The 56,491-nt window shown below is 61.3% G+C and carries 53 protein-coding genes and 2 pseudogenes (1 of these 55 cut by a window edge); 25 read left to right on the top strand and 30 right to left on the bottom strand.

The window, feature by feature from the left end:
- Positions 1–267, bottom strand: the 5' portion of a protein-coding gene (locus tag AC1RU4_RS09525; protein ID WP_492890833.1) for a hypothetical protein. The gene continues 105 nt to the left of window position 1, outside the view; 267 of the gene's 372 nt are visible here — the first part of the coding sequence; its start codon is at positions 265–267; its stop codon lies beyond the left edge, outside the window.
- 426 nt (positions 268–693) lie between these two features.
- Here AC1RU4_RS09525 and AC1RU4_RS09520 point away from each other — a divergent pair, with 426 nt between their 5' ends.
- Genes AC1RU4_RS09520 through AC1RU4_RS09505 form a run of 4 tightly spaced genes read left to right on the top strand, consistent with a single transcriptional unit; the run spans position 694 to position 4,009 of the window.
- Complete coding sequence (locus AC1RU4_RS09520) at positions 694–1,830, top strand: thiolase C-terminal domain-containing protein (RefSeq protein WP_492890832.1); 1,137 nt, start codon at positions 694–696, stop codon at positions 1,828–1,830.
- A gap of 27 nt (positions 1,831–1,857) precedes the next feature.
- Positions 1,858–2,322, top strand: a complete 465-nt coding sequence (locus tag AC1RU4_RS09515; RefSeq protein ID WP_492890831.1) for a MaoC/PaaZ C-terminal domain-containing protein — start codon at positions 1,858–1,860, stop codon at positions 2,320–2,322.
- Positions 2,319–3,080: an electron transfer flavoprotein subunit beta/FixA family protein gene (locus AC1RU4_RS09510; RefSeq protein ID WP_492890830.1), complete on the top strand. Its 762-nt coding sequence runs from the start codon at positions 2,319–2,321 to the stop codon at positions 3,078–3,080. Before AC1RU4_RS09515 ends, AC1RU4_RS09510 begins: the two co-directional genes overlap by 4 nt.
- Complete coding sequence (locus AC1RU4_RS09505; RefSeq protein ID WP_492890829.1) at positions 3,080–4,009, top strand: electron transfer flavoprotein subunit alpha/FixB family protein; 930 nt, start codon at positions 3,080–3,082, stop codon at positions 4,007–4,009. The genes AC1RU4_RS09510 and AC1RU4_RS09505 overlap by 1 nt, the downstream gene beginning before the upstream one ends.
- A 370-nt stretch (positions 4,010–4,379) precedes the next feature.
- Here the strand turns inward: AC1RU4_RS09505 and AC1RU4_RS09500 are convergent, their stop codons facing one another.
- The 4 genes from AC1RU4_RS09500 to AC1RU4_RS09485 are packed head-to-tail and all read right to left on the bottom strand — an operon-like array spanning position 4,380 to position 9,145.
- The gene (locus AC1RU4_RS09500; protein ID WP_492890828.1) at positions 4,380–5,819 is read right to left on the bottom strand and encodes an MmgE/PrpD family protein; all 1,440 of its coding nucleotides are present in this window, start codon (positions 5,817–5,819) and stop codon (positions 4,380–4,382) included.
- Between the two features lie 33 nt (positions 5,820–5,852).
- The gene (locus tag AC1RU4_RS09495; protein WP_492890827.1) at positions 5,853–6,641 is read right to left on the bottom strand and encodes an SDR family NAD(P)-dependent oxidoreductase; all 789 of its coding nucleotides are present in this window, start codon (positions 6,639–6,641) and stop codon (positions 5,853–5,855) included.
- Between the two features lie 41 nt (positions 6,642–6,682).
- The gene (locus AC1RU4_RS09490; RefSeq protein WP_492890826.1) at positions 6,683–8,152 is read right to left on the bottom strand and encodes an MmgE/PrpD family protein; all 1,470 of its coding nucleotides are present in this window, start codon (positions 8,150–8,152) and stop codon (positions 6,683–6,685) included.
- Positions 8,153–8,188: 36 nt separating this feature from the next.
- Positions 8,189–9,145, bottom strand: a complete 957-nt coding sequence (locus AC1RU4_RS09485; RefSeq protein WP_492890825.1) for a Bug family tripartite tricarboxylate transporter substrate binding protein — start codon at positions 9,143–9,145, stop codon at positions 8,189–8,191.
- 395 nt (positions 9,146–9,540) lie between these two features.
- Between AC1RU4_RS09485 and AC1RU4_RS09480 the strand changes: the two genes are divergently transcribed.
- The 5 genes and pseudogenes from AC1RU4_RS09480 to AC1RU4_RS09460 all read left to right on the top strand — a co-directional run bounded on the left by AC1RU4_RS09480 (position 9,541) and on the right by AC1RU4_RS09460 (position 15,033).
- Positions 9,541–10,020: a tripartite tricarboxylate transporter TctB family protein gene (locus tag AC1RU4_RS09480; RefSeq protein ID WP_492890824.1), complete on the top strand. Its 480-nt coding sequence runs from the start codon at positions 9,541–9,543 to the stop codon at positions 10,018–10,020.
- Positions 10,021–10,023: 3 nt separating this feature from the next.
- On the top strand, positions 10,024–11,526 hold the full coding sequence (locus AC1RU4_RS09475) for a tripartite tricarboxylate transporter permease (protein ID WP_492890823.1): 1,503 nt from the start codon (positions 10,024–10,026) through the stop codon (positions 11,524–11,526).
- Between the two features lie 66 nt (positions 11,527–11,592).
- Positions 11,593–12,558: a Bug family tripartite tricarboxylate transporter substrate binding protein gene (locus AC1RU4_RS09470; RefSeq protein WP_492890822.1), complete on the top strand. Its 966-nt coding sequence runs from the start codon at positions 11,593–11,595 to the stop codon at positions 12,556–12,558.
- A gap of 149 nt (positions 12,559–12,707) precedes the next feature.
- Entirely contained in the window at positions 12,708–13,691 is a 984-nt protein-coding gene (locus AC1RU4_RS09465; protein WP_492890821.1) for an aldo/keto reductase, read from the top strand.
- A gap of 85 nt (positions 13,692–13,776) precedes the next feature.
- Positions 13,777–15,033 (top strand): annotated as a pseudogene (locus AC1RU4_RS09460) (IS701 family transposase).
- A gap of 106 nt (positions 15,034–15,139) precedes the next feature.
- Here the strand turns inward: AC1RU4_RS09460 and AC1RU4_RS09455 are convergent.
- From AC1RU4_RS09455 to AC1RU4_RS09440, 4 genes and pseudogenes are all read right to left on the bottom strand, one after another.
- Positions 15,140–15,241 (bottom strand): annotated as a pseudogene (locus tag AC1RU4_RS09455) (IS5/IS1182 family transposase); the annotation flags it as partial.
- A 33-nt stretch (positions 15,242–15,274) separates the two neighbouring features.
- Positions 15,275–15,829 carry a transposase gene (locus tag AC1RU4_RS09450; RefSeq protein ID WP_492890820.1) on the bottom strand — a complete coding sequence of 185 codons (555 nt, stop codon included), beginning with the start codon at positions 15,827–15,829 and terminating at the stop codon, positions 15,275–15,277.
- Entirely contained in the window at positions 15,792–16,070 is a 279-nt protein-coding gene (locus AC1RU4_RS09445; RefSeq protein WP_492890819.1) for an IS3 family transposase, read from the bottom strand. The genes AC1RU4_RS09450 and AC1RU4_RS09445 overlap by 38 nt, the downstream gene beginning before the upstream one ends.
- Positions 16,070–16,300: a hypothetical protein gene (locus AC1RU4_RS09440; RefSeq protein ID WP_492890818.1), complete on the bottom strand. Its 231-nt coding sequence runs from the start codon at positions 16,298–16,300 to the stop codon at positions 16,070–16,072. The genes AC1RU4_RS09445 and AC1RU4_RS09440 overlap by 1 nt, the downstream gene beginning before the upstream one ends.
- Before the next feature lie 535 nt (positions 16,301–16,835).
- Between AC1RU4_RS09440 and AC1RU4_RS09435 the strand changes: the two genes are divergently transcribed.
- Together AC1RU4_RS09435 and AC1RU4_RS09430 are read left to right on the top strand one after the other, a co-directional pair.
- Complete coding sequence (locus AC1RU4_RS09435; protein WP_492890817.1) at positions 16,836–18,137, top strand: tyrosine-type recombinase/integrase; 1,302 nt, start codon at positions 16,836–16,838, stop codon at positions 18,135–18,137.
- A 220-nt stretch (positions 18,138–18,357) separates the two neighbouring features.
- Positions 18,358–19,137 (top strand): GntR family transcriptional regulator, encoded by a 780-nt coding sequence (locus AC1RU4_RS09430; protein WP_492890816.1) that lies wholly within the window; start codon positions 18,358–18,360, stop codon positions 19,135–19,137.
- Between the two features lie 98 nt (positions 19,138–19,235).
- Here the strand turns inward: AC1RU4_RS09430 and AC1RU4_RS09425 are convergent, their stop codons facing one another.
- From AC1RU4_RS09425 to AC1RU4_RS09410, 4 genes are all read right to left on the bottom strand, one after another.
- Entirely contained in the window at positions 19,236–20,582 is a 1,347-nt protein-coding gene (locus tag AC1RU4_RS09425) for an amidohydrolase family protein (protein ID WP_492890815.1), read from the bottom strand.
- 99 nt (positions 20,583–20,681) lie between these two features.
- On the bottom strand, positions 20,682–21,638 hold the full coding sequence (locus AC1RU4_RS09420; protein ID WP_492890814.1) for a CobW family GTP-binding protein: 957 nt from the start codon (positions 21,636–21,638) through the stop codon (positions 20,682–20,684).
- Between the two features lie 406 nt (positions 21,639–22,044).
- Positions 22,045–23,706: an amino acid ABC transporter permease/ATP-binding protein gene (locus AC1RU4_RS09415; RefSeq protein WP_492890813.1), complete on the bottom strand. Its 1,662-nt coding sequence runs from the start codon at positions 23,704–23,706 to the stop codon at positions 22,045–22,047.
- A gap of 38 nt (positions 23,707–23,744) precedes the next feature.
- On the bottom strand, positions 23,745–24,584 hold the full coding sequence (locus AC1RU4_RS09410; protein ID WP_492890812.1) for an ABC transporter substrate-binding protein: 840 nt from the start codon (positions 24,582–24,584) through the stop codon (positions 23,745–23,747).
- 287 nt (positions 24,585–24,871) lie between these two features.
- On the opposite strand from AC1RU4_RS09410, the gene AC1RU4_RS09405 reads away from it, so the two are divergent.
- The 8 genes from AC1RU4_RS09405 to AC1RU4_RS09370 all read left to right on the top strand — a co-directional run bounded on the left by AC1RU4_RS09405 (position 24,872) and on the right by AC1RU4_RS09370 (position 32,910).
- Complete coding sequence (locus AC1RU4_RS09405) at positions 24,872–25,798, top strand: branched-chain amino acid ABC transporter permease (RefSeq protein WP_492890811.1); 927 nt, start codon at positions 24,872–24,874, stop codon at positions 25,796–25,798.
- The gene (locus tag AC1RU4_RS09400) at positions 25,795–26,763 is read left to right on the top strand and encodes a branched-chain amino acid ABC transporter permease (protein ID WP_492890810.1); all 969 of its coding nucleotides are present in this window, start codon (positions 25,795–25,797) and stop codon (positions 26,761–26,763) included. Before AC1RU4_RS09405 ends, AC1RU4_RS09400 begins: the two co-directional genes overlap by 4 nt.
- Complete coding sequence (locus AC1RU4_RS09395) at positions 26,750–27,532, top strand: ABC transporter ATP-binding protein (protein WP_492890809.1); 783 nt, start codon at positions 26,750–26,752, stop codon at positions 27,530–27,532. The genes AC1RU4_RS09400 and AC1RU4_RS09395 overlap by 14 nt, the downstream gene beginning before the upstream one ends.
- Complete coding sequence (locus tag AC1RU4_RS09390) at positions 27,529–28,245, top strand: ABC transporter ATP-binding protein (protein ID WP_492890808.1); 717 nt, start codon at positions 27,529–27,531, stop codon at positions 28,243–28,245. The genes AC1RU4_RS09395 and AC1RU4_RS09390 overlap by 4 nt, the downstream gene beginning before the upstream one ends.
- A 19-nt stretch (positions 28,246–28,264) precedes the next feature.
- Complete coding sequence (locus AC1RU4_RS09385) at positions 28,265–29,653, top strand: dihydroorotase (protein WP_492890807.1); 1,389 nt, start codon at positions 28,265–28,267, stop codon at positions 29,651–29,653.
- Between the two features lie 46 nt (positions 29,654–29,699).
- Positions 29,700–30,914, top strand: a complete 1,215-nt coding sequence (locus AC1RU4_RS09380) for an amino acid ABC transporter substrate-binding protein (protein WP_492890806.1) — start codon at positions 29,700–29,702, stop codon at positions 30,912–30,914.
- A 63-nt stretch (positions 30,915–30,977) separates the two neighbouring features.
- Entirely contained in the window at positions 30,978–31,745 is a 768-nt protein-coding gene (locus AC1RU4_RS09375; RefSeq protein ID WP_492890805.1) for a maleate cis-trans isomerase family protein, read from the top strand.
- Positions 31,746–32,028: 283 nt separating this feature from the next.
- Complete coding sequence (locus AC1RU4_RS09370) at positions 32,029–32,910, top strand: LysR family transcriptional regulator (RefSeq protein WP_492890804.1); 882 nt, start codon at positions 32,029–32,031, stop codon at positions 32,908–32,910.
- On the opposite strand, the gene AC1RU4_RS09365 is transcribed toward AC1RU4_RS09370, so the two are convergent.
- The 13 genes from AC1RU4_RS09365 to AC1RU4_RS09305 all read right to left on the bottom strand — a co-directional run bounded on the left by AC1RU4_RS09365 (position 32,872) and on the right by AC1RU4_RS09305 (position 45,157).
- Positions 32,872–33,135: a DUF2274 domain-containing protein gene (locus AC1RU4_RS09365; RefSeq protein ID WP_492890803.1), complete on the bottom strand. Its 264-nt coding sequence runs from the start codon at positions 33,133–33,135 to the stop codon at positions 32,872–32,874. The two genes, AC1RU4_RS09370 and AC1RU4_RS09365, sit on opposite strands and share 39 nt — an antisense overlap.
- Complete coding sequence (locus tag AC1RU4_RS09360; RefSeq protein ID WP_492890802.1) at positions 33,132–34,403, bottom strand: TraB/TrbI/VirB10 family type IV secretion system protein; 1,272 nt, start codon at positions 34,401–34,403, stop codon at positions 33,132–33,134. Before AC1RU4_RS09360 ends, AC1RU4_RS09365 begins: the two co-directional genes overlap by 4 nt.
- Positions 34,400–35,392, bottom strand: coding sequence for a P-type conjugative transfer protein TrbG (trbG, locus tag AC1RU4_RS09355; protein WP_492890801.1), 993 nt, complete (start codon positions 35,390–35,392; stop codon positions 34,400–34,402). The genes AC1RU4_RS09360 and trbG overlap by 4 nt, the downstream gene beginning before the upstream one ends.
- A gap of 14 nt (positions 35,393–35,406) precedes the next feature.
- Positions 35,407–36,102: a conjugal transfer protein TrbF gene (trbF, locus tag AC1RU4_RS09350; RefSeq protein ID WP_492890800.1), complete on the bottom strand. Its 696-nt coding sequence runs from the start codon at positions 36,100–36,102 to the stop codon at positions 35,407–35,409.
- 3 nt (positions 36,103–36,105) lie between these two features.
- Complete coding sequence (gene trbL, locus AC1RU4_RS09345; protein WP_492890799.1) at positions 36,106–37,455, bottom strand: P-type conjugative transfer protein TrbL; 1,350 nt, start codon at positions 37,453–37,455, stop codon at positions 36,106–36,108.
- Between the two features lie 6 nt (positions 37,456–37,461).
- Positions 37,462–37,818, bottom strand: coding sequence for an EexN family lipoprotein (locus tag AC1RU4_RS09340; RefSeq protein ID WP_492890798.1), 357 nt, complete (start codon positions 37,816–37,818; stop codon positions 37,462–37,464).
- 11 nt (positions 37,819–37,829) lie between these two features.
- Complete coding sequence (gene trbJ / locus AC1RU4_RS09335) at positions 37,830–38,558, bottom strand: P-type conjugative transfer protein TrbJ (RefSeq protein ID WP_492890797.1); 729 nt, start codon at positions 38,556–38,558, stop codon at positions 37,830–37,832.
- Positions 38,555–40,987, bottom strand: a complete 2,433-nt coding sequence (gene trbE / locus AC1RU4_RS09330; protein ID WP_492890796.1) for a conjugal transfer protein TrbE — start codon at positions 40,985–40,987, stop codon at positions 38,555–38,557. Before trbE ends, trbJ begins: the two co-directional genes overlap by 4 nt.
- A gap of 4 nt (positions 40,988–40,991) precedes the next feature.
- Positions 40,992–41,255, bottom strand: coding sequence for a VirB3 family type IV secretion system protein (locus AC1RU4_RS09325; RefSeq protein ID WP_492890795.1), 264 nt, complete (start codon positions 41,253–41,255; stop codon positions 40,992–40,994).
- The gene (locus tag AC1RU4_RS09320; protein ID WP_492891048.1) at positions 41,255–41,551 is read right to left on the bottom strand and encodes a TrbC/VirB2 family type IV secretion system protein; all 297 of its coding nucleotides are present in this window, start codon (positions 41,549–41,551) and stop codon (positions 41,255–41,257) included. The genes AC1RU4_RS09325 and AC1RU4_RS09320 overlap by 1 nt, the downstream gene beginning before the upstream one ends.
- A gap of 158 nt (positions 41,552–41,709) precedes the next feature.
- The gene (gene trbB, locus AC1RU4_RS09315; RefSeq protein ID WP_492890794.1) at positions 41,710–42,681 is read right to left on the bottom strand and encodes a P-type conjugative transfer ATPase TrbB; all 972 of its coding nucleotides are present in this window, start codon (positions 42,679–42,681) and stop codon (positions 41,710–41,712) included.
- Entirely contained in the window at positions 42,678–43,154 is a 477-nt protein-coding gene (locus AC1RU4_RS09310; RefSeq protein ID WP_492890792.1) for a CopG family transcriptional regulator, read from the bottom strand. The genes trbB and AC1RU4_RS09310 overlap by 4 nt, the downstream gene beginning before the upstream one ends.
- Positions 43,151–45,157: a conjugal transfer protein TraG gene (locus AC1RU4_RS09305; RefSeq protein WP_492890791.1), complete on the bottom strand. Its 2,007-nt coding sequence runs from the start codon at positions 45,155–45,157 to the stop codon at positions 43,151–43,153. Before AC1RU4_RS09305 ends, AC1RU4_RS09310 begins: the two co-directional genes overlap by 4 nt.
- Positions 45,158–45,420: 263 nt before the next feature.
- On the opposite strand from AC1RU4_RS09305, the gene AC1RU4_RS09300 reads away from it, so the two are divergent.
- On the top strand, positions 45,421–46,590 hold the full coding sequence (locus tag AC1RU4_RS09300; protein ID WP_492890790.1) for an ATP-binding protein: 1,170 nt from the start codon (positions 45,421–45,423) through the stop codon (positions 46,588–46,590).
- A 233-nt stretch (positions 46,591–46,823) separates the two neighbouring features.
- On the opposite strand, the gene AC1RU4_RS09295 is transcribed toward AC1RU4_RS09300, so the two are convergent.
- Genes AC1RU4_RS09295 through AC1RU4_RS09280 form a run of 4 tightly spaced genes read right to left on the bottom strand, consistent with a single transcriptional unit; the run spans position 46,824 to position 51,577 of the window.
- Positions 46,824–48,182, bottom strand: coding sequence for an AAA domain-containing protein (locus AC1RU4_RS09295; RefSeq protein WP_492890789.1), 1,359 nt, complete (start codon positions 48,180–48,182; stop codon positions 46,824–46,826).
- On the bottom strand, positions 48,182–49,621 hold the full coding sequence (locus AC1RU4_RS09290) for a hypothetical protein (RefSeq protein ID WP_492890788.1): 1,440 nt from the start codon (positions 49,619–49,621) through the stop codon (positions 48,182–48,184). The genes AC1RU4_RS09295 and AC1RU4_RS09290 overlap by 1 nt, the downstream gene beginning before the upstream one ends.
- Positions 49,614–50,720: a hypothetical protein gene (locus tag AC1RU4_RS09285; protein ID WP_492890787.1), complete on the bottom strand. Its 1,107-nt coding sequence runs from the start codon at positions 50,718–50,720 to the stop codon at positions 49,614–49,616. Before AC1RU4_RS09285 ends, AC1RU4_RS09290 begins: the two co-directional genes overlap by 8 nt.
- Positions 50,717–51,577, bottom strand: a complete 861-nt coding sequence (locus AC1RU4_RS09280) for a hypothetical protein (RefSeq protein ID WP_492890786.1) — start codon at positions 51,575–51,577, stop codon at positions 50,717–50,719. Before AC1RU4_RS09280 ends, AC1RU4_RS09285 begins: the two co-directional genes overlap by 4 nt.
- Positions 51,578–51,693: 116 nt before the next feature.
- Here AC1RU4_RS09280 and AC1RU4_RS09275 point away from each other — a divergent pair, with 116 nt between their 5' ends.
- The 5 genes from AC1RU4_RS09275 (at position 51,694) to AC1RU4_RS09255 (ending at position 56,185) form a co-directional block, all read left to right on the top strand.
- On the top strand, positions 51,694–52,302 hold the full coding sequence (locus tag AC1RU4_RS09275) for an antitoxin Xre/MbcA/ParS-like domain-containing protein (RefSeq protein WP_492890785.1): 609 nt from the start codon (positions 51,694–51,696) through the stop codon (positions 52,300–52,302).
- A gap of 32 nt (positions 52,303–52,334) precedes the next feature.
- Positions 52,335–52,898 (top strand): RES family NAD+ phosphorylase, encoded by a 564-nt coding sequence (locus tag AC1RU4_RS09270; RefSeq protein ID WP_492890784.1) that lies wholly within the window; start codon positions 52,335–52,337, stop codon positions 52,896–52,898.
- Between the two features lie 20 nt (positions 52,899–52,918).
- On the top strand, positions 52,919–54,229 hold the full coding sequence (locus tag AC1RU4_RS09265) for a DNA methyltransferase (RefSeq protein ID WP_492890783.1): 1,311 nt from the start codon (positions 52,919–52,921) through the stop codon (positions 54,227–54,229).
- A gap of 273 nt (positions 54,230–54,502) precedes the next feature.
- On the top strand, positions 54,503–55,537 hold the full coding sequence (locus AC1RU4_RS09260) for a DUF262 domain-containing protein (RefSeq protein ID WP_492890782.1): 1,035 nt from the start codon (positions 54,503–54,505) through the stop codon (positions 55,535–55,537).
- 147 nt (positions 55,538–55,684) lie between these two features.
- Positions 55,685–56,185 (top strand): hypothetical protein, encoded by a 501-nt coding sequence (locus tag AC1RU4_RS09255; RefSeq protein WP_492890781.1) that lies wholly within the window; start codon positions 55,685–55,687, stop codon positions 56,183–56,185.
- The last annotated feature ends 306 nt before the right edge of the window (positions 56,186–56,491 follow it).

Raw genomic sequence — 56,491 nt, 5'->3', positions numbered from 1 at the left:
GTCATGGCTGGCATTCTTGTAGCTGAGCTGCAAATCCCGGTAGAGCGAATGGCCCGGCGGCCGACGCGCCCGGCTGGCTCCTACCGCGACCGCCTGCCCCAGGCGCGGCGACAGATACTCCGCGGTGATCCGGGCGGGAACGTCCGTGGCGCCGACAGCGTTGAACGCCACGACGATCTTTGCTGATTTTTCAGTGAGATAGTCCCGTGCCTTCGCGGATATCGCCGCGAGCAGAAACGCGCAAACCCCGGCCGGCACCCTGATCATAAGTCTTCCTCCTCAACGGTTTGAATCGCCGCCTTGCCCTGATGTTAGCAACGAGCGCGCCAAACCCGTGATCGCGGCACTTGCACGGCGTTGAAGGAACTCCGCAGTGATCCGGGCCGGGCCAAGATCATTCCGCTGGTGTTCGCCGCCGCCATGATCTTGACGGGCGGCTGGTTGGATATTCCGGCTTGCGAGGGCGCCTCCCAGAATTCCTCGGGTTGCCAAGGCGCCATCTCCGTGGCGCGCCTTTCCCCAGCATTCGGTTTCGCTCCCATCAATCCTGGTGCCGGAGGTCCGTGAGACGCAAAGTTGGACCTCCAGTCAGCGCGCGCACCCCGCGCTGGCAAGCTCCTTGCTGCCCCCGTCCTTGTGAAGAACAACGGAGGAGCGTCTGTGTCTCTCAGGAACCGCGCAGTGATCGTAGGGGTGGGCGAAAGCGACATCGGTCGCTTGCCCCATATGACCGGCCTCGGCCTCAACGCTCAGGCAGCGCGGCGCGCGCTCGCGGATGCGGGACTGCGCCATACGGAGGTGGACGGCCTCCTCACCGCTTATTCGTTCACGGAGCCCTACTTCATGCTCGGCTCCGTACTCGCCGAGTATCTCGGCATCCAACCCAGGTTCGGCGGTTCAATTGTCGTCGGCGGAGCTTCTCCGACCGTGATGCTCCATCACGCCGCGCAGGCGGTGAGCAGCGGCGCTGCGAATGTCGTGCTGGTCTGCGCCGGCGAAAACCGCGCCACCGGCATGTCGCGCGACGACGCGGTTTCGGCGCTCGCGGCCGTGGGACACCCCTATTTCGAGGCACCCTACGGCGTCGGCATTCCCACGCTCTACGCCCTGGTAGCGAACGCATACATGCACAAGTACGGAACGCGCCGGGAGGAAATGGCCGCGGTAGCGGTGAACACGCGCGCGCACGCCCGCATGCATCCGACCGCGCAGATGCGCGACCAGCCGCTCAGCATCGAGGATGTTCTCGACTCGAAACCGATCTCGGATCCGCTCAACATGTACGACTGCTGCCTGATCTCGGATGCTGGCGGGGCGTTCGTCGTCACCACGCCGGAGCGGGCCCAAGATCTTCCAGGCAAGTCTGTCCATCTCGCGGGCATCGGCGAAGCGCATACGCACGAGCATCTGCTCTCGGCGCCGAGCCTGACCGAGTTCGGCGCCGAACACTCAAGCCGAGCCGCCTATAATATGGCCGGGCTCGGTCCGACCGACATCGATGTCGCAATGCTCTACGACTGCTTCAGCATCGTGCCGATCATCGAGATCGAGGAACTCGGCCTCGTGGAACGCGGCGCTGGCGGCGCATTCTTCGCCGAGGGCAGGGCGCGGGTCGGGAAACAACTGCCGGTGAACACCCATGGCGGCATGCTGAGCCACGCCCATGCAGGGGCCGTCGGCGGGCTCATGGCTATCGTGGAAGCCGTCCGGCAACTGCGTGGGGAGGCGTGCGCCCGGCAGGTCGTCGGCGCCCGGACGGCGATCGTGCATGGCGAAGGGGGCATCCTGTCGTCTCACTGCACGGCCATCCTCACGGCCGAGCGCCGCTGAAATATATCTCTGACCAGGGAGCCAAAAATGGGTTGGGAGCCGAGAGGTAAATTCTTCGATGATTTTTCCGTCGGTCAAGTCATCGAAACGCCGAGACGAACCATCACGAGCACGGACATCGTAAACTTCGCCTGCCTTTCGGGCGACTTCAACGGCGTGCATACCGACTTCGAGTATTGCAAGACAACCATGTTCGGCGAACCAGTCGCCCATGCACCGCTGATCTACGCGGTTGCTGCGGGGTTGCAGTATGCCAGCGGCGTGAACGAAGGTACGTTGCTGGCCGTCATCGGAATCGACGAGTGGCGGATGATGAAGCCCGTCAAGCATGGCGACACAATCCACATGCGTTCAACGGTCCTCAGCAAGAAGGAGACATCGAAGCTCGATCGCGGTGCCGTCTCGTTCCGGCGCGAATTCGTCAACCAGAGGGACGAAGTCGCTCAGAGCATGATCGCCACATTCCTCTACCGGCGGAGGCCCGTCGCATGAAGATCCTCGTGCCCGTGAAGCGGGTGGTCGATTACAACGTCAAGGTGCGCGTGAAGACGGACGGCTCCGGCGTTGACCTTACCAACGTGAAGATGAGCATGAATCCCTTCGACGAGATCGCTGTCGAGGAAGCGATCCGGCTTAAGGAAAAGGGCGTCGCGACCGAGGTCGTGGTCGTCTCGATCGGCGTGGAACGGGCGCAGGAAACGCTGCGCGCCGCGCTCGCCATGGGGGCCGATCGGGCGATCCTCGTTCACGCCGGCGATGACGTAAATCAGGACATCGAACCCCTCGCGGTCGCGAAGATTCTGAAGGCGGTAATCGGGGCTGAGGCACCCATGCTCGTGATCGCCGGCAAGCAGGCGATCGACAACGATATGAATGCAACGGGCCAGATGCTCGCCGGGTTGCTCGGCTGGGGCCAGGCAACCTTCGCCTCACAGGTTAGGATCGAAGGCGAGAGCGCCACCGTCATGCGCGAGGTCGATGGTGGAAGTCAGACAATCAAGGTCGCGTTGCCGGCGATTGTCACCGTGGACCTGCGCCTGAATGAACCCCGCTACGCCTCCCTCCCGAACATCATGAAGGCGAAGAAGAAGCCGCTCGAGGAGAGGACGGCGGCCGACTACGGCGTCGATGTGACGCCTAGGCTCAGGGTCGTGAAGACGACCGAGCCCACGACGCGCAAGGCGGGGGTGAAGGTTGGCTCGGTCGACGAGCTGATCGCGAAGCTGAAGACCGAAGCGGGAGTGATCTGATGGCCGTACTGATCCTTGCAGAACACGATAATTCGCATCTGAACGAGGCGACCGGCAAGGCGGTGACAGCCGCCCGCGCAATCGGTGGCGACATCCACCTGCTTGTGGCGGGCGAGAATGCCAGCGCGGTCGCCGAGGCGAGCGCGAGGCTCGAAGGCGTCGCCAAGGTGATCCACGTGGAAGGCGCCGAATATGCGCACCGTCTCGCAGAGCCGCTGAGCGCGCTCATGCTGTCGCTCGCCGGGCCTTATGAGCATATCGCCTTTCCCGGTACGACCTCCGGCAGGAACGTGGCGCCCCGGCTCGCGGCGCTGCTCGATGTGATGGTGATCTCGGAGGTCACCGGCGTAGTCGGACCGGACGCGTTCGTGCGCCCCATCTACGCAGGCAATGCGATCCAGACTGTACAGTCGAGTGATCCGAAAAAGGTGATCACGGTACGCAGCGCGAGCTTCGCCGCTCCGGGCGCGCAGGCCGCGGCATCGATTGAGACAGCGACTGGCCCGGCCGATCCCGGCGTCTCGTCCTGGATCGAGGACAATGTGCAGCCGTCCGATAGGCCTGAGCTCGCGAGCGCGAAGATCGTGGTATCGGGCGGGCGCGGCGTCGGTTCGGAGGAGAACTTCGCGATCATCGCCGCGCTCGCCGACAAGATCGGCGCGGCTGTTGGCGCCTCGCGAGCGGCGGTCGATTCGGGATTCGCCCCGAACGATTGGCAGGTCGGCCAGACTGGCAAGGTCGTCGCGCCGGACCTCTATGTCGCGGTCGGCATCTCGGGGGCGATCCAGCATCTTGCGGGCATGAAGGACTCGAAGGTTATCGTCGCGATCAACAAGGATGACGAGGCGCCAATCTTCCAGGTGGCCGACTATGGACTGGTGGGCGATCTGTTACAGATCGTGCCAGAACTCAACAAGAAGCTTGGCTGAACATTGCATCGTCGGCTGCCGCGCCTGACGATCCTCCCGACCCCGGCCTAGGGCCGCCAAGCGCTAAGATGTCTGGAAATGTCGCTATCGAGGACACTGTCCGCAATTCGGTCACGACCTCTCGAAGGCCATTCGAGGTGAATGGAAAATTCGCCTGGGTCGCGAAGCTCCTCACTTTGTATGTCCTGGATGCCGGCTTTGCCACCGAGGCGAACTTTGCGGCCATGAACGAGCGCCGGATCAGACCGCCTGTCCATACATCACTTACAAGTCCGGCTCCACCATGGTATGGAGCAATGCTCCGGCGAAAGCCCCTTCGTGGAGCGAATCGAGACAGTGCGCAGCTTGCTTCTGCGCGACAACGCAGCCTTCACAAATCTTTTGACGGCGGACAGGCTTGTGCCGTCATTCTCATGATCGTTCTGACATCACGGACCCTTTCGAGGTCCATCACCGCGCCTATTAGATCCTGGGCGACATCTGGCGAAAGCACGCGCGCGGCATTCTGGCGGAACTTGGCCGTGAGTTCCGCCGTGGTCATGAACGTGTCCGCCTCGGGCGAACGACTGCCCTTAGGATAACGCTTCTCGGCCACGAAGCGCTGGCCGCGCGCGCGGATCTCGACCCGGGCCGGGCGGCTCGCGCCGTGAGATGTCAGAAGCTTGACGTAATCAGGGTGGACCTCGGTCGTGACTCGGTCCATGAGCGATAGGACCGATGCGCTGAAGATGAGGTCGGGGTCGATCCAGTCGCGGCCGCTGCCCGGGCGGTGGACCGCCATGGCGATGCCATGCGCCATACTGAACTGCGCGTCGTAGACATGTGCGATCTCGCGATTGAGCCAGACCGGCATCTCCGCGAAGCCCTCGACATAGACCTTGATCGCCTCGATCTCCTCGGGCCTGAGGCCGTTCTCCTCGACGATGCCTATTACGCAGTCGAAGGAGGCGTGCATGATCCGGCAATGGGCGTAGGGTTTGTAGGAGGTCAGCGACGGAAACAGCCATTCGCGGCCCAGATCCGCGGTGATGTGCTCGGGCTCCCACTTCACGGTGCCGATGAAGCGCGGATAGCCCCAGTCGCGGTCGTCGAGGATGTGGGTGTCGCCGCGATGGCCGAATTCACCCAGATGCGCCGCCGTCAGCGCCTGCTGCGCCATGACGCCTGCGGTCAGATACTTGATCGTCGAACTCGGCGCGCGCTGAAACCAGGATCCTTGCGGGTTCACAGGCGAGATGCAGCCAGCGATGCCCAGCGCCTGGGCCATAGTGTCGGATGAATAGCGCTTGAGCCTGCCGATGGCGGCGGTGCCGCCGAAGATAGCGCTGGCATATCCAAAAACCTTGGGCAGCGCCGTCTGGCCGTCCTTGGTGTCGCGCAGATTGTCCATGGCACGGCCAATCCGCAGGCTCATCTCATGCGCCAGCGCCAGCGCCTCGATGAGCCCCCGGCCGGAGCAGCCGAGAGATTCCCCCATGGCCAGCGCTCCGGGCAGGACATAGGGCGTGACATGGCCGGGCGGAACGACGCAGTCCATGTCGAGCGTGTTGATGAGCTCCGCATTGGCGAAGGCCGCGCCCGTGACCGAGGCACGATGCTTTGTCCCCATGATCGTCGCCGCATCGCTGGTACCGCCGAAGGCGAGGCCCACCCTGATGCCGATCTCGCCCTTGCTCTGCTCCGTCGCTGCCAGCGCGCAGCCGATGGAATCGAGGACAATCCGCTTCGTCTCCTCGACCACCGGCATCGGCAGGGCGGCGAACTCGGTTGCGACCGAGAACTCGGCCAGCATCTCGATGATCGTCGGCATGATTCCCTTCTCCCCATCGCAAAGCCGCGCAACTCAGACGGCAAGGAAACCGCCGTCCACGTTGATGGTCGTACCCGTCACGTAGCGCGAGAGATCGGAGGCTAGGAAGAAGGCGACATCGGCCAACTCGGACGGGTCGCCGACGCGGCCCAGCGCAATCTGGCGCATGACATAGGCTTGGTCCGTCTCCTCCCAGATCTTGTCGAAGCGTGGCCCTGTGCGGATGAACCCCGGAGCGATGGCGTTGACCCGAACGCCATCGGGGCCGAGATGCTTGGCCAGGTTGCGCGTCATGCCGATAACCGCCGCCTTGGCCGAGGTGTATTGCGGGCTAAAATGGCTCCAGCCGATCTGGCCGGCCATCGAGGCGATGTTGATCACCGCCCCGCGCGAGGCCTTCAGCGCCGGCGTGGCCGCCTTGATGCAGAGAAAGGTTCCGAGCGCGTTCTGATCCACCACCTTACGGTAGTCCTCTTCTGTCACGTCCTCTATGCGAACGGGCGTGCCGGCGCTGCCGCCGGCGTTGTTGACCAGGATGTCGAGGCGGCCGAAGCGCTCAAGCACCGCCTCCACCATGCGTGTCACCTCCGCTCCCTCGGCCACCGTACCGGCCACCGTCAGCAGACCGGCGGCTACCGATTCCAATTGCGCCTGCGCCACCCCGAGCGCGGCGGGATCGACGTCGGCCAGCGCGACACTCGCCCCCGCCTCGGCGAGGCGGCGGGCGATGCCGAAGCCGATTCCACGCGCGCCGCCGGTCACCAGCGCGACCCGGCCCTTCAATTCCTCGCCGCGCGCTCCAGAACCCAAAATACCGCTCATACCGTCCCCGCCTTCATATGTTCCGCCCGGCATCGCAACGGTCAGCCGACCCTTGCAATGCCCGCGGGGGCTGACATGCCTGCGGAGGCGGGAACGGGTCCCGTCAGGCGCATGATCGTGCTGATGTCGACCACGTTCTCAAGGTCCATCGCCGCCTCTATGATTCCGTCGATGTTGGCGGGAGGAAGCACGCCCTCGGCATTCAACCGGAACTTGGCGATCAGCTCCTCGTCGGTCATGTATGTCCCTTCCTCCGGCGAAGGGCTGCCCTTGGGATAGCGCTTCTCGCTGACGAAGTGCTGGCCGCGGGCGCGGATCTCAACCCAGGCCGGGCGGCTCGCGCCTTGCGAACTCAGCAGCTTGACGTAATCCGGGTGCACCTCGGTCGTGACCTTGTCCATGAGTGACATCACCGAGGAGCTGAAAATCAATTCTGGGTCCATCCACTCGCGCCCGTGGCGGGGACGGTGGGCCGCCATGGCGATGCCGTGCGCCATGCTGAATTGCGCGTCGTTGACATGCTCGATCTTACGATTGAGCCAGATCGGCTGCTCGGCGAAACCCTCGACATAGACCTTGATCGCCTCGATCTCCTCGGGCCTGAGGCCGTTCTCCTCGACCAGCGCCATGATGCAGTCGAAGGAAGCATGCATGATCCGGCAGTGCGCATAGGGTTTGAACGAGGTGACGGCCGGGAACAGCCAGTCGGTGCCCAGCCCCTTGGTGATGTACTCGGACTCCCATTTCGTGGTGCCAATGAAACGCGGATACCCCCAGTCGCTGTCGTCGAGGATGTGGGTGTCGCCGCGATGGCCGAATTCGCCCAGATGCGCCGCCGTCAGCGCTTGCTGCGCCATGACGCCGCCCACCAGATACTTGATCGTGGAATAGGGCTGATGCTGATACCAGCACATCTGGTAGTTCACGGGCGAGATACAGCCGGCGATGCCGAGCGCCTGGGCCAGCGTGTCGCTCGAATAGCCCTTGAGCTTGCCGATGGCGGCGGTGCCGCCGAAGATCGTGCTGGCATAGCCGAACACCTTGGGCGGCGCGCTCTTGCCGTCCTTCGTATCCCGAAGGTTATCCATGGCCTTTCCGAGCCGGTGGGACATTTCGTGTGAAACGGCCACTGCTTCGATCAGGGACTTGCCCGATGAACCGAGCGACTCGCCGACGGCCAGGGCCGCCGGCAGGACGTAGGGCGTGACATGCCCGGGCGGCACGACACAGTCCATATCCAATGCATTGATCAGTTCGCCGTTGGCGAAGGCGGCGGCAAGCACCGACACACGGTCGCCCGTGCCCATGATGGTCGCCGTGTCGTCCGTCCCGCCGATGGTCCGGCCATACTCGATGCCGACCCGGCCTTTCGTCTGTTCGGTCGCCGCCACGGCGCAGCCGATTGAATCGAGCAACACGCGCTTGGCCTCCCTCGTAACGGACACCGGCAGCGACGCAAAACGGCTCTTGACAGTAAATTCCGCGAGCTGGTCAATGATTGTTTTCGGCATTTGAGTTCTCCTTATGCCGCAGACAGACTGCATGATCTATTGAATAGAAATTTTTTCACGCTGGGCTACAGCTTTCCAGTTCGTGTACTGCTGAAGAGCCCATTCTCTGAAGGCGTGTCCGGCTAACGGGTTTTCTTCAGGCGCCAGTTTGGTCGCTTCTTTGTACTTGGCGATCGCGGCCGGATCCTTCAGCAAGGCACTAATTTCCGCGATAAGCCGATCGGCGATAGGTTTGGGTAGATCAGGAGGGCCCACCAAAGCGAACCAGGTTTCATGGGTCGAGTTCTTGTAACCCAGCTCTTCGAAGGTGGGCAGGTCCGGGTAGAGCGGATGGCGATGCGGGCCGGCTGGTCCGAGAACCTTCAGCGCTTCCGGAAACGGCGGCACCGCGCCGATGGCGAAGTCGATGTTACCGGCCAGCAGATCGGTATAGACGGGAGCGATGCCCGTATAGGGAACGTGGACGCCCTTCACTCCGGCAGCGGTCATGAAAAGCGCTGTGCCCATGTGGTTGAGTTGACCGATCCCGGGCGTTCCGTATCTGACCCTGCCCGGATTGGCTTTCATATATTCGACCAGTTCCGGCACCGTAGAGAACTGCGATTGCGGTCCGACGACGAGCAGCGTGGGTGTGGCGAAAGCTCGGACCAGATAGGTGAAGTCACCGGTTTGGAATCTCGGATTCTGGCGGATCGCGGGCAATATCGTCACCTCCGGCGCGGTCATGTAAAGCGTGTAGCCATCGGGCTTTGCTTGCGCCACATATTCGGCCGCGATCCCGCCCGCCGCGCCCGGCCTGTTCTCGACGACAACCGCCTGCCCCAGCCGGCGCTGGAGATATTCCGCCGTGACCCGGGCCAGAACGTCGGTCGTGCCACCGGCATTGTAGCCGACAACGATCTTGATCGGATGTTTCGTGGGATAGTCATCTTGCGCAGCAGCAGGCAATGCGCCGAACACGAATACTGTAGCAGCTATTATAGCCTTTAGCATCGTTTCCTCCCATGAAGCTAAGCAACTGGTGCCATGGCTATGTGCGAGGGAGCGCAAAACCTGTGCCAGAGAGGTGTCGCCAGGTCGCGCCGCAGAGATCATCGCGAAGGGGCGATCCGCGAAAGCGCCCCGTCTGTTTCATTGAGCAACAGGCGCTACCTTCGCGATGCGCGGCCCCAGCCTTATCTAAGTACCTTTTCGGTCACGATCCGCACGGCGGGGCCGCGCCGGGGCGCCCGCCTCTTGGCCGCTTCCCGGTCGGCCATGCATCGCCGAAGACGGGAAATGATCCGCCCGCCGAGCCGATGGCATATGGTTTGCGGCCTCCTGAACTAGGGTGGATTCGCTTGAACCCGCGACAACTGCGGCCGCGAAAAGACGACACGGAGGGTGCGTTGAGATATCAAACCACGGATGCGACGGGCGGCGCCCTGATGCTCGTCATCGGTTTGCTTGCCTGCCTTTACACGACCCGGAGCTTGCAGATTGGAACAGCGCTGCGGATGGGACCCGGCTATTTCCCGCTGTTGCTGGGCGTACTGCTCGCCGGTCTTGGGATCGCGATCATCATCGCCGGCCTGAAGCATCCGCAACCGGCAGCCGAAGGGCCCGTTCCGTGGAAGGCGGTCATTCTCATCGGTCTCGCCCCGGCCGTCTTCGCGCTTACAGTCGCTCCGATGGGGCTCGTCGTGTCCGCGGCGCTGACATGTCTCGTTTCGTGCCTTGCCGGGTTCAGGATAGGCATCCTGCGAACGCTGTGCCTGACGACCGCGCTGACCGGCTTCTGCATCCTGATCTTCTCCTTCGGACTGGGCGTGTCGATGCCACTCGTCGGCCCATGGCTCCGAACGGGCATCGACGGGAGCGGGATGTAGCCCATGGACTTGCTGGCAAACCTTGGCCTCGGCTTCGCGACGGCCATGCTTCCACTCAACCTTCTCTATTGCTTCGCAGGCGCCCTCGCCGGCACGCTCGTCGGCATCCTGCCGGGTGTCGGCCCGACTGCGGCGATCGCGATGCTGCTGCCCGCGACGTTCTCGCTGCCCCCCGAGGGGGCGATTATCATGCTGGCGGGCATCTACTACGGTGCGCAGTACGGCGGATCGACCACGGCCATTTTGCTGAATGTTCCGGGTGAATCATCGGCGGCGGTGACGGCGATCGATGGCCACCGCATGGCGCGCGACGGACGGGCCGGAGCGGCGCTGGCCATCGCGGCCATCGGTTCCTTCGTGGCCGGCACCGTGGCTACACTTGTCGTCGCGGCGCTTGCGGCACCGTTGACCAGCCTGGCGCTGCTGTTCGGGCCCTGGGAGTATTTCTCACTTCTGGTCGTCGGACTGATCGCCGCCGTGGTGCTGGCGCACGGCTCCGTCCTGAAAGCCATCGCAATGGTTGTCCTGGGCCTTCTGCTGGGTCTCGCCGGAACGGACGTCTACACGGGAGCGGGGCGGTTCACCTTCGGGATTGCGGAATTCTCGGAAGGGCTGGATTTCGTGGCGGTCTCGGTCGGGATCTTCGGTATCACGGAAATTCTCCGTAACCTCCAGGACCATAGACAGCGCGAAACGAAGGCGGCTCCGATTTCGAGCCTGATACCCTCGCGGGAGGAGGCGCGCGCATCCGTCTTTCCCATTCTGCGCGGCACCGCGATCGGATCGATCCTGGGCATCCTGCCCGGTGGCGGGGCGCTGCTTTCTTCCTTTGCCTCCTATGCCATGGAAAAGAAGGTGTCGCGGACGCCCAAACGTTTCGGCAATGGTGCGATCGAAGGTGTGGCGGGCCCGGAAGCGGCGAACAATGCCGGCGCCCAGACCTCTTTCATTCCGATGCTGACATTGGGCATCCCGTCAAATCCGGTGATGGCTCTGATGATTGGTGCGATGATCATGCAGGGCATCGTGCCCGGCCCGTCTGTCATGGAAAGCCGGCCGAACCTGTTCTGGGGGATCATCGCGTCCATGTGGGTCGGCAACGTGATGCTCATCCTCCTCAACCTTCCCCTTGTCGGTCTTTGGGTCAGACTTCTGCAAATTCCCTACTACGTCATTTTCCCGGGAATCATCCTCTTCTCATCGATCGGCATCTATTCCATCGACCAGAACCCTTACGACATCCTGTCGATCTCCGCGTTCGGGCTGATCGGTTACCTGCTCTACAGGCTGGGCTTCGAACCGGCGCCGCTCATCCTCGGCTTCATTCTGGGGCCGATGCTCGAAGAGAACCTGCGCCGCGCTATGATGATCGCGCAAGGGGATGTGACGGAGTTTGCGACGCGACCGGTCAGCGCGGGCCTGCTGCTCGCCGCCGCATTACTGCTGGTTCTTCTGGCCAATCCGAAAGTTGCTCGCAAACGCGAGATCGTGTTCTCGGAAGACTGATCCGTTTCTGGCAGGAACGCCGTCTCGATCTGGGAACCGTCGTCTCTGACCGAGGAAGGAAAAAACATGCTGAACAGAATACTCCTTTTTGCCGCCGCGCTGACGATGGCCCAGCCCGTCAGCGCGCAGGACTACCCCTCGCAGCCGATCCGTATCGTGGTCGGGTTCGGTGCGGGAGGTGGGACCGATCTTCTGGCCCGCACCATCGCCGACGAGATGAGCAAAAGGTTGGGCCAGCGGGTTCTAGTCGAGAACAAGCCCGGCGCCACCGGGGCTATCGCGGGCGGCTCGGTCGCTCGCGCTGCCCCAGACGGCTACACCCTGTGGCTGGCGACCCAGGGGTCGATCACCGTCGCGCCGCTGATCCAGAAGCCCAAACCCTACGATCCACTCGCGGATTTCCAGCCCGTCAGCCAGCTGTCGACTATTAGCCAGCTCATCGTCGTCGATGACGCCTTTCCCGCGCATGATTTCAAACAATTCGTCGAAATAATCAAAGCCAGTCCTGGCAAGTATCCCTTCGCTTCGGCGGGCCTCGGCGGCCCCTCCCACATGTCGGCCGAACTGTTCCAGCGCGAAGCGGGATTACAGATGCAGCACATTCCCTACGCCGGCGATGGCCCGGCGGTGCAGGACGTGCTGAGCGGCGTGGTTCCCATCTGGGTCACGGCGCCGGCTTCTTCGGCTCTGCAATACATTGCGTCGGGCAAGCTGCGCGCGCTTGTCGTGCTCGGGAAGCAGCGGGTCGAAGCGCTCCCCGAGGTACCCACAATTGGAGAAACGGGGCTTGGCGGAGCAGCCGTGGAGGCATACCAGCTGTTGTTGGCGCCCAAGGGGACGCCTGCGAACGTGATCGACAAGCTGAACGTCACTATCCGAGATATCTACAACGATCCCCAAGCAATCGGGCGGATCAAGATTGTCGGTTACATGCCGAAATACGCGAATGCACAAGAAGCCGCCGAGCTGATGAAGAGTGACATTGCCCTCTGGCATGACCTCGTGCTGGAGGTACTCAAGCCCTCCAACTGATCGGGCCGCCGGCGACCCAGTCGGAGCCGGGCGCGGACTGTTCGCATCGCCTTTCCGCGTCCATCTGGTATGGGCGACGCGGTCGGCCGGCAGGTGTCCGAATGCTGCGGGTCATGCCTTGGAGTAGACCCTGTTCAAACGAGAAGCACATGGAAAAGCGTGAACTTGGACGAAGCGGTCTGAAGGTTTCGGCGCTCGGCCTCGGTTGCATGGGGTACGGGCAGGACAGCGACAGACGGGCGGCCATCATCTTCATACGGAAGGCGGTCGACTGCGGCGTGACGTTTTTCGATACGGCCGAGGCCTATGGTCCCTTCGTGAACGAAGAAATCGTGGGAGAGGCGCTAGCCCCAGTCCGGCATGAGGTGGTGGTCGCTACAAAGTTCGGAATGAACATCGATCCAGACACGGGCGTGCGTCGCAACGGGCTAAACAGCCGCCCGCCGCATATCAAGCTGGCCGCGGAAGGCATGTTGAAACGGCTGAAGACAGACCACATCGATCTGCTCTATCAGCACCGGGTCGATCCCGATGTGCCGATTGAGGACGTGGCCGGCGCTGTGGGCGATCTGATCCGGCAAGGAAAGGTCAGGCATTTCGGATTGTCCGAAGCCGGCGCGGCGACAATCCGCAGGGCTCATGCCGTCCAACCCGTTGCCGCACTCCAAAATGAATACTCGCTGTGGACAAGAGACGTGGAGCATGAGGTCCTGCCGCTTCTTGCCGAACTCGGCGTGGGGCTCATCCCGTTCAGTCCCTTGGGCAGGGGCTTCCTGGCAGGCGCGATCACTGCTGTGACCACCTTCGACAGCGGGGACCTCAGGAACCGGATTCCGCGGTTCGAGCCGGAGGCGCGCCGGGCGAACCAAGCCCTGGTCGACCGTCTCCGCGCGATCGCTGACCGCAAGCGGGCGACTCTGGCGCAGATTGCGCTGGCGTGGCTGTTGGCTCAGAGGCCGTGGATCGTTCCCATCCCGGGCACCCGCAGCCCTGACCGCCTGAAGGAGAATCTCGCATCGACCTCTGTTACACTAAGCGACGACGACATGCGTGAAATCGATGACGCACTCGAAGACCTCGAGGTAAAGGGAGCCAGGTATCCGGAGGACGTCATGAAATTGACTGGCCGCTAGCACTACTTTGGCAGATTGTGACTTCGGGGATTCCCAGGAGGCAAAACCCTGATTCATGGGGAACCAGCTTTTCTGGAGGCTGGTGATGGAAGCGGACTGGTGCAGCGAACTGGATGGGTGGCTTGAGCCGTTTGTCTTAGCGTTGCGGAACAGGACGCGGGGCCGGATGTGTCCAGCCTACATTGCAGGCCTAGTTGGCCCGGGTGATCGTAAAAGCGTGCAGCCGATGGCGGCGCGGGATGGCGAGGTCAGCTACGACCGGTTGCACCATTTCATCGGCAGCGGCGTGTGGGACGAAGCTCCACTGGAGGCGGCACTGCCCGCCGAGGCTGACAGACAGGTCGGAGGCGAGAAGGCCTGGTTGATCATCGATGATACGGCCCTGCCCAAGAAGGGCTGTCATTCGGTCAGTGTGGCACCACAGTATGCATCGGCACTCGGCAAGAATGCCAACTGCCAGACGCTCGTTTCGCTCACCTTGGCATCGCGAGAAGTGCCGATCATGGTGGGTTTGCGTCTGTTCCTGCCGGAGAGTTGGACGAGCAATGCTGCCCGCTTGGAACGCGCCGGGATTCCCGAGGATGTGCACTCCTATAGGACGAAGCCCGAGATCGCGCTGGCTGAGATCGATCGGGTCTGCGCTGCAGGCGTTCGCTTCGGCTGTGTCCTTGCCGATTCAGGATATGGCCTTTCCGATCCCTTCCGGCAAGGCTTGAGCGAGAGGGGCCTTGCATGGGCCGTTGGGATCCCGTTCAAGTAGAAAGTTTATCCCGCCGATGTCACGATGATCTTTCCCGTCGCCGGGCGGGGCCGCCCTCGCAAGAACGCAATACCGGACATCACCTCGGTATCGACGCAAACGGCGCTGGAGGCCGCAGCGTGGCGCAAGGTCAGTTGGCGGCGCGGCACCAAAGGAATGCTCGCCGCCCGCTTTGTCGCGGTTCGCGTTCCTGTCGCAGATGGACCGCCGCAGCGTATTCACGATATGGGTGCGCAACATTTGCCAGGCGAAGAGGTGTGGCTCGTCGGCGAACACCGCGCGACCGGCGAGCGCAAATACTACCTGTCCAATCTTCCGGCCGACACACCGATCAAGCAATTGGCGGGCGCCATCAAAGCCCGCTGGGTCTGCGAGCAGGCCCACCAGCAACTCAAGGAAGAACTGGGCCTCGACCACTTCGAGGGCCGGTCATGGAAGGGACTGCACCGACACGCGTTGATGTCGATGATTGCCCTTGCCTTCCTTCAATCCCGCCGCCTCAAGCAGGCCAGAGGGGGGAAAAAGAACCGCCGGACCGCCCCCGCAACCGAGCCTGCCCCAAATCCGGCAAGCCATCATTGACCCCTCTCCCTGCCTCCCGACCGACCTTGCCCGCATTGCGGATGCCGGTCGTCAGACTCTCCCAACCACAATCTGCCAAAGTAGTGCTAAGCTCAGGACTCATTGTTCAGAGCCAGAAAATGACGTCAGCGGCGATGCATATGGCTGAGAAGAATGCGCAGGCAAATCGATCCAAGCGGATGGCAAAGCCATGCCAATCCTTAAGCTTTGTAGAGTGGAGTGCTCCTGCGGTTGGACAAGATCAGGCTGCGGTCTTGACCGTGAGCCGGGCGTGTTGATCCTCGAACTGCTGCGGGCTGAGATAGCCGAGCGCGGAGTGCAGTCGGCTTGTGTTGTCGACCAGATCGATGAAGCGCGGCAGGTCGGTGGCGAGGTCCTCGAACGTCTCGTAGGCCATTGGATAGACGGCCTCGACTTTCAAGGTCTTCATGAAGCTCTCGGCGTTGGCATTATCGTATGGGTTCCCGCGCCGGCCCATCGAGCCAGCGCGCCGTGATCGGCCAGAGCCTTGCCGGTAGAGGCTGGCGGCGTATTGCGATCCACGGTCGCCGTGATGCACGCAGCCCGGCGGAGGTCGGCGCTGCTCGACAGCGGAGCGAAGAGCAGCGAGTGTCAGGTGCACATTGATCGACGGGCCTATGGCGTAGCCGACGACCTTGTGTGACCACGCGTCCAGGATCACCGCGACGTAGACGAAGCCACCCGTGATCGGACGTAGGTGATGTCGGCGCCCCAGAGCTGGTTCGGCCCGTCCAGGATCATGTCTTCGCCAGGTTCGGGAAGATCGGCAGGGCATGATCGCTGTCGGTTGTCGCCACATAATGCCTGCGCCGCCGCGGCTGGAGATCGTGCTCGCGCATCAGACGCCTGATCTTCTTGTGGTTCACGACGAGGCCTCGCTGGCGAAGCGCCGCTTGCATGCGGCGGTAGCCGTAAGCCTCGAATCTGTCGGAGATGGAGACCATCGTCTCGACGAGCGCGGTATCGTCGAGGCTGATGGCTGGCTTGTCATAATAGGTCGAGCGCGCGATCCCCATCAGCCGGCATCCTTCTGCGACGGAGATACCGCAGGGCCGGTGAGGACGGATGTAGTCGCTCTTCTCGGCTGGGGTCCTTGCTTCAGTGCCCCCTTTAGAAACTCAATCTTGAGAGCCTGCTTGCCGACAAGCCGCTCAAGTGCGGCGATGCGCGCTTCATAGGCTTCGATCGTATCGGCGGCAGCCTCTTCATCGAGGGTGCCAGCCTCAAACTTCCGGATCCAGACCATGCAACATCTCGCCGGAGAGAAACTCCTGCGCCACCTGGCGATTGAACGCGGCACTATGCGCGTTGGCGGCAGATCGCGAGATCTACCCGCTCCAAACAGCGCAGCGCATTTTCATCACCACCGAGATAACGCATTCGCAAATCCGAGTTCCGGTGTGAGGCATCGACAGCTCACGGAGCGTCGCCGTTCGTATCCGAAGGCATCCAATTCCCAGGATTTCTCTGGAGACAACTTGGAGACAATGCCCCCACCGAGGCGGTTGTCTCCACTCCCGAGCACTGCATCGCCTCAGGATATCATTGATTTACATAGGAAAAACTGGAGCGGGCGATGGGATTCGAACCCACGACCCCAACCTTGGCAAGGTTGTGTGATGGCTTTGATCGAGTTTTCCTGAGTTGCCTCGCATCGTAAATAACGTCGACAAATCAATCTGTTATTGATACTCGGCTGCTTGCCGTGGTACGAATTTTTCCATCACGGTGGACACCATGTGGACACCATTTCTGAACGATGTCCACATGGATGACCCGAGATGGATCGATCGTCGAGTGTTCTATTGACCAAACGGGCGGTCGACGCCGCCCAACCTAATGGTGACCGATATCACGTTTGGGACAGCAAGCTGGCAGGGTTCGGGCTTCGGGTAGAGGCAAGCGGGACGAAGACATTCGTCGTGCGTTATCGAGCCGACGATGGAGGGCGCTCCGCTCCTCGTCGCTTCGTGACCGTCGGACGTTATGGGACGCTTACTGTCGACGAAGCGAGAAAGCAGGCCAAGACGATCCTTGGTGCTGCAGCGAAGGGAGACGACCCAGCGAGCGAGCGGAGCAAGAAACGGCGCGAAATAACGATGGCCAAGCTCATCGATCTCTATGAGGGAGAGGGCTGCTTCATCCAGCGGGGCCAGCGCCAGGGCGAGCCGATGAAGGAGAGAACAAAGGCTTACACTCTCGCTCGCCTCCGGCATCATGTGGTGCCCTTGCTCGGCCACAAGCGAGTGTCGGAGATTGGAACTGGCGAAATCGAGAGATTCGTCCGCGATGTGGCGGCGGGCAAGACCGCGCGGGACGAGAAAACCGGGCCTCGCAAACGCGTCATCGTCCGCGGCGGCGATGGCGCTGCGAGAAAGGTTGTACGGGATTTGTCGGCCGTCTTCAGTTTTGCGAATCGCCGCGGCATCATGCCCTTGAACCCAGTGGAGAAGGCCTCCGTCCGGAAGACCGACAACCGCCGAGAGCGTTTCCTGACGTTGGAAGAGGTGGCTAAGCTCGGGATGGCCTTTGACGCCCTGGAGGCCGAGGGAGCAAATCCGAAGGCCATCGCGATCGCTCGCCTTTGGGCGCTGACGGGATGCCGGCGAGACGAGATCGCGGGCCTGCGCTGGTCAGAGGTCGATTTTGAACAAGGTTTGCTCATACTCGCGGATAGTAAAACGGGAAAGTCTGTTCGCCCCTTGGGGGCCGCCGCCATTGCACTCCTTCAAATGGTTGAGCGCATCCCCGGAACTCACTTCGTGTTTCCGGCCCAGTTCGGTGATAGCCATTATCAAGGCACAAAGCGGCTGTGGCCGAAGGTGATTGAAAAGGCAGTGCTGCCCGGCATAACGCCCCACACGTTACGGCATACGATGGGATCGACGGCAGTCTCTGCAGGCGAGGCGTTGGCACTGACGGGGGCAATCCTTGGTCACGCGACCCATCGCTCAACTGCCATTTATGCCCACGTTCAGCACGATCCTTCAAAACGGGCTGCCGATCGGGTGACCGAGAAAATTGCAGCGGCATTGGCCGGAAAACTGCGGCCCACAGAACCCCAGAACGATGACGCAAAATAGTATGTCAAAAGGCCCAGCTAGCAACCGATTGGGAAATCAGCCCGATCCATGGACAGCTGATTTGACCCACCTCTCTGAAACAGAACCAACTGTCAGCCGATAGCGCACATAGCCTTAAGACGTCCGCTTATGGTCATTTTCTAAGCACTTGCCAACTATGTATGCACGGTATATGCACCATTCTTCCACGACAAACAGCGAACGGAATTTGGACGCTACAATGCTGAAGACGGGAGAACGAGCCAAGGGCGCTGGCCACAGATCCGCGGCCCCGAAGATTGTAAAGGGCGGAAGCAGTGAGTTCGCCTACCGGGCCCTGCGTGATGAAATCGTATCGCTTGCTCTCGAGCCTGGAAGCGGCTTGGACGAGGCAACGGTAGTATCGCGGCTTGGGCTCTCACGCACCCCGGTGCGCGAGGCCTTTGTTCGTTTGGCCGGCGAAGGACTTGTCCAACTGCTTCCAAACCGAGGCGCCCGCGTCTCCCCAATGGGTTGGAACGACATCCGGGAGCATTTGGAAGCGTTCGACGTTTCCCAGCGCCTTGTGACGCGCTGGGCGGCCATCAGGAGGACAGCTCAACAACTTGAAGGCATAAGCCGTGAATGTTTGGCGTTTGAGGAGGCAGCCTCACAAGGTAAGTCTGGAGAGATGTTGGAGTCCAATTGGCGCTTCCATGCCGCGATAGCCAGTTGCTGTGGAAATTCCGTGCTGGAGCAGTTCTATGTTCAGCTATTGACCGGCAACCTCAGAATTTCCCGCTTGGCGATGACGTACGAGGCTTATCCGTCCGAAGACGCGTACAAGGCACACGTTGGAAAGATCCTGGCGGAACATCGCCAGATGATCGACGCGATAAGCGCGAAAGATGCTGAGAGTGCCGAAGCCTTGGCCAGGTCACATGCCAATTTAGCCCGGAAGCGCGTAACCGAGACACTCACCCAAAGCATGACGGCACAAATGGACATTTCTCTTGGTGGCCAGCCAGAATCGACGGCATAGCTGATTTGATTGGGCTATCGGAATCGCTAACTTAACCATACATGGAGCAGTCCATTTGCCGCAGCGCACGATGCCGCCGCATGTACGCTCGATGAACCTCACCTAGGTTGAGCATTGGCATGCCGCGCCTGAGTTGAGGCTTTAATTTCAGCTCGTATAATGAGTCCTTCCAGGCGTTGGACAAGTTGTCCATGCAGCTCGGTTTCGCGGAGAAAGGTTAGCGCTCCGTTTCGCTTGCGTACAACGCCATCGACAATGACCGTATCGACCGACTTATTGTTAGAACCAAGCACTACCGTCGCGACGGGATCGACAACGCCGACTAATGGCGACGGGCGTATCAAAGTCACATCCGCCCTTTTCCCTGGCGTAAGGCTACCTATGCGGCTTCCCAGCCCTATGGAGTGCGCTCCATCAATGGTTGCGAAACGGAGAATATCTCGAACCGTGACGTCGACAGTGCCATGCTCCAGCGCTTGCAGTCTCGCCGCTTGGAAGGCGCACGCCATCTGGCCAAACAGGCCATAGTCGGTTGAGGTCACAACGTCCGCTCCCAAGCCAGGTCGGACGCCCTTCGCGAGAAAGCGAGTGGTGGAGGGGTAACCGAACATCATCTGCATCTCAACAGTCGGCGTTGCAACGAACGTACCGCCGGTGTCCGCGATGCGCTGGATACTTTCATCCGTCAAAGAGGTGCAGTGGACATACTGAATACTGTCGCTGAGCAACCCGGCCTCATGCATGCGTTCGATTGACTGATAAGGTACGCCAAACGCTCCGTTCCCAGCATGCAGGCTCACCCGCAAATTCAAATCATGCGCAACCCGGAGATCGTGGGCTGTCACGGCGAGGGTTGACTGCTCTGGCCCGCGAACTGCCAGTGCCATAGTCACCAGGGTATCGTCGGAAGCCAGTATATCTCTTCTGATGCGGCGGACATCGTCCGGAAGAGGTCGGCTGCTGTCCATCGACCAGGATGGGTCCGTGTTCGGAAATCCGTAGCCAAACACCGCACGGATTCCGCTTGCTCTGAGTGAATCGATCAGAGCGTCTGTGTGTGCCGGCGTGTGCTGGATGTGCGACCAATCAAAAATCGTCGTAATACCAGCGTCCAAGGCTTGGGCCGCGCCCACAAGATTGGAAAACCGTGCATCTTCTACCTCGAAGATAGGCGCAAACTTCCCCGCGATGACCTTGAAGTACGTCGCGAGATCGGCGTCCGCGGCCATCAGTGCCAGCATGCCCTGCCAAAGGTGGCGATGCGCGTCGACAAGTCCTGGTATAGCGATCAGGCCAGTACCGTCGATGATATCAGCGTCGATCATGTCTATCGACGCAGCAATCTCCGCTATGCGTCCGTCCTCGATAAGGATCGACCCGCGTTGCAAGTCCCCAAGCTGAGGATCCATTGTCAAGACGGTCGCATTCTTGATCAGAGTTCGCATTGCCAATTCCGCCTCTCATACATTTCGGCTATTTAGTTGAGTTTAAACTGCAGTGAATCGGCAGAATCCTTCACTTCCGCGCTGTGGAGTCGCGCGGTCTTAAAACTGCGCGACGGACATCCGCATCAGGCTTCTTTCGATTTCCCCACGAGCGATACCGCTTGTTATGAAAACTAGGAATGAGGGCCTCGTTTCGGGAACCGTTATGTGGGTTGGTGGATGCATAATGTGCTGAACACCATGGATCGCGAGCGGCTCTCGAGATGATGTGGTTCGAACAAGCCCTTTTACCCGCAGAATGCGATCTCCGTGCGCATGCAGAAGCGCCGACAGCCAGATGGTAAAGATCGGCCAATCCACGACGGTATCGAGCAACAGCGTGAATGAGCCAATCGTGCCTTCATGGGATGTCGCCTCGGCAACAAATGGTGAGATCGAGGTGGCAAGTTCCTCAGTGCCGCCCAAGACATTGCAGATTTGAAAGTCGGCCGCTTGGGCGTTGAGGACGCGTGCGTCGGGAGTAAGCTTACTCACCGCATCGGTGACGTCCTGCATAGGCGCTGCGGCGCGCAAGTCACTCTTCGTTACAACCACCGTATCGGCGAGAGCGACTTGGCGTCGTGCCTCACTGCGTAGCTGAAGATTTGATACGCCGGCGACAGCGTCGACAACGGCCACGACGGAGGCAAGACGGACGTGGGATTTCAACCACGGATCCGTCGCCAGTGTGGCAATTACGGGAGCTGGGTCGGCGAGGCCTGATGTTTCCAAAATAGCCCGGGTGAACCGGCCATCATTCTTTGACAATCGTACGAGTTCGTGGATGCTCTTGGAAATATCCTCGCGACGAGCGCAGCACACGCAACCACCGTCTAACAATCGTACATGTTCAACCGCATGGACGAAGAGCCGATGATCGACCCCAGCCTCGCCAAATTCATTTACGACTATGCCGGTATCGGCACCATCCATCGTTTCTACGAAACGTCGAATTAGAGTCGTCTTTCCACTGCCAAGAAAGCCTGTGACGACGGTGAGGGGCAGGCGCTCATCCATTGCCGGGTACCGGGGAGAACAACGTGTCGGCGAGGGGGTCGAACCGCAGACCGGTCAGAGCTTCTGCTTGTGGCCACAAATCATTGAGCGTGGGCGCGATACGAAAGCGTCCCCGAGTGTCCCTAAGCGCCAATGATTCACCGTCCCAGTCGTCACATGTGATGCCCGCGCCAAGCAACAAGTTATTGATTCGGTCAATTCGTCGCTTACGCTCTTCGCGATAAAGTTGGATGTCCTGAAATGGAAATCGGTCATTTCGTAGACGACCGAAATCACTCCAATGCTCACCTGCTCCGAATATTGCGCATACTTCACACATTGCGTTTACTAACCTGCTATACGTTTGTTCCAGGTCATAGACTGGACTGATCTCTGTTCGCAACCGCTGTCCGAACCAGTTTTTCGCTCACTCAACCATCCGCAAGAACTGTCGCGTCCGCTGTTGAATTGGATCGTCAATAACCTGAGCGGGGGGGCCTTGCTCAACCACGACGCCCTCGTCCATGAACACGACTCTGTCGGCAACTTCTCGAGCGAAACGGATCTCATGGGTTACGACAATCATCGTCATCCCAGCATTGGCGAGGAGACGCATAACCCCAAGAACCTCTCCGACAAGCTCCGGATCCAGCGCCGAGGTGGGTTCGTCGAACAACATCAGCTGTGGCCGTATAGCGAGTGCTCGGGCGATCGCGACACGCTGCTGCTGGCCGCCTGACAAGCGATGAGGCCGATAGTCACTCCTGTGCGCAAGGCCGACCGCCGCAAGGAGGCGCTGGCCCCGCTCATATGTTTCAGCCACCGGTTCACCGTAAACTCGGAGCGGCGTCTCGGTGACGTTTTCCAAGGCTGTTAGATGATTAAACAGATTGAAATGCTGGAAAACCATACCAATGCGAGCATTCGCACGTGCTCGAGCGAGCCTCGTGGTCGGTCGCAGTCCTCCCCCCGGCAGGGCATCGTAGCCCACATGCTTGCCGCCAACTGTCACCTCGCCCCAATCCATCGGCTCGAGGTGATTGATCATGCGTAGTAGCGTGCTCTTGCCCGAGCCGCTCGGTCCGAGGATCGCGACAACCTCCCCACGCTTGATTTCCAGATCGACGCCATTGAGCACGGGCTTATCGCCGTAGCTCTTCTGGACGTTGCGGCACACCACGAAGGCGCCGCCATTTTCCTCGAAAGGCGAGACCGCGAGTAGGCTGCGTAGCCAGTCGGGGTCGGAGATCCCCCCATTGGGCGTGTCGTGCACAGCGCTCGCGACTTGGGTGCTCTCTTCTCGACTCTTGGTCCGCATGATCCAGGCTCCAAAAAGGCGATCGAAGACTTCGCGACTTCTATGGCGGTCTCGTTCAAAATCGAAGTGCCCCTCCAGAAGCCACTGTATTATGGAGATTAGACTTGTCAGGGTCAAATAAATCGCCGCAGCAGCCGCAAATACGGTGAAGAACTTGAAGTTTTGTCCGACAATCTGTTGAGATCTAAACGTAAGCTCATTGACGAAAATCACAGATGCAATCGACGTAAGCTTAAGCATGCTGATCGAATCATTCGCTATGCCGGGAAGAATAGCCGACATGGCCTGCGGCAGAATTATACGACGCAGCGTTAATGGGCTGCTCATACCAAGTGAAGCCGCCGCAGCGAACTGGTTGCGATTCACCGAAAGGATGCCGCCACGTATCAATTCGGCGCTGAATGCCGCCTCGTTCAGAGCAAAGCCTATGACAGCCGTGGTGAAGCTGTCGAAACGAAGGCCGATTGCGGGTAGAGCGTCGAAGATGAAAACGAGTTGCAATAGCTGTGGTGTGCCACGCATGAGCCAGATGTAGAACCAGCTGGCACCGCGAACTGCGCTGATTGAGGATAAACGCATCAACGCCAGTCCGAGGCCGAGACCGAGGCCTAGCGTCATGCCGAGTGCCGTGATCTGGACGGCGATGATCGCCCCTTCCCACATAAATCCTGAAGTAAAGTAAGCCCAGGTTTCGCTGGCCCAGGCGAACGGGACACGACCCGACTCAGCTTGAGCAAAGACCGGCGTCGTGAGCGCAATGGAAAGTATCACGACGGCGTTGAGACATAGGAATCTACGGACTGACCGCATCAATCGACCTTTACCTCAGCCTTGAGAGCCATTTCGGGGTCGATCTTATATTTCTCGAGCAGCCTCTTCTGCGTTCCATCGGCCTGCCGGATCTGAAGGCCGTCAAAAATTGCCCGTTGTAGATCTTTATTTCCTTTTTTAACCGCAGCTCCGATTGTCGTACCCGACATGATCTTGAAGGCGCGTGAGTATATATTAGGATTTTCGATCGCAAAGGCGTCGACTAGAGCGAGGTCTGTAAGCAGAATGTCTGCGCGACTATGTTGGACGAGGCGCAAGCCTGACGCGACATCAGGATAGGTCATCAAGCCGATTTCAGTTTTGCCTTCCGATTTGCATGTCTCTGACTGCTTTTTGACCAGCGTTTCCTCAAACGTGCCGAGCCCGACGGCCACGGACGCGCCACACGCATCATCGAGATCCTTGATGTTTTTCGGATTGCCGGCACGAGCCAGAGCTCCCATGCCAGCTTGCAAATACAGTATGTAATCAACCTCTCTCGCTCGTGCGGGAGTGTAGTAAAGGTCATTCCAGAGCACATCTATCTGACCACTCAATGTCGCCGGAAGCAGCCCGGACCAGCCCCCCAAGAAGAATTCATAGCTGACACCGGCGCATTCGAGAACCGATCTGGCAAGATCGGCGTCAAATCCGATGACGGAATTGAAGTCTTTTGCATCCCGCATCACGTAAGGCGGCGTCTGCGGGTCCGCGCCGATCTTTATGGTCTTCCCGACAAGGCCTGGATACTTCTCCATAAGCTTCCCAGGCTCGCAGGAGAGATCCTCTGCATTTGCCGAAAGTCCAAATGTCTGTGCGGCAATCACAAGGATTGCCACCGAAGCCCACCTACACCATGCCATGCTCGTTCTCCGTTGGTAAACTGCCCCAGCAGTTTCACTCGTATTCGACCCGCACCAATTCACGCGAAGCCGTTAGGGCTCCACACGCCAGCCCCAACCTGGGCGACCGACGTTTCGCTACACCGCCGCCCGCCTGGGAGGTGACTCGAGATGAATGCCCTCACCTCACCAGCGGCCATTTCGGGTAGCGCTCACGCACTGTATGCATCGTCGTACTAATTGTTCTTGCAACCGTCAATTTATTTTGCATACTTAGTGCATAAATGATTGGCTACGGCCGGCGATGTTCATGTGTTATCAATGTATTAGGGCACTTTATGTTGTTGCAATCAACCGCCAACGGGCTCCTACTCGGGGGCCTCTACGGGATAGCGACCATCGGATTTTCGATGGTCTGGGGCGTGATGGGCGTAATCAATCTCGCCCACACCGGGTTCATCATGCTTGGGGCCTACACGACCTACGGGCTGTATCGCTGGCTCGGCCTCGACCCGTTGGTCTCGATTCCAATTTCGATGGTGGTGATGTTCGCGCTCGGCTACGCGCTTCAAGCACTCGTGCTGAACCGCATCATCCGCACGAGCCTTCTCCTGTCACTGGTGGTGACGTTCGGCATCGAATTGGTGATGGTGGACGCGGTGTCCATCGCTTTCACCTCGGACGTGCGCTCGGTGAACGCAGTCTACGCTGCCTCCTCCATCGAGGTGTTCGGTATACTCGTCCCGGTGGTCCGCCTCATCGCGGCGGGCTTTTCTATAGCGCTGGGCGCCGCCTTCTATGCTTTCTTGCGGTTCACCAACAGCGGGCAGATGATACTCGCCACCGCGCTCGATCGAGAAGTCTCCGCCCTCATGGGGATTAATCCCGAGCGTATCTACGCCCTCACTGCGGGGGCCGGAGCGGCGCTTGCAGGGGCCACCGGTTCGCTCGCGTCCATGTTGTTCCCGATCGTGCCGGGCATGGGCGTCACCTTCCTCAGCGCAGTATTCGTCATCACCGTCCTTGGCGGCATCGGCTCGGTAGAAGGGTGCATTATCGCCGGCTTCATCTACGGGCTGGTGCAGGCTTGGTCGGGCTATTTCCTTGGCGCCAACTACCAGGAGATCGTGGGGTTTGCGCTGTTCCTGCTGGTGCTGGTGTTGCGGCCCCAGGGGCTGTTCGGCAAAGCGTTCTTCGGAGAGCACGCATGAGCCTCTCCTCACCCGTCCTCCAGCGCCGCATCGCCCTCGGCGCGCTGATCTTCGGCGTTATCGTGCTCGCAGCAGCACCCCTCGTCCTGAACAATTACTGGCTGCGCGTGCTGACCACCGTCTTCATGTTCGCCATCGTCACCCAGGGCCTCAATGTCATCGTCGGCCTTGCCGGATACCACGCCTTCGGCAACGCGGTGTTCTTCGGCTTCGGCGCATACACGTGCGGCGTCGCCATGACATTGGGTGTGCCGTTCCCGGTGGCGCTGGTGGCGGCGGTCCTCTTCTCGGCCGCCGTCGCCGGGATCATCGGCTGGCCGATCCTGCGGCTGCGCGGGCATTATTTCGCCATCGCCACCGTTGCGCTGAACCTTGCCGCCATCCAGCTGGTGATCCAGGTGGGCGGCGTCACCGGCGGCGCGCAGGGGCTGCCGCTGCCGCTGAGCGATATGGCGCCGGGACCGCTCTACCGCATCATCTATCTGGTAATGCTCGCCGGCATGGTGGCCTCCACCGTCATCGTCGCCGTCATCTTGCGACTGCCGTTCGGCTACGCGCTGCGCGCCATCCGGGACGGCGAGCGGGCGGCGGGCGTGATGGGCATCGACACCACCGCCACCAAGGTGCTGGCCTGGGCCATCTCGGCGGGCGTCACTGGATTTGCCGGCGGGGTCTGGGCCTATTGGATCACCTATATCGAGCCGGTGAGCGCGTTCGATCCCGCGGTCGGCGTGAAGGCCTACATGATGCTGATCCTCGGCGGAATGGGCACCGTCATCGGCCCGGTGGTGGGCGCCTTCGCGCTCGAGTTACTAAGCACCTTCGTCTGGGGCGGCTTCCTCCAAGCGCATCAAGTCGTCTTCGGGGTGCTCATCGTCATCATCTGCTTGCTCGCCCCCAACGGCATCATCGATGCCTCACGGCGGGCGGCGCGGAGCTGGAGGTCGCGTCATGGCAATGCTTGAGGCGCGCGACCTTGAAATCCACTTCGGCGGCGTGAAGGCGCTGGCCGGGGTCTCCTTCGATGTCGCCGAAGGCGAGATCTTCGGCGTCATCGGCCCCAACGGCGCGGGCAAGACGACTCTACTCAATGCCATCTCGGCGGTCTATCCGCTCAACGCCGGCACCATCCGGTTCGACGGAACGGATATAACGCGCCTGCCGCCGCATCGTCTGTCCCGCCTCGGCATCGCCCGCACCTTCCAGATCGTCCAGCCGTTCAAGCAACTGAGCGTCACGGAGAACGTGGCGGTGGGCGCCATGTTCGGACATGCCCGACTGCGCGCCCGGCCCGCCTATCTCGCCGCCGCCGACGCGGCGCTCGCGCGGGTCGGCTTGTCCGCCAAGGCCGAGTTCCTCCCGCCGCATCTGACCCTCGCCGACCGCAAGTGCCTGGAGGTGGCGCGGGCGCTCGCCATGGGACCGAAGATCATCCTCTTCGACGAGGTCATGGCTGGGCTCAACCACACCGAGATCGAGCGCATGATCGACCTTGTCAGAAGCCTGAAGCAGGCGGGCCTCACCGTCGTCATCATCGAGCATGTGATGAAGGCGGTGCTCGCATTGTGCGACCGCATAATGGTGCTGAACTTCGGCGCCAAGCTCGCCGAGGGGACGCCGCAGAGCGTGATTGCCAACCCGAAGGTGGTCGAGGCCTATCTCGGCCAGCGCTTCGCCAAGGCACAGGCAGCGCAAAGCCAAGCAGCCCAAAGCCAGCCGGGAGGCATCGCATGACCATGCTCGCCGTGGACAGCCTCGCCGTCAGCTATGGCGACAGCCGGGTGCTGTGGGATGTGAGCTTCGACCTCCGCAAGGGCGAGATCATCGCCCTAGTCGGCGCTAATGGTGCGGGCAAGACCACCTTGCTGCGCGCGCTGACGGGGCTCGTGCCGATCCGCACGGGCACGGTGCGGTTCGAGGGCACGGATCTCGTTCCGCTGAAATCTTATGAGCGGGCGAAGCTCGGCATCGCCATGGTACCGGAAGGGCGCCGTCTGTTCGCCGGCCTCACGGTGCGCCAGAATTTGAGGCTCGGCGCCACCGCGCGCAAGGGCAGGGCGGGGGAAGACGACGATCTCAACTTCGTCTTCTCGCTGTTTCCCGAACTGGTGCGCCTCCAGCACCGCCTCTCCGGGCTTCTCTCCGGCGGCGAGCAGCAGATGTGTGCTATCGGCCGGGCGCTTATGTCCCGCCCGAGCCTGCTCCTGGTGGACGAGATGTCGTTGGGCCTTGCCCCGGTGATTGTCGAGCGCATCGCCGATGCGATCCGCCTCATCAATCGCGACCGGGGCATCACCGTGCTGCTGGTGGAGCAGGACGTGGGCCTCGCTTTGGAGATCGCCACCCGCGGCTACGTGCTCGACACCGGCCGCGTGACCATAGACGGCCCCGCGCATGAACTCCTGCAACGCCAGGACATCCGCGCCGCCTATCTCGGCCTCAACTGATCCGCGTAAGGAGCATCAAGTGTCCCAGCCCTATGACCTCGTGATCGAAAACGGCACGATCCACACCCCATCCTCGTCCTATCGCGCGGATATCGCCATCATGGGCGGCAAGATCGCCGCTATCGGCGGCCCGTTTGGCGAAGCGACGCGCCGGGTGGATGCCAGAGGGCTCGAAGTGCTGCCGGGCATCTGGCACGTGCACTGCCACTTCCGCGAGCCCGGCCACACCTACAAGGAGGACTTCCGCACCGGCTCCAGCGCGGCAGCGGTGGGTGGCGTGACCATGTGCATCGACATGACCAACAACACACCCCATCCTACCACGTTGGAGGATTTCGAGGCGAAGAAGGCGCTGGTCGCCCCCAAGGCCCATGTGGACTATGCGCTCTACGGCGGCGGGCTCTATCCACGCACGGTGGAGGCGCTGGCGAAGGCCGGGGCCATCGGCATCAAGATCTTCAACACACGCCACATCAAGGAGGTCTATCCCTACATCTCCGAGTTGGGCGTGCTGGACCACGGCATCCTCTACGAGCTCTACGAGGCGACCCGCGACGTAGGGCTCGTCGCCTCCGTGCACCATGACGATCCCGAATGGTGCAAGCGGCTGACCTTCCGCGACTATATCGACAAGGGCCGCTCCGACGCGCTCGCCTATCACGAGAGCTTCTCCAAGGGCTACATGTACGGCCATGGCATGGTGGCGGGGCTCGCCGCCTCGCTCTACTACGCCCGCGTCTGCGGTGTGAAGCTCCATGTGCTGCATCTCGGCGTCATGCCCTCCGGCGCCAACGAGATGGTGCGCCACGCCAAGTTCGACCTCGGCCAGGACGTGTCATGCGAACTGGAGCTGGGCACCATGTTCATGTCCCGCGCGCAAATGGAGAAGGTGGGCCCGCGCACCTATAACTGGGCCTATGACCCCGAGAGCGGCTGGGACGCCCTGAAGTCCGGCACCGCCGACATGGTGGTGCTGGAACATGCGCCCCATTCGAAGGAAGACGTGGATTCGGGCTGGCAGGACCTGTTCTCCGTACCGCTTGGCGTCACCGGTGCGCAGGAGTTCGTGCCGCTGCTGCTCAATGCGGTGAACGAAGGCCGCCTCACCCTCAACGATGTCGCCCGCCTCGCCGCCGAGGCCCCGGCCCGGCGCTTCGGCATCTTCCCGCGCAAGGGCGTGATCCAGCCGGGCGCGGATGCCGACTTCACCCTGGCCGACATGAGCCGAGAGGTGGTGTTCCGCGACACGGACATGCTCTCGCGGGTCGGCTTCACCAGCTGGGAGGGCATGGGCGCCAGGGGCGCCGCTACCCACACCATCGTCCGCGGCAGCATCGTCGCCCAGGACGGCAAGCTCGTCGGCGAACCGGGCTACGGGCAGTTCGTGCCCGGCACCGCCGCCGCCTGAGACCAAAAAAGCACCAACAACCTTTCGGGAACAGCAGGAGTTTGCCATGCACAGGAGAAGCGTTTTCAAAGGGGCGGCGGTCCTCGGGCTCGCCGTGCTGCTCGGCTCGGCGGGCCTCGCCGAAGCACAGGAAAAGCTCAAGATCGGCGCGGCGGTGAGCCTCACGGGCACCTTCTCGCGCGAAGGCCACCTCCTGAAGAACGGCTATGCCTATTGGGAGAAGCTGGTGAACGATGCCGGCGGTGTCTCCGTCGGCGGTAGGAAGATGCCCGTGGAGGTGATCTATTACGACGACGAGAGCAAGCCGCAGACCTCGGCGCGGCTCACGGAGAAGCTGATCACGGAGGACGGGGTGAGCTTCATCCTCGGCCCGTATTCCTCCGGCATCGCCACGGCGACGGCGGCCATTAGCGAGAAGTACAAGGTCATCACCATGACCCCCATGGCGACGGCCAATAGCCTCTACCAGCGGGGCTACAAGTTCATCTTCTGCCCGACCCCGCTGGCGGCCGGCACACTCGATCCGATGATGGCGCTACTCCAGACCGTCCCGGACAAGCCGCGGAGCATGGCCATCGTCGGCCCTGACGACCTCCTGCCCAATGATTTCGCCGCGGCGGCGCGCAGGAAGGCCGAGGCCGGAGGGATGAAGGTGGTCTATTCCACCAAATACCCCAAGGGCGCTGCCGATCTCTCCAGCGTCGCCACGGCGCTAAAGGAGGCCAACCCCGACGTGCTGATCGTGACCGGCTACGTCCAGGATTCCATCCTGCTCATCAAGACGCTGCAATCGCTGAAGGTGAACCCGAAGCTCATCGGCTTCGCCTTCGCGGTCGGCATCTCGGACTTCCTGAACGCCCTCGGCCCGGCGTCCGAAGACTTGTTCGGCGTGCAGCTCTGGGACCCAAGCCTGCCCTACAAGGGCGCCGTCATCGCCGATAATGCGGCCTACGTCGCCGGCTACGAGAAGTTGTTTGGTGGCGATAAGCCGACCTACATCTCCGCCTCGGGAACCGCCGGCGCCCTGGCGCTCCAGCTCGCCATTGAGAAGGCGCAGAGCGTTGATCCGGTGAAGGTGCGCGATGCCATGCTCCAGCTCGACACGGAGATCTTCTTCGGCCCGCTGAAGTTCAACGATGCCGGCGTGGACGAGAAGGCCACCGCCATCGTCGCCCAAGTGCAGAACGGGGTCGCGGTCCCCGTCTATCCCAAGACGGCGGCGGCAGCACCGGTGCGCTACCCGCGCAAGCCCTTCCCATGATCTGACTGTCCCGCCCGCTATATTCCGCAGGCAGGCGGCTTCGAGAACGATGAGGATCTTTAAATGTTTGACAGTACGCAATGGCAGGAGATGGCCGTCGCCTTCCGGGCCGAGCCAGACCCCACGATTGGGCTGATTGCCCTGTCGAACGACAGCACCATCCAGCCTGACGTGGCTCGGTTTCTCGACGGCGCGCCGGTGCGCCTCCAGACGCATCGCATTCCCAGCCCGCACTACCTCGATGTCTCGACGCTGAATGCCCTCAAGGATAGCATCAGCGCTACCGCCGCCAATCTGCTGCCGACCAACAGGGTTGATGTCATCGCCTTTGGATGCACCTCGGCTGCCATGGCGCTGGGGCCTGAGGTAATCGCCACCGAGATCCGACGCGTGCATCCTGGCGTCGTGGTGACCGACCCAGTTTCCGCTGCCCTTAAGGGCCTTGCGCAGCTCGGATGTAGACGGATTTCGCTGCTCACACCCTACATTGGAGAAGTCAACCAACTGGTCGCAGGCTATTTGGAGCGGGAGGGGCTAACAATCGTTCGCAGGGGTTACTTTCCTGTCCGCGATAACGATCAGCGTTCCTATATCACGCCGGAATCGTTCAGCGCAGCAGCTGTCGAACTCATGGAAGACGCACGAGTTGAGGCATTATTTATATCGTGTACGGCTCTCATGACATCGGAGATTTTGGATAATATTGAAAAAACCATTGGTCGACCAGTAATTGCAAGCAACCAAGCGCTGGCATGGAATTGCTTGAGAGCTGTCAACTGCAAAACCTCGCTGGCGGGGCGAGGAAAGCTTCTGACCTTACAATTATATTGAGCGTCCCGTCCGTTATTATGCCTATACTTAAGCAGATATATTATGTTCTTTGCGGTAGTCGTAAGAAATTTCCGAGCCGTGCTCCCTTCCGGAGAAGGCTCCTGTTTCGGCCTGGAGGTTTATTTCCACGGCTTTGCCTAGGCAATTAACCTCGCGTGCGAGGTTGCCCAGACGCGGTCCAGGTGCGTGAACAAATAACCGATTGGCAAACGAAGGAGCGCCTCCAAAACACGCCGCGAACTCACCAACGCCCGTCGATCGAAAGCCGGAAAGGAACGAACGATTGGACCTGCGTCATCTTCGCCATTTCCTTGCCGTAGCGGAGGAACTGCATTTCAAGCGCGCGGCCGAACGTGCAGGAATTGAGCAATCGCCGTTATCACGCTCGATCCGGAATCTGGAAGCCCAGTTGAATGTGAAGCTGTTCGAGCGCACCAGGCGATCGACTAGGCTAACCCCAGCTGGTGAACGCCTCTTTGTTCATGCGCGCGCATTGCTGGCGGCGGCTGATGAGGCTCAGATTGACGTGCGCATGGCCAGTGGGAATGGAGCCAGCCATCTGCATCTAGGCATTGGCGACGGCGTACCGTTGCCGCGCGTTGCCCGGCTTCTTGCGGCCTTGAGGGAATCGAACCCGCATGTTTGCGTGCATGTGCATGAAGCACCGATGATGCAGAAGGTCAGTGAATTGCGGAATGGATCTCTTGATGCGGTGCTTGCACCGGAAAGCGGATACGGCAAGGGCTTCGTCGCGGATGCATTGTGGCGCGATCCGCTTGTCGCGGTCGTTCCAAGCCACCATCCACTGGCGGCGAAGGATCGGCTTGGGCTAGCCGATCTCATGCAGGAGGCCCTCGTACTGTGCCGGCCGGATACCGGCTTGGGACACCAGTGCCAGATCGAGCAGATCGTGCGCACGGCGACTTCGACACCGAACATCGTCGATCGCGTCACCACGCTCTGCATGCTGGTGATGTTTGTGTTCGCCGGCTACGGCATCGGCGTTGCGACGGCGGCGCAGCTCGAAGCAATAGGTGCTGACGGGCTGGTACTTCAGCCGCTGCATGATGCATCGGAAGATGTGAGAACGTGGCTAATGACGCGCGACGAAGAGCCGGTGGAGCCGCTATCCCGCTTCATCGACGTTGCGCGGACGATTACCTGATCCGCCGGATCGATTAGCACGGGCTGCGCGAAAACCCTTGTCACGAGCGATAAAGGTTTCGAGCATGAGCGGCGCCAACGTCACGGCATCGACCGGCGTGCCGTGAAGCTCGGAATGCAGGCTGGCGTATCGATCGAGATCGGCCCGAAGCAGCGCGCTCACCGTGATGGTTAGCTTGACGGACTCGGAATTCGGTACCGGCCCGAGACTAAGTTTTTTGGTCAATCATCCCTCCCGATATTCGCCGTGAGCGGCGCGGCCCGGTACGGTTGCAGGATCAGATCCTTGTTGACGATGGCGCGGACCGGAAAACCTGGCCGCACCTTCAAGGTTGGTTGGATATTGAGATTACGGCGGGTGATCTGCTGGCCGACGTCGTTGATCGTTTCCTGAGCGCCATCACGTGTGGCAACGATGATAGTGTCCCCATCTCCGCCACTATTCTCCGGCGCCGCCAACTCCGCACCGATGCCGAGCAGCGAGGAGAGGACCGCACCGCCGATCAGGCGGAACCAGTGATTGTCGACCTCGTCCTCCAGGCCAGAATAGCCAGCCGTGTCGACGCCGGAGAGACGGTCGAGGACGATCGAGGAACCATCCGGCATGATGAGACGGCTCCAGACCAGCAGCACGCGGCTCTGCCCGAACGCGACTCCGGAATCATATTGTCCTATCAGCCGAGCACCCTGCGGAATGAGCAGACGCCGGCCGGTCACGGTGTCATAGACGTTCTCGGTTACGGTGCCGATGATCTGGCCGGGCAGATCGGAGTTGATGCCGGTCACGAGCGAGGCCGGAATGACAGTGCCCGCCATGACCTGATAAGGCGAGCGCGGCGTCTGGAGCACGCCGGAGCCGTAAATCTTCTCATCGGTCGCCTGGGTGACGAATGCTGACTTGCGGTCCTGCATGTTCTGCGTGGTCATCTCGTCCGCCGGTGGTGCAACGGCAGCTTCCGCGGCGGGCGCCGGAATAGCCGTCAGATCGAGGCGATTGGGCTCGGCCGATGCCGCGGATGCCGCCACGTCCTGTCGCGGTTTCGTTGTCTGGAAGAAGACAGCCGCCTTGGCCGCCGCTTCCGACTCCTGCTGCGCGCGCAGACGCGCTGCGCGCCTGGCGTCTTCTTCGGGATCGGGCCGGAAATTCGGCCGCTCCGGCATTGGCTGGATGCCGGTCTCGCGTTCGGTTCGGACGATGGGTCCCCCCAACTCACCGGGCAAAGGTGCCCCAAGCCGCGGCGGCTGGACCGCTGTGTAATCGCGCGGCAGCGTTTGCAGCCCTTCGGCCGGATTGACGCGATCGGTGGTGTAAAGCTCCTCGCCGGCCTGACCGCTGCGATCCCTGCCTTGCAGCGCCCAGATCATTGCGCCGAGCACTGCGGCGGATGAGACACCGGCAAGCGCGATCAGCGTCCAGCGGTTCAATCGAGTGACGGGTTTCGGTTTGGCACGGATCGCGAGATTCGGCGGCGGTGATTTCGGCGGTATGCTCATAGCCCGAAGATCCCCCGCCGCTTTCCATCGGTGCGCGATATCCGAACCACCTGCTGCTTCTCGCCGCCAAGGCGCAGTTCAGCCGCGCCGAACAGGCGATCGACGATGTAATAGGGCGGCTTTGCCCGATAGTTCACGAGCTGGTTTTCGCCGGTGGGGCCGACGACGAAGAGCGGCGGAAGCTCACCCTGGGCTATGCCGGCCGGGAATTGGATGTAGACCTTTTCGCCATCGTCGAAGACGCGCGTTGGCCGCCAGGACGGATTGTCGCCGGTTATCTCGTAGCGGAATTTGACGCGCTCAAGCGCGACGGCATTGGAGACAGGTGCTGCCGTTTCGGCCCGCTCGTTCTGCCGTTGCAGCGCCATGAGACGATCATGGGGATACTCCCATGAAACCGACGCCATCCAGGTCTGCGGCGTCGAAGTGAGCTCGAGAAGATAGGTGCGACGGTTGGTGTTGATGACCAGATTCGTCTTCAGATCCGGCCGCGTCGGCTTCACCAATATGTGCGTCTGCTGGGCGTTGCCTGCACCGCTCGTCGTGTCGCCGATCACCCAACGCACCGTATCGCCGGCCGAGACCGATATCAGTTCCTCGCCACTCTGCAGGGCAATGTCCGTCACCTTTTCCGGGCTGGCATAGACCTGATAGAGCGCGCCCGCCGCGTAAGGCCAGACTTGCGTGGCGTTCACGTAGCCGGAGCGCGTCGGCTGCACGCGGGCGGCATTGTTGGCCGTGGCGATGCGCTGTTTTGGATCGGCGGGTTCCACCGTCCCGCCCTTGACCGGCAGCGGCTTTAACTGGCCGGGCAGCGGCAGCGGCTTCGGCACCTCGACCACTTCGACAGGGCCGATAGGCTCGACGATGCGGTTCGCCTCGTAAGGTTCGTCGAGGGAAATTTCCGGTGGTGGCGTCTTCCCAGCGCAGCCTGCGAGCAATGCTGCTGACGACAGAAGGAGAATGCGGCAAGGTGATATACAGGTCATGATGTTGTTCTCCTTCACGACCCGTTGGAGCCGAGCTCACGGCTCCAGTTGATGCCGTTGACGTAGATGCCGAGGGGGTTCTTGCGCAGCCGGTCTTCGGTGCGCGGCGGTTGCAGGATGATGGTGAGAATGCCGGTCCAGCGATCGGTGCCGGCAAGCTGGTTGTTCTCGTATCGGCGCTCGATCCATCGGATCTGGAATGAGGACTCCGACGCACGCACCACGCTGGTGATTTCGACGGCGATCGAGATCTTGCCGACCTTGCCGAAAGGATCGTTGGCGCGGGCGTAGTCGTTGAGTGCTGCGCCACCGCGATCGGTGGTGAAGTCGTAGGCTTCAAGCCAGGTCTGGCGAACCACGACCGGATCGGTCGGCAATGCGCGAACATTCTGAATGAAGCGTGCGAGCGAGTGCGCGACCTGCGCGTCGGTCGGCCGATAGGCTTCGACGGCCGGACCAATCGTCTTGACCTGTCCTAGTTGGTCGACCTCGACCACGTAGGGCGTGACGGTCGAGCGACCCGCCTGCCAGAGCAGACCCCCGGCCATGCCAATGGCGAGCGTCAGGCAGGCGAAGGACATAAGTCGCCAGTTACGGGCCTGAATGCGGGCGGAGCCGATGCGCTCGTCCCAAAGCTGGCCGGCAGCCTGATAGGGCGTGGTTGGTTCAGGCGTTTCGGAATAGCGCACGCCGGCGCGTTTGAAGCGCATCGGTCAATCCTCCTGTCGCAGCGATGGATTGGCGCCCGGCCCGCCATGGTCGCCGGAGCGCAAGGTGTGAGCCGCGGTGGTGGCGCCATGAGATATCTGCGAGGTTCGCGATCCGTGCCGCGGGCGACTGGCCCATGCAGGCGCATTGCCGGATTGGGCGAACGGAGCGTCATTGGCGGCTTCGGTCATCGCCTCCATCGGTTTGCCGCCGGTGGCAGTCCATGCACCGCGCGAACCCGCAGCCGCTCGAGTCCCGATGCCACCTACGACGCGCGAGACGACGTTGCGACCGGCATGCACGAAAGTGCCGCCGCCGGCTCGGGCGACACCTGAAAGACCAGCTCCTACGGCTCCCATGCCCGATGCGCCCGACGTGCCGCTGCCCAATTCGAAAGCTGTGCGAGCGCCGCCCGACATGGTGGTCGCGGCCCTGACGCCGGAACCGATTGCGGCTCCGCCGAGACGCGCGGCACCCATAGCGCCGGCACCAGCCGCCACTGCCATGCCGCCGGCTGCGAGTGCCGTTCCGGCCGCTGCACCGGCGCCGAGCTGGGGAGCGCCGGATACGAGACCGGTCGCGATCGATGGGCCGAAGATGCCAAGTCCCAGCATGGCGAGCGATGCCAACATGATCGCGAGCGCATGATCGATGGAAGGTTCTGCAGGCGCCGCCGCGCGGAATTCGGCGAAGAGGCCGTTGCCGATTCCGACGATGACAGCGAGCACCAGGATCTTGATGCCGGAGGACACGACGTTGCCGAGCACGCGTTCGGCGAGGAAAGCGGTCTTGTTCCAGAGTGCGAAGGGCACCAGCACGAAGCCGGCGAGCGTCGTCAGCTTGAACTCGAGCAGCGTCACGAAGAGCTGCACCGCGAGCACGAAGAAGCTGATGATGACGACCAGCCAAGCGAGGAACAGAACGGCGATCGTGTCGATATTGGAAAAGACGGAGGTGAAACCGGAAAGCTCGCCGATCTGTTCGAGGATCGGCCGGCCCGCATCCACGCCGACAGAGGCAAGCTTGCCGGGCCGCAGGAAATCGTCCTGCGACAGGCCGGAGCCGGACGCGGTCAACCCAAGCCCGGCGAAGGACTTGAAGATGATGCCGGCCAGCGAATTGAAGTTGGTGATGATGTAGGCGAAGGCGCCGACATAGAGCACCTTCTTGATGAGCTTCGCCAGAATCTCGTCATTACCCGCGCCGAACGCCCAGAACAGACCCGCCAGCGTGATGTCGATGACGATCAGCGTGGCGGAGAGAAAGGCGATCTCGTTGCCCAGCAGACCGAAACCGCTGTCGATGTACTGCGAGAAGGTATCGGTGAAGCGGTCGATGACGGAGAGATTGTCCATGGGCGGTCAATCGACCTCCGGCTTCGCAGGCTGGCGTTTGCCTGGGGCGACCGACGGTGGTTCCTTGCTGTCTTTTGGCGTGCCATCCTCATTCAGCGACGGGAACAGCTCGATCGCATGCGGCGTATAGGGTGTCTGGCCGGAGCCCATGAAGCGTTTCCGGCGGGCCTTGCTCGCAGCGGTGCAAAGCTCCTCGCCGGCGGCCGCCCAATCATCCTTGCAGAGCTTCTGCACTTCGCGCAGCCGTTCGGGATCGGCGGCAAGACTGTCGACCGTATCGGCAGCGCGTGCGGTTTGGATGAGAAGGACAGCGATGAATCCGATCGCTGTCACGGCGCACAGGCGGATGAGTTGTCCGAGCATGGCGGCCTCCCTCAATCGCGAAAGAGCCGGACGGTCGCCGGCGTGTAGCTATTGCCGGTCCCCATGAAACGACGGCGCACCTCCCGCGCCCGCTCCTCCTCGGAGACGGCTCGCGCCTGTTCGGCGGCGATGGCGCGATCCTGGGCGAGCTTCAGGCGCGAGGCGTCGATCGCCTGCTTGGCCTGAAGGGCGAGGAGTTGGTTGGTTGCCTGGATCGCGTCGAGGTTACCGGAAGCCGACTGGCTGCGGCCGACGAGCTCATTGAGCGTGGATTCATCGGAGGTGAGGTTTTCCGAAACCTGCGACTGCACCTTCATGGCGGTCTCGAGCGCGCTCCGGGACTGCTCCCAACGCTTACGCACATCGGCAAGCAACTGGTCGCCCGACGTCGAGGCCGCATATTCCTTTGGATAGAGCTGCTGGAACTGCTGCTCCATCGACGACACGTCGAAGCTCAGCCCCTCGGCCTCGCTGATAAGGCTCTTGGTCTTGGCGATGGTCTGCTTCAGCTCATTCAGCGCGGAGAAGTCGAGGCTCGTCAGGTTCTTCGCCTGATTCATGAGCATCTGCGCTTCGTTCTGAAGCGAGGTGATCTGGTTGTTGATCTGCTCCAGCGCCCGAACCGCTGAAAGCAGGTTCTGGCTGTAGTTGCTCGGATCGTAAACGATGAGCGCCGTCGCCGGGGTGGCGAGTGCGATGCCAAGGGCACCGGCGCCGGCGAGAAGCAGCGATTTCCTCATGATGATGTCTCCTGGCTGTGGGGAAGCGGGAACTGCCGGATGAGATCGGCCGCCCAGTCGAGGCCGCGCGCATCGAGCCAGGCGGCTGGAAATGCGCCTTGCCCCTCGGGCGCGAGGATATCGCCCATGGCGCGGTGATCTTCTGGACGGCTGGCGGCGGCGAAGGCGAGCGCCACCGGCCCAAGGTCAAGATCGAAGAGGCGATTGCCGAGACGGGATTGGTAGTAGTAGTCGCGCTTGGGCTGCGCCCGCGCGATGATGTCGATCTGGCGGTCATTGAGGCCGAACCCTTCATAGATCGTGCGAAGCTGCGGTTCGGTGGCCTGCGGGGACGGAAGGAAGATGCGGACCGGGCAGCTTTCGACGATTGCGGGCGCGATTGCTGAGCGCTGGATATCGGCAAGCGACTGGGTGGCGAAGACGACGGAAACGTTCTTCTTGCGCAGCGTCTTCAGCCACTCCCGGATACGCGCCGAGAAGACCGGGTCGTCGAGGAACACCCATGCCTCGTCGAGCACCAGCAGCGTGGGCGATCCGTCGAAGCGCTCGTCGAGACGATGAAAGAGATAGGTGAGCACCGGCGTCACGGCGCTTGCCGTGTGCATCAATTCTTCCATCTCGAAGCCCTGCACCTCGCCGCTTCCCAAACGATCGGCGTCTGCATCGAGAAGCCTGCCGTGCGGTCCCGACAGCGTGTAGGGTTGCAGCGCTTGGCGCAGCTTGTTGGATTGCAGCAGCGTCGACAGGCCGGTAAGCGTGCGTTCCTCATGCGGCGCAGAAGCGAGGCTGGTCAGAGCCGACCAGACGGCTTCCTTCACATCGGGCGTGATGTCGACGTGCTCATGCCCGAGCAGGCCGGCGATCCAATCGGCGGCCCACGCGCGGCTGTCCTCGTCCCCGATACGGGCAAGCGGCTGAAAGGCGATGGCGTCGGAGGAGCCGAGATCATAGTGCTCGCCGCCGAGACCGATGATCGTGGCGCGCGCCGAGCCGCCCTTGTCGAAGACGAAGATGCGGGAGCCGGCATAGCGTCGGAACTGAAGTGCCAGCATCGCCAGCAGCACGGATTTGCCGGCGCCGGTTGGGCCGACAATCAGCGTATGCCCGACATCGTCGACATGGGTGACCAGCCGGAACGGCGTACCGCCGGCCGTGCGCGTGACGATCAGCGGCGGTGCGTCGAGATGGATGTTCTTTTCGGGCCCGGCCCAGACCGCCGAAACCGGCATCATGTGCGCGAGATTGAGCGTCGAAACCAGCGGCTGGCGGACATTGGCGTAGGCGTGACCGGGGATCGAGGACAGCCATGCCTCCGCCGCGTTCAATGTCTCCGCTATGGTGACGAAGCCGCGGCCTTGGATGATCCGCTCGACGGCTCTCAGCTTTTCATCGGCGAGATCGGGACTTTCGTCCGTGACGGTGACGGTCGCTGTGACATAGCCATAGGCGACGGCGTCGCCGCCAAGCTCCTGCAAGGCTTCATCCGCGTCGGCCGATTTGTTGGCGGCGTCGGAATCGACAAGGGGGATGTCCTGCTGGAAGATCGTCTCGCGCAGCAGCGTGACGATACCCTTGCGCTTAGCGAACCATTGCCGGCGCACCTTGGTCAGCTCGCGTTCGGCCTCCGCCTTGTCGAGCGACAGGAAACGAGTCGACCAGCGATAGGCGAAGCCGAGGCGGTTGAGGTCGTCCAGGACGCCTGGCCAGGTCGAGGGCGGAAACCCTCGAATGGTGAGCACGCGCAGATGCCGGTCGCCGAGCATCGGCGCGAGGCCGCCGGTGAAATCACAATCGGGCAACAGCGCATCGAGATGGAATGGCACGTCGGGAACGGCGACAGGGTGCCGCTGTGTGGAAACACAGGCGTGCAGCCAGGTCAGCGTCTCTTCATCGGAGAGCCAGCCGATCTCCGGCATGACGCCATCGAGCAGGGAGAAGAAGCGATCGGTTTCGGAGATGAAGGCCGCCAGATGGTCACGCCAGTTCACCGTGCGGCGTTCAGTGCTTTCATAGAGAAGCTGACCGGCGCGCGCCCGTCCCTCCGGTGCGGGCAGGAAGGCAAGCGTGATGTGATAGGCGCTCTCGAAATGCGTGCCGGCTTCCTCGAATGCGGCACGGCGCTCCTCCTCCACCAGCCACGAAACGGCATCAGGAAATTCCGAAACCGGATAGTTGGCGGCGACATGCCGTTCGGCGTCGACGAACAGCGCCCATCCGGAACCGAGGCGCTTCAGCGCATTGTTGAGCCGCGCCGTTGTCGCGATCAGTTCGCTTTCCGTGGCGCTGTCGAGGTCGGGACCTCGAAAGCGCGCAGTGCGCTGGAAGGCGCCGTCCTTGTTGAGCACGACACCCGGCGCGACCAGCCCGGCCCAAGGCAGATAGTCGGCAAGGCTCGCGGGACGCTTGCGATATTCGGCAAGACTCATCATCGCGTCACGCCTCCAGAAACGCGCGGTGCTTCAGGTGGCGGGCGAAGACGTCCATAAACTGCGGATCGGCCTTCGCGCCCCAGACGGCGAGCGCGTGGCCCGCCATCCAGAGAACGATACCGCCGATCCAGAACTGAAGCCCGATGCCGACGGCGGCGGCGAGCGTTCCGTTGAGGATCGCCACCGATCGCGGCGCTCCGCCCATCAGGATCGGTTCGGTCAGCGAACGATGGAGCGGCACCTCGAAGCCGTCGACATGGGCGGCCATCAGATCAGCGCTCCGCCGCCAAAGGAGAAGAAGGACAGGAAGAAGCTCGATGCCGCGAAGGCGATGCTGAGACCGAACACGATCTGGATCAGCTTGCGGAAGCCGCCGCCGGCGTCGCCGAAGGCGAGTGTCAGGCCGGTCACGATGATGATGATCACGGCGACGATTTTTGCGACCGGCCCCTCGATGGACTCGAGGATCGATTGCAACGGCGCTTCCCACGGCATGGAGGAGCCGGCGGCGTAAGCCGGAGAAACCAGATAGGCGGAAATCAGCAAAGCCGCCGATCCGTAAATCCGGCTTTGGAGATTGGCGGAAATACGCCGAAGCGCGTTTCCTGAATTGTGTCTTTCCGGATTTACGGAAATGCACGAATCCGGCTTTGCGGATTTACGTTTCTGGTTTGTTCCTGAGATAAGGAAAGGCGTGAATGCGGACTTGATGGGCGGCATCTTCATTCTCCTTTGATGTGCTCGGTCGCGTAGGCATCGCCGGCGAGGCCCGTGACGCGGATGATGTCTTCGACACGGCGTTTGCGGCCGCGCCCGGCGATGAAGACGATGATGTCGACGGCCTCCGCAATCAGGGCGCGCGGCACGGTGACGACAACTTCCTGTATGAGCTGCTCCAGCCGGGTGAGCGCGCCATGCGCCGATCCTGCATGCAGCGTGGCGATACCGCCGGGATGGCCGGTCCCCCAGGCCTTCAGGAGATCCAGCGCCTCGGCGCCGCGCACCTCGCCGACGATGATACGATCGGGGCGCAGCCGCAGGGTCGAGCGCACGAGGTCGGCCGTCGAGACGGTCTTGGCCTTGGTCCTGAGTGCAACATGGTCGTCGGCAACACATTGCAGCTCGATCGTGTCCTCGAGAACGAGCACACGATCGCCGGTCGCGGCGATTTCCTGCAGGAGCGCATTGGCCAGCGTCGTCTTTCCGGTCGACGTGCCGCCGGCGACGATGATGTTACGCCGTTCGAGGACGGAGGCTTTCAGGAACGCGGCCTGGACCTCGCTCATGATCCCATTGGCGACATACTGGGCGAGCGGGATCACGCCGGCGGCGCGCTTGCGAATGGCGAAGGTCGGCGCAAAGACGATCGGCGGCAGCACGCCTTCGAACCGCTCTCCCGTTTCCGGCAGTTCGGCGGAGAGGATCGGGTGCTCGCGATCGACCTCCAACCCGACATGGTTTGCCACGACCTTGATGATGCGAGTGGCGTCTTCGGGCGTGATGGTCGCCCCGGTCGGCTCCCGCCCGGAGCCGAGCCGGTCGATCCAAAGCTTGCCGTCCGGATTGAGCATGACTTCGACGATGTCGGGATCGTCGAGCGCCGCGATGATGGCCGGTCCCATCGCACTGCGCAGCATCCTGATCTGACGATCACTGACGATGCGGGAGGTGGAGCGCGGCGACGGGCTGGTCATGATGATGCCGCCTCCGCCGGGGATGCATCATCCTCGTCATCGGACAGGCCGAAGAAGCGGCTTTCGTCGGGCTGGATCTCCTCGTGGACCTGCCGCACGAGGCTGTTGCCGCGTTGCAGATGGCGGCCGAGCTGATCGATGAACTGGTTGAAGCGGATACGCCCCTGCGCTCGGGCGGCTTTCTGATACGCTTCAGGAAGCGGATCGGAGACCGAGAGCGTGTAGCGGATGAAGAGTGCCAGGGTCTCGATCAGGATGGTCTGGTCCCGCTCCAGGCGGTCGAACTGGTTCGACAGCCGGTCGAGGCGCGACGCCAAGGCGGCCTCGCGCCGGTCCGCGCCGTCCGGCGACAGGAAAGACGATAGAGCGGCCGCGACGATCGCCGATTGCGTCTCGCCCTTCATCGCGGCGAGCCGGCGCAGCCGTTTGGCGTGGTCGGGCTCGATGAAGATGTTGAGACGGGTCTTGCTCACAATGCGATCCCATCGTCAGGATCGAGCGCTGCCAGTCGCGCCGCGCGCCGGAACTGCCGGTCGGGCTTCAGGAGCTTTCCGTCTCTGGTGCCGGGATCGTCGGATTCGTCGTCGAGCACGGAGAGATCGTCGCGCGCGTGGTCATGCAGGCGGACAAACTCGGCGTTGTCGAGTTGCGGTGCGATCTGATGGCCGCCTTCGTCCGGTGAATTCGCCTCGGTTGTTGCCGCGCAATTGTTGGCCAGCGCTTTCGGCCGGGCAAGACTCGTCCAGTCGTCGCCTCGTGCCGCCGGCCGGTCGGCATATTCATTGTCACTGAGGATCGGCGCCGGCAGCACGCGCGACGTGAAATTGCTGTCTGCGAAATACCGGATCTTGGTGGCCTTGGTCGGCGGATGGCCGGAGACCATGATCACTTCCTGATGGTCGGGAAGCTGCATGACTTCGCCCGGCGTCAGCAACGGCCGCGCCGTCTCCTGCCGTGAGACCATGAGATGGCCGAGCCAGGGCGACAGCCGGTGGCCGGCATAATTGCGCTGCGCGCGCAATTCGGTCGCCATGCCGAGCGCGTCGGAGATGCGTTTGGCGGTCCGTTCGTCGTTGGTCGCGAAGGCGACGCGCACATGGCAATTGTCGAGGATGGAATTGTTCGGCCCGTAAGCCTTCTCGATCTGATTGAGGCTTTGCGCGATCAGGAAGGACCGCAGGCCATAGCCGGCCATGAAAGCGAGCGCCGATTCAAAGAAATCAAGCCGTCCGAGCGCAGGAAACTCGTCGAGCATCAGCAGCAGCTTGCGTCGGCGCTCGATGCCGTCCGATCCGTCGAGGCTTTCGGTCAGCCGGCGGCCAATCTGGTTGAGGATCAGGCGAATGAGCGGCTTGGTGCGCGAGATGTCCGAAGGCGGCACCACCAGATAGAGCGAGACCGGATGGTCGGCCGCGATCAGATCAGCGATGCGCCAGTCGCAGTGCGAGGTTACTTCCGCAACGGTCGGATCGCGATAGAGTCCGAGGAACGACATGGCGGTGGAGAGCACACCGCTTCGCTCGTTCTCCGACTTATTCAGCACCTCGCGCGCAGCACTCGCGACAACAGGATGCGGGCCTGAGCCCGCGAGATGCACGGTGGTCATCATTGACCACAGCGCTTTCTCGAACGGGTGCGCCGGATCGGAGAGGAAGTTGGCGACGCCGCGCAGCGTCTTGTCCTCCTCCGTGTAGAGGACATGGAGGATCGCGCCGACCAACAAGCTATGGCTGGTCTTTTCCCAATGGTTGCGCCGCTCCAGCGCGCCTTCGGGGTCGACAAGGATGTCGGCAATGTTCTGAACATCGCGGACTTCATGAACGCCGCGACGGACCTCCAGCAGAGGGTTGTAGGCAGCGCTCTTCGGATCGGTCGGATTGAACAGCAGGCAATGGGAGAACTGAGCGCGCCATCCGGCCGTCAGCGTCCAGTTCTCGCCCTTGATGTCGTGGATGACGGCCGAATGCTGCCAGGATAGCAAGGTCGGCACGACCAGGCCAACGCCCTTCCCGGAGCGCGTCGGCGCAAATGCCATGATGTGTTCGGGACCATCGTGGCGGAGATAGGCGCTCGCCATCAGGCCGAGGAACACGCCAGAGCGTTTCGTAAGGCCGGCTTCGGCAATGTCGCGTTTATCGGCCCAGCGAGCGGAGCCGTAGGTCGTGACGCGCTTCGATTGCCTTGCACGCCAGACGGAACCGATGATCGCGGACAGAGCGGCGATAACACCGCTTCCGCCGGCGATCGTGCCTCCGGTCTGGAAGATATCCGGAGCATAGGCGTCATAGACGTACCACCACTCGAACAGCCGCCAAGGATAGTAAATGGGAAAGCCGTCGAGCAGAAAACAGGGCTCACCAAGACGTTGCTGAAAGCCGAACTGGAAGGCAACCCATTGCGTGGCGGCCCATGTTCCGGCAAGCGCGATGCCAAACACCACCAGCATTTGCCCGATCAACACCTTCGTCGGCGTCATTCCCGCCCCGCAACAGCGCCACGTTTTCGGCTGCGCAAGGAGCCGATGGGACGCGAGGCTTGTTGCTCGAAGGTGTTAAGTCAAAGACCTTTTCGGTTGCCACCAACTACGCAAACTGTCTGAATAAAGCTCAATACATTTTCTTATTTCTACATCTAAAGGATGGCAAGTCAGTATTGCGGCGATACGACACACGGTAGCGCGGCTAAACCGCGTGGCATTTTATCCTTGCAAATCTGGATGCTAACTCCATAATTGCAAGGATGATTGAGCGTCGAAAAGCCTCGGAGCTTGCCAGGCTCCTTAATGAAAGCCCCGCTGTCGCCCTGCTCGGCCCGCGCCAGGTCGGCAAGACCACGCTCGCCCATGAGATCGGCGAGCAGCGCTCCTCGCTCTATCTCGATCTCGAATCGGATGCGGACCGGGCGAAGCTCTCCGAACCTGAATTGTACCTTGCAGGTCACGAAGACAAGCTCGTCATTCTCGACGAGGTGCAACGTCTACCAAATCTATTCCAGAACCTTCGCGGTCTGATCGATCGCGGCCGCCGCAAGGGGCTGCGCGCCGGCCGCTTCCTGCTGCTTGGCTCTGCTTCCATCGAATTGCTGAAGCAGTCCGGCGAGACGCTGGCGGGCCGCATCGCCTATACCGAGCTCGGTCCCATCGATGCACTGGAAATTCCGGCTGCCGATCTCGATCGCCTGTGGGTCCGCGGCGGGTTTCCCGACAGTTTCCTCGCCGCGAGCGACCGGGCCAGCCTACGCTGGCGACAGGACTTCATCCGCACCTATCTGGAGCGGGACATTCCGATGCTGGGGCCGCGCATCGCCGCAGAAACCCTTCGTCGCTTCTGGACGATGCTGGCTCACCGCCAGTCAAGCTTGCTGAACGCGGCGGAGCTCGCCCGCGCCCTCGGCATCGACGGCAAGACGGTCGCGTCCTATCTTGATCTGCTGGTCGACCTGCTGCTCGTCCGTCGCCTCGAGCCATGGCATTCCAATGCCGGAAAGCGGCTGGTGAAGTCGCCGCGCGTCTACGTCCGCGATAGCGGCATCGTCCATGCCCTGCTTGGTCTCACCACCCTCGACGACCTGCTGGCGCACCCTATCGCCGGGGCGAGTTGGGAAGGCATGGTGATCGAGACCGCCCATGCAGCCATGCCGGACGGGACGCAGGCGAACTTCTATCGGAGCGGCGGCGGAGCCGAGGTCGATCTAGCGCTAACCCTAGCCGGTGGAGAAGTTTGGGCCGTGGAGGTGAAGCGCAGCCTCTCGCCCAAAGTCGAGCGCGGCTTCCATCACGCCTGCGAGGACCTGCGACCGCAGCGGCGCATCGTCGTCTACCCCGGAACCGAGCGGTTCCCCCTGGCCGATGGCATAGAGGTTCTGCCTTTGCATGAGTTCGGCCGCGACCTTCTCGCGCTCGGCGCCTAGCAACGCGCCGGCTAGAGGGATGCACCATGAGTTCGTTCCCCTTGCGACCTCACGCCCGGTGTGATGGACCGGCTAAAGCTGACCCATAGCTGTCCCTCGAGTGCCCTTGCAGCGACGTCCGCTTTGCGCCCTCATCTCGGTCATCCAAGTTAAGCCCGTCGTTTCTCGAAAGCTGACCCTTCGCCCGCTAGGCCTCACACGGGTGCTGAGAGGTAATGCTCGTATGCAACGAGTCAACCAGCCGCACGGCCGGGCATTGAGGCTATCATGCCATTAACGGCTGGATACAACCGACCGGCGTTAGCGAGCCAGGACATCACTGTGAGATGGGCTCGCCATCCCCGATATTCGGGATCATCATCGATGCCAAGCGCGCGGTCACCAATCGGCGAATAGCGGGTCAGTTGCTGTGCAATCCCCTGCCTGCCGAACATCCAGCAGGCGACGCGGTGCCGGGATAGCATCACGCAGAGCCGGCCGGCGTCGAGATGGAACGCGGACGCATCGGCACGTCCTGAGAGCGGATGGTGCACGAACATGAAGGCGCGTTCAATTCCCTGATACCGATTGGCGGTTTCTACAAATACTTCGGCAAGATCTTGACCTAGGCGCTCGCGCACGGCGTTGACCTGACTGACATGTGCGCAAACCACGCCAATCATGTCTGGCGTGACGCGCGCGATCGCCCCGTCATCCCTGACCCACGCCTGCCGCATGAGCAAGCGGCGGATTGAGGCGACAAGCTCATCTGCGATTTCCTCGTCGCGCTCACCGGTCAGCTGCGATGGCAACTCGACCATCACGATTTTGGAACCCGCGGCGACCGCATCGAGGGCGGCGTCGAAAGGCATGACGCCGGCGACGTCAAAGCTGAGTTCACGGTCCGCGCTCATCGCCTCGAACGGCATATCGGGGTAGAAAGCCGGTTGCACCAGACGAACCGTATCGCGGTTAAGGCGTCGGGACACCGGCAGCGACAGTTGCATCACACTGGGATGCCGGTTAACCAAGGCGGCCGGCGACGACACCTGCGGGCCGGCTGGATTGCAGCGCCACCGCTCGATCTCGCAGCTGACGAAGGGGTCGATCTGTCCGGGATCGCCGATCAGGACGTGACGCGGGGCGAGATTCGCAATCAACTGAAAGCGGTAGTCGGGAAGCTGGAAGGCCTCATCGACGATCTGGACATCAAACATCGGTTCGCCAGTGGCGATCCAGCTCCATTTGGCAGCGTTGCCGATCGTGATGGCGGGCTGTTGCGGGATATGGCCGACGTCGTGGATGATACGGATACAGCCGTTGCCGCGGACATCGGCTGGTAGCTCTAGGCCCTTTCTCGCGTAGAGATGAATCGGAAAGCCGTCGACGTTGCGGGCGAGGCGCCGGGCGACATCGAAAGCCTGTTCGTTGGTCTGCGTTACGACCATGCATCGCTGATCGAGCAGGCGCGCGCTTTGCAGTGCGAGCCGCTGCGCGACACCGGTCTTGCCGGCGCCGGGCGGTGATCGCAGGACGACAGCCGGCACGCCCTGCCACTGGCTTTCGAGTATTTCGCGCAGCGCGTCGTCAGCGAGTGTCTGCGGATTTGTCATCATACGAGCCTTTCAACCGCAGAAAGCAGATCGTTTGGCCGCGCGCGGGCCGACGGTGCTGCAGTTGGTATTGCATCAGCATGCGTCCATGACGGCGAAGCAAGCCGAACGCTCATCTGCGAGAACTCGCGGACCGTCGCCCCCCAGTCGGGAAGCTTTGGCCCGAAGTCCAGGACAGTGCCAATGTCGAGCAGCAACGCAGCGCGCTTGCCTTCTTCGACAACCGTGCTCACCCAGCTGAAAGGCCCGCGGCGCTCGACCTCGGTGATCCGGATACAAAGCTTGGGATCATCGAGATGCCAGAGTTCATCACCAGCACGCAGGTGAAGGCTGTCCTGATGAGTCGACAGCACCATACGGGTTTCGAAGACACGAGGCGCCAGCCTAATCTTCTGGCGAGCGACGACCGTACCGCGCAATACGGCGCCGCTTTCAACGCCCCGCTCGCGGGCAGCGCGATCGTGACGAACAAAAGCCGCTTCGACATTGTCGACAGTACGCTCGCGCGCCACGATCTTGAACGCGGCGGCCTTGGCGGAATCATGGTAAGGTAGTCGGTGGCCCTCATCCCGTGCTTGCATGAACTGGTCAAACTGTGCCGCCTCTTCCTCGCCTAAGGACAGGAGAGCGGGATTATCGCGCCACCCCGGCTCGGAAAGGATTGCCATAGCTCGCTGGGTCGCCGTGTAGATCGGGCGGATGACGCCTTCGATCATCTGCTGGATACGGCCCGCATGAAAGCTCTGCGCGCGAACGTCGTTGTCCTTCCGCGCCTTGTTGAACAATTCCACGGCGGGCTGCAGTTGATCGGCGTCAAAGCGGGGATCGGTTTTGGTGCCCATCGGCTGCTTTTCGGACATCGCGACCGCCGCGAGGATGTCGCGCCCCGGGGGCGGTTCGATCCAGGTCAAAAGGGCGCCCAAATGCTCGTCCTCGGTCTCCTGCTGACCGGTCGCGAAATGGGCTTTTAGGGCAGATGTGGCGCTGATCAACGCTTGTTGGCCAGCAATTGGGGAGCGCTCGCCCGCGTAGGTCCACAATTCGCCGAGCCGCTGTACCTCCGGGTCATCAGTGAAGCGCAGACGGTCGGCGAGCGTGTCCAGGTGGCCTGATGCTCCTTCCGAGGAAACCCATATTTGAGGGAATGTCCCTTCTGCGCGACACCGCGCGTAGTATGCTTCGAAATGGGGAAGCACCCAGCGCAGTAGCTCGTACTGGTCGTCGCGGCGGCGAGGATCGGCAACGACCTTGATGGTTGGCGCGACACCAAGCCGGCCGATGGCAACCGCGTGCACCGACGTGTCTTCCCCGGCCATCGAGAGCATCGTCACGATATGCGCACGAGGCTGGATCAGCACCTGACGCTGACTGACGACGCGGACAGCCTGGCCTTGTTCCAGCGCGCGCATGCGGGCGACGACGTTGAGAAGGTCAGCCATTGGCGATCCTATCGAGGAGCGCGGAGGCGGCTTGCAGCTCAGCTGCGAGCACCGCTTCTGCCCGGTTGTCCGGGGGACGGCCGCTGCCGTTCAACAGGTCCATGGCGCGATTGAGCGTACCGGCAGCCGCCAGCTGCTCGGCGGCCTGATCGCCGAGGATGATCGCGTCGCCCTGGACTTGCGCCTGGGCGCGGCAATGCTGCCAAAGTGCACAGTGCTCCTTGCAGCTGGAGCAGTAATGGTTCGGCAGGGCCTCGATGACCTCCGGCGTCGCGAGAGATGCTCCCGCCGGTAGCATCTGCTCGATCTGGTCGAGGTCGCTCGGCGCCGCCGCCAAGGCACGGATCAGCGAAGCCAGTTCGGACTCGGCGCGCATTGCGGCATGGAGCCGGGGGGTGAACGACCCGGGCGCCTTCAAAACCAAGTCGACCCGGTCGCCAGCAAGTTCGACGCTCTGCCCGAACGAGACCAAGAATTGCTGTAGCGCCAGCGTGCCTACCGACGCTTCTCGGCAGGCCGAGCGGATATCCGCCTTGTTGGTTTTGCCTACACGGTCGGCGTAGGACTTGATGGTGCCGACGCGGTAGAACCGCTCTCGATCGCTTGCGACAAGATAGTCGAGCTCTATGGCATGGCTGACGCCTACGATCGTCAGGGTCAGACGTGGCTTGAGGATCAGATTCGGGGCAGTCGGGTCGCCGCGCAACTTCAATTCCATCAACCGGCGCGTTTCGCGCTCGCGGCGGATGCGATCGACTTGTGTGTCGCGCGGTGCCACGTCGGCCACGTTCGCGATCTTGACGTCCTGCGGGTCGAGTTGCCCCTTTTCGCGATAGGCTGTCAGCAGCGATCCCGCGGCGTTCGAGAGGAGGCGCCGTTCGAAAGCCTGGGTCAGGGTCATGGCGAAGGGCGACATCGCATCCGGCACTTCGCCAAGAACGTGTCTGAGTATCGCATTGGGCGTGAGGCCGGTGATGACGATCGCCCGAAGACGGGTACAGTCAGCGTTACGCGCCACGCTTTCGATGCCGCGCGCGCCAACCTCGACGGGCGCGAGCCCTCCACGAAGCTGATGCAGTCGCGCGTTTTCGGGCGTCATTTGATGGCCCTCGCGGCGGCGGCGGTATCGATGAGCGCCGGCCGGCCCCACAGGCGCACCTGCGGGCTCGATGTTGCCAATCGGGCGCTGGCCTCACCGCGTTCGGCACGGTCGGCGTCTTCAAGAACAGAAAGCTCGGCGCGAGCGGCGTCCGTAACCTTTTCGGTATCAATGAGCTGGCCGGTCTCGGTCGCCCCGGGAATTGCTCGCGCGATTGGAAAAAGAAGGCGCTCAATATTCTTCGATTCGGGTGCGCCGGCCTCACGCAGCTGTTTCAACCGACGCGCCAGACTCTCGGCGATGCGCAGGTGATCGGTGCGCATGCTTCGCGATCCGAGGATACGCCGATCGAGACTCCAGGCGGAGCTGGAGAGTAGCCGCGGAATGGCCGTGAGTTCAGCGGCGTTTATGGCCGGCACGATCCAGGCTGGTCTGGCTGCGATATTACGCCGAGCTGCATTTTCCTCATCACGTCTCAGGCTCGCAAAGCGCGATGGCGAGGGGCGGATTCCGGTCAGCGCCGCAGTCAGGTCGGCAATGAGGGCTGGCGGCGCAGGTACCCCAAGATCATCGAGGGCATCCAGAGCCAGTTCCCGCAACGGCTTGGCCGGTTTGCGACCACGGGGTGCGGCGATCTCGCGGGCCTCGAGCTCGGCAAAGCGGAGCTGTTCGGCGAGACTTTCATACTCTGCATTGAATTCGGCAATCTTGGCCTGAGCACGCTCGCGGCCAATGGCGTCGCCTGCCCCGAGCGCTTTGGCCAGTCCGGCATAGGCCTGCTGAAGCCTTTCGGCATTGCGGGCCAGTTTCTCGGCTATGGATAATGAGCGCGACATAAATCCTATATACGCTTCCACGCTCTTCCATGCAATACCATGCTTTCAACAGCAGAAGGAACGATTTAGGGGCCTCCACATTGCGATTGCATATTCTGCCTATTTTGCATATTCTGCCTACAGCAAGGAGAGATGCGATGAAACAGAACCAGCAAAGGATAGAACTCACACAAGCGATAGAGGCTAAGGTGCATCGCCTCGGAATGGATGCGCTTGTCAAATTGGCAGTGGACCTGAACGTCGCCCTGCCCGACACCGGGGTTAGACCGTCGCGCGGCAAACCGGTAGCTGCAGCTCATATGGGCGGCCCCACCGAGAATGTGCTGGTCGGCAAGGGCATCGGACGGGTTCTTCCGGCGGCGGAGGGGACTCGACGACTGGATCAATTTACCGCCGATGATGTTTCGACAGACTGGGCCGAAAGCGAGCTGGCAGGTGCCGGTGAAGTCGTTACGCGACTAGACGTAGCGCGAGGGACTCTCGACAACTGGCGCAGGAGCAGCAAGGTGATCGCACTCCGCAAAGGTCTGCGTAACTACATCTATCCGCTCCGTCAATTTGAACGGCGCGGACCCGTTGCCGGGCTTGAGAAAGTAGCTCCAATGTTTTCCTCGAACGAAGAAGCTTGGGAGTGGCTGGTTACGCCGAACCGGATGACGGACGGCCGGGCGCCAATAGACGAGCTGCAGGCCGGCAACGTCGAGAAGGTGGTGAGTGCCGCCGAAGGGGCAATGGACTACACGTGAAGCTGGCCGCGAGAAAACTACGCGAGCGAATCATGACCGCCCGGATCAGCGACTGGCCACGGATCCTGCCCAGCCGTCACCGCGGCCAACCGGCGGGGGCGGGCTATGGTTCGAGCCGGTTCTCGAGCCCTTCCCGCCAGTTCACGATTCTTTATGCGGGCGAAGACTTCTCCACCACCTTTGCCGAGGGAGTCGTCCGCGACCGCTTCGAGGCCAAGCAGCGGCGCTTCCTTTATCGTCCGTATCTCGACACGCTTTGTGTGACCTCGATCTCGTCGGGGAGAGAGCTGGCCCTCCTCGATTTGACCGGGGCCGGCGCGTACGAACTCGGCGTCGATACGGATACGAACAGGGCTCGCGATCATCGTCGCGGCCAAGAATTTTCCGAGCTACTGCATAGCCAAATGCCCGATGTCGATGGCATCCTGTTCGACTCGAGACTGACAAGCGCCCGCTGCGTTGCCATCTATGAGAGGGCCTTGCCGAGCCTCTCAGGCAGTGTGCCAATCCCCCTGCTGCAGGTCGCCGAGTTGGTTCCCGAGCTGAAACGGCTCAACATCACAGTTCGCCGCGAGCGCGGTTTTGGGCTATCCTGAGCGACGGCGAGGGAGACAAATTGAGCATTGATCTGAACATCGGTTCGCCGAAGCGCAACAAGCGGCTGCAGACCGGTTGGGAGGGCTTCTTTCCCTATTATGCGGGCTTCCCGGAACTCTTTGTCCGCGACATTCTGGAGAGCGCCAACCTCCGATCCGATGCCGTGATCCTCGACCCATGGAACGGCAGTGGCACCACGACCTACGCAGCCAGCCAGCTGGGCCTCAAATCCATGGGCCTTGATCTCAACCCGGTGATGATCATCGTAGCCAGGGCGCGCCTCCTTCCACCGAGCGAGGCCGATCACTTGAGACCGCTCGCTGCGACAATCCTCTCGCATGTGCGAGCCTCGCCCGTGCTCATCGCTGACGAGGATCCGTTGCTCACTTGGTTCCAGCCATCCGCCGCGAGAGTTGTTCGCGGCATTGAGCAGAACATTCGCCGGACACTTGTGGGCAGCATGACCAAGTCCCCCGATGGCATTCACCTCGACCGCATATCTGGCACGGCTGCTACGCTCTATGTGGCGCTCTTCGCTGCATGCCGCCGGCTCGCCGTTTCGCTGCGATCATCGAACCCAACTTGGATCAAACTGCCCAAGGCCAATGATGACCGGCTCGATCCCACCGCGTACGCGATTGCCCATCAGTTTGCCGAGAACGTCCGTGGTATGTCCAATGCCCTCGCGGCCAAACGTCTGGCGGAGCAAACCGAAGGCGCTGAGTTACTGCCCGGGGCGAGTACAATCCAACTCTCCGATACCGCGACAATGTCGATAGCCGACAGCAGCATCGATTTCGTGCTGACGTCGCCACCCTATTGCACCCGCATCGACTACACCGCCGCGACCCGCGTCGAGCTGGCGGTGCTCGGCCCACTCCTAAAGGTGAAGCCGCGCGACCTTGGTCGGCAGATGATCGGCTCGGTTCAGGTGCCCTACGGAACCATCGAGATCGATGAAAGCTGGGGTTCGACTTGTTCCTCGTTTCTCGCCGCCCTCAAGAAGCATCCTTCGAAGGCGTCAAGTGGCTACTACTACAAGACCCATCTCGACTATTTTAGTAAGACTGCACGTTCACTTGGCCGGGTGGCGAAAGCGCTCAAGCCGGGTGGTCGGGCGGTCCTTGTCGTGCAGGACTCCTACTACAAAGACATTCACAATGATCTGCCAGCAATCATTGTGGAAATGGGCGCGCAGCATGGTCTGTCGCTCTCGGGTCGCGAGGACTATTACCTCCGCTCTATGTCCGACATTAATCCGGGCAGAAAGACGTACAAGCGACCCTCAGGAGCGACCGAGTCGGTACTTTGCTTCGTCAAACCAGCATAGCGACAACACATGGCAACCAACTTCGCCTGTAGTCAGTAGTGGCGATGGAGGGAGGTGCTTTACGCTTTATGGTCGTGCAATTCAGAAAATATAAAGAGATCGAGATCGATCTTGCTGACGCAATAATATCGCTGGATGAAGGACTTGGTTTGCGTCATTATTCGGCCTTAAACTTTGACGCTCGCCGCTTAATATCGTTCGTAAGCTCAAGGACTCACGAAGAGGCACGTAGGCCTAAGAGCGAATCCGCAGTATTCTTCAGAAAGGAATGACATGCTGGCTATTTATTCGCCAATGTCAGTAGGTGACTACTGCAAGGCCCTCAACGACGATCTCATCACAGTAAACGAGGAATACCAGCGGAACGCGGGGATTTGGGCTTCCTATGCACGATCATTTTTCATAGAATCCATTCTTCTTGAATATCCTATACCAAAAATATTTCTTTACTCGAAAGTTGACCTCCGCACTCGAAGTACAATCAAGGAGATCGTCGACGGGCAGCAGAGAAGTCATACTCTGCAGAGTTTTTATAATAGGAAATTTAAACTTTCTTCCAAGATAGAAACAGAGGAGTTGCGGGGTAAGAACTATAACCAGTTATCTGAAGAATTTCAATCAGTTTTTATATCTTATAGTCTGCCCATAGATGAGTTTCGCGGCGTTCGGCCGGCTCAGATACAGGAATCATTTAGGAGGATGAATGCGAGCAACGTTCCTTTAAATGACGAAGAACAGCGGAACGCCAAGTTTCAGGGGCCCTTCAAGTGGTTCATTCAGCGGGCGGCGCAGAGGTTCTCTGAACCGCTTCGCGCTGTAGGGGTTCTCAGCCGACGAGATATAATACGAATGGGGGACAGTCGGCTTTACTCGGAGATCATTCACACAGCCGCGAACGGCTTTGTTACAACCAAAGGCCCACAGATTGACGCACTCTACAAACGTTTCAATACGACGTTCGAGGAGGAGGATCGATATTTCGCCTACCTTGAGGCCGGTATCAACCGCGCGGTCCAGGAAGTGGCAGATGGCGAGCGCGAATTACTGCGCGGGTACATGTTCCAAACTCTCGCGCTCATCTTCATCGATCGTCAATTTGATCTAGGCCTCAGGCAGAAGGCAGTCGATGCAGCGCCAGAGGTGGCCGCTGTGCTTCAGGGGGGAGCTGTTGATTTGTCCATCTTGATCGACGGATTGAGGGATCCGGAAAGCCATTCCGATCTCACTGAGTTTGTCGAAGCTACCAAAGGGACAAATGTGGGTCGGGCTAAGGCCGTGCGGTTCCTGTATCTGAATGCGGCTGTCTAAATGCAGTGCGTCACTGACTTGGTTAAACTGCGAGACTCAATAATTTCGCGCGTGGTATGTCTTCGACAAATCGTAACGCCTATTACCACGCCACTCGGATCCGAGGATAGGCGAGCCCTAGCGTTCGTCACGATTGAGCTTGATAATTTGGTTATTGTAGGATTGCGGCAATACACGAAAAGCTCTTTACTTCGTAGCCGTACCGCATCGGGCGCGCGAATAACGGCTACCGTCTGGCCCTCATCTACTGAGGAAGCTGCCGCATTAATCTACCGTTCACTTAATCCGAAAGGGTACGCGGCCAAAAAAAATCCAGCGACGATTTTAGAAAAAGATGAGATATCATTTCGTGATCCTAAGAAGACGGAGAAAGTTCTCATAGATTATTCGACATCTAATATGCAGAATTTTGCCACCGCCCTATCTCTAAACGCAGAAGTATTTGAAGAAGCGAAGATATTACGTCATTTCTTTGCTCATCGTGCAAAGAACACGCGCGAATCCGTTCAGGTTCTTGCCGCCAATTTGGGGATTGTCGGAGTCGACATGCCTGAACATTTAATTTTACGCGGGCGACCGGGCACCGGGGTGCGATTCCTGGATGGATGGTTAGCCGATGTGGAAAACTTCTTCGACCTCGCCACCTAGTTGCGGTGCTATGAGAAGACGGTTCAGACGACGATCAAATCGAACCGTTTACGGTCCGAGGTTGCGACGGCTCGACGGAATGGCTGCTTTATGATGGTTCACATCGGAAGTGAACCGGCGGCTTCCGGGCGGAGGCTGTGTGAGAACTCACTGTGGCTCGTCGCGCAGGTTGTTGCCATGGCGCGCGTTAGCTCGATTCACCCGGTTATCGCTTTGAGGGTCGATGCAACGCCGGCGACGGCGATGACGCGCTTGATGTTGTAGGCCAGGATCGCCAGGCTGGCTTCAGTGGAGACGTTCTTGAGG

The organism is Ancylobacter sp. GW821-FHT10E12 (assembly GCF_058809335.1).
Note: the sequence above shows the minus strand (reverse complement) of the source record. Positions and strands in the feature narration are given on the sequence as shown.

What these genes read in the sequence shown, in the direction of transcription:
- AC1RU4_RS09440 (WP_492890818.1), bottom strand. Translation starts at nt 16,300, where the DNA reads ATGGTCTGGATCCGGAAGTTTGAGGCTGGCACCCTCGATGAAGAGGCT.
- AC1RU4_RS09405 (WP_492890811.1), top strand. Translation starts at nt 24,872, where the DNA reads ATGATTGGCTACGGCCGGCGATGTTCATGTGTTATCAATGTATTAGGG.
- AC1RU4_RS09360 (WP_492890802.1), bottom strand. Translation starts at nt 34,403, where the DNA reads ATGAGCATACCGCCGAAATCACCGCCGCCGAATCTCGCGATCCGTGCC.
- AC1RU4_RS09435 (WP_492890817.1), top strand. Translation starts at nt 16,836, where the DNA reads ATGGATCGATCGTCGAGTGTTCTATTGACCAAACGGGCGGTCGACGCC.
- AC1RU4_RS09470 (WP_492890822.1), top strand. Translation starts at nt 11,593, where the DNA reads ATGCTGAACAGAATACTCCTTTTTGCCGCCGCGCTGACGATGGCCCAG.
- AC1RU4_RS09485 (WP_492890825.1), bottom strand. Translation starts at nt 9,145, where the DNA reads ATGCTAAAGGCTATAATAGCTGCTACAGTATTCGTGTTCGGCGCATTG.
- trbG (WP_492890801.1), bottom strand. Translation starts at nt 35,392, where the DNA reads ATGACCTGTATATCACCTTGCCGCATTCTCCTTCTGTCGTCAGCAGCA.
- AC1RU4_RS09295 (WP_492890789.1), bottom strand. Translation starts at nt 48,182, where the DNA reads ATGACAAATCCGCAGACACTCGCTGACGACGCGCTGCGCGAAATACTC.
- AC1RU4_RS09475 (WP_492890823.1), top strand. Translation starts at nt 10,024, where the DNA reads ATGGACTTGCTGGCAAACCTTGGCCTCGGCTTCGCGACGGCCATGCTT.
- trbB (WP_492890794.1), bottom strand. Translation starts at nt 42,681, where the DNA reads ATGACCAGCCCGTCGCCGCGCTCCACCTCCCGCATCGTCAGTGATCGT.
- AC1RU4_RS09465 (WP_492890821.1), top strand. Translation starts at nt 12,708, where the DNA reads ATGGAAAAGCGTGAACTTGGACGAAGCGGTCTGAAGGTTTCGGCGCTC.
- AC1RU4_RS09510 (WP_492890830.1), top strand. Translation starts at nt 2,319, where the DNA reads ATGAAGATCCTCGTGCCCGTGAAGCGGGTGGTCGATTACAACGTCAAG.
- AC1RU4_RS09400 (WP_492890810.1), top strand. Translation starts at nt 25,795, where the DNA reads ATGAGCCTCTCCTCACCCGTCCTCCAGCGCCGCATCGCCCTCGGCGCG.
- AC1RU4_RS09505 (WP_492890829.1), top strand. Translation starts at nt 3,080, where the DNA reads ATGGCCGTACTGATCCTTGCAGAACACGATAATTCGCATCTGAACGAG.
- AC1RU4_RS09390 (WP_492890808.1), top strand. Translation starts at nt 27,529, where the DNA reads ATGACCATGCTCGCCGTGGACAGCCTCGCCGTCAGCTATGGCGACAGC.
- trbF (WP_492890800.1), bottom strand. Translation starts at nt 36,102, where the DNA reads ATGCGCTTCAAACGCGCCGGCGTGCGCTATTCCGAAACGCCTGAACCA.
- AC1RU4_RS09285 (WP_492890787.1), bottom strand. Translation starts at nt 50,720, where the DNA reads ATGACGCCCGAAAACGCGCGACTGCATCAGCTTCGTGGAGGGCTCGCG.
- AC1RU4_RS09420 (WP_492890814.1), bottom strand. Translation starts at nt 21,638, where the DNA reads ATGGATGAGCGCCTGCCCCTCACCGTCGTCACAGGCTTTCTTGGCAGT.
- AC1RU4_RS09325 (WP_492890795.1), bottom strand. Translation starts at nt 41,255, where the DNA reads ATGGCCGCCCATGTCGACGGCTTCGAGGTGCCGCTCCATCGTTCGCTG.
- trbE (WP_492890796.1), bottom strand. Translation starts at nt 40,987, where the DNA reads ATGATGAGTCTTGCCGAATATCGCAAGCGTCCCGCGAGCCTTGCCGAC.
- AC1RU4_RS09500 (WP_492890828.1), bottom strand. Translation starts at nt 5,819, where the DNA reads ATGCCGACGATCATCGAGATGCTGGCCGAGTTCTCGGTCGCAACCGAG.
- AC1RU4_RS09375 (WP_492890805.1), top strand. Translation starts at nt 30,978, where the DNA reads ATGTTTGACAGTACGCAATGGCAGGAGATGGCCGTCGCCTTCCGGGCC.
- AC1RU4_RS09275 (WP_492890785.1), top strand. Translation starts at nt 51,694, where the DNA reads ATGAAACAGAACCAGCAAAGGATAGAACTCACACAAGCGATAGAGGCT.
- AC1RU4_RS09380 (WP_492890806.1), top strand. Translation starts at nt 29,700, where the DNA reads ATGCACAGGAGAAGCGTTTTCAAAGGGGCGGCGGTCCTCGGGCTCGCC.
- trbL (WP_492890799.1), bottom strand. Translation starts at nt 37,455, where the DNA reads ATGGACAATCTCTCCGTCATCGACCGCTTCACCGATACCTTCTCGCAG.
- trbJ (WP_492890797.1), bottom strand. Translation starts at nt 38,558, where the DNA reads ATGAGGAAATCGCTGCTTCTCGCCGGCGCCGGTGCCCTTGGCATCGCA.
- AC1RU4_RS09290 (WP_492890788.1), bottom strand. Translation starts at nt 49,621, where the DNA reads ATGGCTGACCTTCTCAACGTCGTCGCCCGCATGCGCGCGCTGGAACAA.
- AC1RU4_RS09430 (WP_492890816.1), top strand. Translation starts at nt 18,358, where the DNA reads ATGCTGAAGACGGGAGAACGAGCCAAGGGCGCTGGCCACAGATCCGCG.
- AC1RU4_RS09515 (WP_492890831.1), top strand. Translation starts at nt 1,858, where the DNA reads ATGGGTTGGGAGCCGAGAGGTAAATTCTTCGATGATTTTTCCGTCGGT.
- AC1RU4_RS09490 (WP_492890826.1), bottom strand. Translation starts at nt 8,152, where the DNA reads ATGCCGAAAACAATCATTGACCAGCTCGCGGAATTTACTGTCAAGAGC.
- AC1RU4_RS09495 (WP_492890827.1), bottom strand. Translation starts at nt 6,641, where the DNA reads ATGAGCGGTATTTTGGGTTCTGGAGCGCGCGGCGAGGAATTGAAGGGC.
- AC1RU4_RS09260 (WP_492890782.1), top strand. Translation starts at nt 54,503, where the DNA reads ATGCTGGCTATTTATTCGCCAATGTCAGTAGGTGACTACTGCAAGGCC.
- AC1RU4_RS09305 (WP_492890791.1), bottom strand. Translation starts at nt 45,157, where the DNA reads ATGACGCCGACGAAGGTGTTGATCGGGCAAATGCTGGTGGTGTTTGGC.
- AC1RU4_RS09450 (WP_492890820.1), bottom strand. Translation starts at nt 15,829, where the DNA reads ATGCCCTGCCGATCTTCCCGAACCTGGCGAAGACATGATCCTGGACGG.
- AC1RU4_RS09300 (WP_492890790.1), top strand. Translation starts at nt 45,421, where the DNA reads ATGATTGAGCGTCGAAAAGCCTCGGAGCTTGCCAGGCTCCTTAATGAA.
- AC1RU4_RS09425 (WP_492890815.1), bottom strand. Translation starts at nt 20,582, where the DNA reads ATGCGAACTCTGATCAAGAATGCGACCGTCTTGACAATGGATCCTCAG.
- AC1RU4_RS09270 (WP_492890784.1), top strand. Translation starts at nt 52,335, where the DNA reads ATGACCGCCCGGATCAGCGACTGGCCACGGATCCTGCCCAGCCGTCAC.
- AC1RU4_RS09395 (WP_492890809.1), top strand. Translation starts at nt 26,750, where the DNA reads ATGGCAATGCTTGAGGCGCGCGACCTTGAAATCCACTTCGGCGGCGTG.
- AC1RU4_RS09340 (WP_492890798.1), bottom strand. Translation starts at nt 37,818, where the DNA reads ATGCTCGGACAACTCATCCGCCTGTGCGCCGTGACAGCGATCGGATTC.
- AC1RU4_RS09445 (WP_492890819.1), bottom strand. Translation starts at nt 16,070, where the DNA reads ATGGGGATCGCGCGCTCGACCTATTATGACAAGCCAGCCATCAGCCTC.